Annotated in this window: 56 protein-coding genes, 1 tRNA gene and 2 pseudogenes (1 of these 59 cut by a window edge); 20 read left to right on the top strand and 39 right to left on the bottom strand. The window is 64.4% G+C overall.

Annotated elements, in window-relative coordinates:
• Positions 1-182 precede the first annotated feature (182 nt).
• Positions 183-980, top strand: coding sequence for a lytic murein transglycosylase (locus tag HAP54_RS43390; RefSeq protein ID WP_166297512.1), 798 nt, complete (start codon positions 183-185; stop codon positions 978-980).
• 101 nt (positions 981-1,081) lie between these two features.
• Positions 1,082-1,489 carry a hypothetical protein gene (locus HAP54_RS43385; protein ID WP_166297510.1) on the top strand — a complete coding sequence of 136 codons (408 nt, stop codon included), beginning with the start codon at positions 1,082-1,084 and terminating at the stop codon, positions 1,487-1,489.
• Positions 1,490-1,562: 73 nt separating this feature from the next.
• Here HAP54_RS43385 and HAP54_RS43380 read toward each other — a convergent pair whose 3' ends face one another.
• On the bottom strand, positions 1,563-1,949 hold the full coding sequence (locus tag HAP54_RS43380) for a YciI family protein (protein WP_029080230.1): 387 nt from the start codon (positions 1,947-1,949) through the stop codon (positions 1,563-1,565).
• A 547-nt stretch (positions 1,950-2,496) separates the two neighbouring features.
• On the opposite strand from HAP54_RS43380, the gene HAP54_RS43375 reads away from it, so the two are divergent.
• A tRNA-Gly gene (locus HAP54_RS43375) sits at positions 2,497-2,570 on the top strand.
• 245 nt (positions 2,571-2,815) lie between these two features.
• Here the strand turns inward: HAP54_RS43375 and HAP54_RS43370 are convergent.
• Positions 2,816-3,631, bottom strand: coding sequence for an IclR family transcriptional regulator domain-containing protein (locus HAP54_RS43370; protein ID WP_166297508.1), 816 nt, complete (start codon positions 3,629-3,631; stop codon positions 2,816-2,818).
• Positions 3,632-3,803: 172 nt separating this feature from the next.
• Here HAP54_RS43370 and HAP54_RS43365 point away from each other — a divergent pair, with 172 nt between their 5' ends.
• Both HAP54_RS43365 and HAP54_RS43360 read left to right on the top strand, forming a co-directional pair.
• Complete coding sequence (locus tag HAP54_RS43365; RefSeq protein ID WP_166297506.1) at positions 3,804-4,535, top strand: NAD-dependent epimerase/dehydratase family protein; 732 nt, start codon at positions 3,804-3,806, stop codon at positions 4,533-4,535.
• A gap of 15 nt (positions 4,536-4,550) precedes the next feature.
• On the top strand, positions 4,551-5,552 hold the full coding sequence (locus HAP54_RS43360) for a DMT family transporter (RefSeq protein ID WP_166297504.1): 1,002 nt from the start codon (positions 4,551-4,553) through the stop codon (positions 5,550-5,552).
• 204 nt (positions 5,553-5,756) lie between these two features.
• Here the strand turns inward: HAP54_RS43360 and HAP54_RS43355 are convergent, their stop codons facing one another.
• The 3 genes from HAP54_RS43355 to HAP54_RS43345 all read right to left on the bottom strand — a co-directional run bounded on the left by HAP54_RS43355 (position 5,757) and on the right by HAP54_RS43345 (position 7,508).
• Positions 5,757-6,125: a nuclear transport factor 2 family protein gene (locus tag HAP54_RS43355; protein WP_210297460.1), complete on the bottom strand. Its 369-nt coding sequence runs from the start codon at positions 6,123-6,125 to the stop codon at positions 5,757-5,759.
• Between the two features lie 15 nt (positions 6,126-6,140).
• On the bottom strand, positions 6,141-6,524 hold the full coding sequence (locus HAP54_RS43350) for a nuclear transport factor 2 family protein (RefSeq protein WP_224741536.1): 384 nt from the start codon (positions 6,522-6,524) through the stop codon (positions 6,141-6,143).
• Positions 6,525-6,638: 114 nt separating this feature from the next.
• Positions 6,639-7,508, bottom strand: coding sequence for an SDR family NAD(P)-dependent oxidoreductase (locus HAP54_RS43345; protein ID WP_166297502.1), 870 nt, complete (start codon positions 7,506-7,508; stop codon positions 6,639-6,641).
• A gap of 134 nt (positions 7,509-7,642) precedes the next feature.
• Here HAP54_RS43345 and HAP54_RS43340 point away from each other — a divergent pair, with 134 nt between their 5' ends.
• The gene (locus HAP54_RS43340; RefSeq protein ID WP_166297500.1) at positions 7,643-8,506 is read left to right on the top strand and encodes a LysR family transcriptional regulator; all 864 of its coding nucleotides are present in this window, start codon (positions 7,643-7,645) and stop codon (positions 8,504-8,506) included.
• 15 nt (positions 8,507-8,521) lie between these two features.
• On the opposite strand, the gene HAP54_RS43335 is transcribed toward HAP54_RS43340, so the two are convergent.
• Complete coding sequence (locus tag HAP54_RS43335; protein ID WP_175619309.1) at positions 8,522-9,550, bottom strand: GlxA family transcriptional regulator; 1,029 nt, start codon at positions 9,548-9,550, stop codon at positions 8,522-8,524.
• 149 nt (positions 9,551-9,699) lie between these two features.
• Between HAP54_RS43335 and HAP54_RS43330 the strand changes: the two genes are divergently transcribed.
• Both HAP54_RS43330 and HAP54_RS43325 read left to right on the top strand, forming a co-directional pair.
• Positions 9,700-10,389 (top strand): DJ-1/PfpI family protein, encoded by a 690-nt coding sequence (locus tag HAP54_RS43330; protein WP_166297496.1) that lies wholly within the window; start codon positions 9,700-9,702, stop codon positions 10,387-10,389.
• Positions 10,390-10,442: 53 nt separating this feature from the next.
• A complete protein-coding gene (locus tag HAP54_RS43325; RefSeq protein ID WP_166297494.1) occupies positions 10,443-10,799 on the top strand; it encodes a DUF6616 family protein in 357 nt (118 codons plus the stop codon).
• A gap of 50 nt (positions 10,800-10,849) precedes the next feature.
• Here the strand turns inward: HAP54_RS43325 and HAP54_RS43320 are convergent, their stop codons facing one another.
• From HAP54_RS43320 to HAP54_RS43280, 9 genes are all read right to left on the bottom strand, one after another.
• The gene (locus HAP54_RS43320; RefSeq protein WP_166297493.1) at positions 10,850-11,905 is read right to left on the bottom strand and encodes a threonine aldolase family protein; all 1,056 of its coding nucleotides are present in this window, start codon (positions 11,903-11,905) and stop codon (positions 10,850-10,852) included.
• A gap of 17 nt (positions 11,906-11,922) precedes the next feature.
• Positions 11,923-12,816: an ABC transporter permease gene (locus tag HAP54_RS43315; RefSeq protein ID WP_166297491.1), complete on the bottom strand. Its 894-nt coding sequence runs from the start codon at positions 12,814-12,816 to the stop codon at positions 11,923-11,925.
• Positions 12,807-13,556: an ABC transporter permease gene (locus HAP54_RS43310; RefSeq protein WP_166297489.1), complete on the bottom strand. Its 750-nt coding sequence runs from the start codon at positions 13,554-13,556 to the stop codon at positions 12,807-12,809. The genes HAP54_RS43315 and HAP54_RS43310 overlap by 10 nt, the downstream gene beginning before the upstream one ends.
• Positions 13,553-14,614, bottom strand: coding sequence for an ABC transporter ATP-binding protein (locus HAP54_RS43305; protein WP_166297487.1), 1,062 nt, complete (start codon positions 14,612-14,614; stop codon positions 13,553-13,555). Before HAP54_RS43305 ends, HAP54_RS43310 begins: the two co-directional genes overlap by 4 nt.
• A gap of 4 nt (positions 14,615-14,618) precedes the next feature.
• A complete protein-coding gene (locus tag HAP54_RS43300) occupies positions 14,619-15,626 on the bottom strand; it encodes an extracellular solute-binding protein (RefSeq protein WP_166297485.1) in 1,008 nt (335 codons plus the stop codon).
• Positions 15,627-15,657: 31 nt separating this feature from the next.
• Positions 15,658-16,608 (bottom strand): pyridoxal-phosphate-dependent aminotransferase family protein, encoded by a 951-nt coding sequence (locus tag HAP54_RS43295; RefSeq protein WP_166297483.1) that lies wholly within the window; start codon positions 16,606-16,608, stop codon positions 15,658-15,660.
• Between the two features lie 223 nt (positions 16,609-16,831).
• The gene (locus HAP54_RS43290; RefSeq protein WP_166297481.1) at positions 16,832-17,329 is read right to left on the bottom strand and encodes an alpha-IPM isomerase; all 498 of its coding nucleotides are present in this window, start codon (positions 17,327-17,329) and stop codon (positions 16,832-16,834) included.
• Positions 17,326-18,588: a 3-isopropylmalate dehydratase large subunit gene (locus HAP54_RS43285; protein ID WP_166297479.1), complete on the bottom strand. Its 1,263-nt coding sequence runs from the start codon at positions 18,586-18,588 to the stop codon at positions 17,326-17,328. The genes HAP54_RS43290 and HAP54_RS43285 overlap by 4 nt, the downstream gene beginning before the upstream one ends.
• Positions 18,589-18,590: 2 nt before the next feature.
• Positions 18,591-19,271 carry an RraA family protein gene (locus tag HAP54_RS43280; protein WP_166307003.1) on the bottom strand — a complete coding sequence of 227 codons (681 nt, stop codon included), beginning with the start codon at positions 19,269-19,271 and terminating at the stop codon, positions 18,591-18,593.
• A 91-nt stretch (positions 19,272-19,362) separates the two neighbouring features.
• Between HAP54_RS43280 and HAP54_RS43275 the strand changes: the two genes are divergently transcribed.
• Positions 19,363-20,097 (top strand): IclR family transcriptional regulator, encoded by a 735-nt coding sequence (locus HAP54_RS43275; protein ID WP_166297477.1) that lies wholly within the window; start codon positions 19,363-19,365, stop codon positions 20,095-20,097.
• A 51-nt stretch (positions 20,098-20,148) separates the two neighbouring features.
• On the opposite strand, the gene HAP54_RS43270 is transcribed toward HAP54_RS43275, so the two are convergent.
• The 21 genes and pseudogenes from HAP54_RS43270 to HAP54_RS43170 form a co-directional block, all read right to left on the bottom strand.
• Entirely contained in the window at positions 20,149-22,518 is a 2,370-nt protein-coding gene (locus tag HAP54_RS43270) for a xanthine dehydrogenase family protein molybdopterin-binding subunit (protein WP_166297475.1), read from the bottom strand.
• A 14-nt stretch (positions 22,519-22,532) separates the two neighbouring features.
• A complete protein-coding gene (locus HAP54_RS43265; protein ID WP_248114362.1) occupies positions 22,533-23,009 on the bottom strand; it encodes a (2Fe-2S)-binding protein in 477 nt (158 codons plus the stop codon).
• Positions 23,010-23,013: 4 nt separating this feature from the next.
• A complete protein-coding gene (locus tag HAP54_RS43260) occupies positions 23,014-23,889 on the bottom strand; it encodes an FAD binding domain-containing protein (protein WP_166297473.1) in 876 nt (291 codons plus the stop codon).
• Complete coding sequence (locus tag HAP54_RS43255) at positions 23,886-24,899, bottom strand: ABC transporter permease (protein ID WP_166297471.1); 1,014 nt, start codon at positions 24,897-24,899, stop codon at positions 23,886-23,888. The genes HAP54_RS43260 and HAP54_RS43255 overlap by 4 nt, the downstream gene beginning before the upstream one ends.
• Positions 24,892-25,908: an ABC transporter permease gene (locus HAP54_RS43250; protein WP_166297469.1), complete on the bottom strand. Its 1,017-nt coding sequence runs from the start codon at positions 25,906-25,908 to the stop codon at positions 24,892-24,894. Before HAP54_RS43250 ends, HAP54_RS43255 begins: the two co-directional genes overlap by 8 nt.
• Positions 25,905-27,443, bottom strand: coding sequence for a sugar ABC transporter ATP-binding protein (locus HAP54_RS43245; protein WP_166297467.1), 1,539 nt, complete (start codon positions 27,441-27,443; stop codon positions 25,905-25,907). Before HAP54_RS43245 ends, HAP54_RS43250 begins: the two co-directional genes overlap by 4 nt.
• 92 nt (positions 27,444-27,535) lie before the next feature.
• Positions 27,536-28,639 carry a TMAO reductase system periplasmic protein TorT gene (torT, locus tag HAP54_RS43240; RefSeq protein WP_224741537.1) on the bottom strand — a complete coding sequence of 368 codons (1,104 nt, stop codon included), beginning with the start codon at positions 28,637-28,639 and terminating at the stop codon, positions 27,536-27,538.
• Positions 28,640-28,718: 79 nt separating this feature from the next.
• Positions 28,719-30,680, bottom strand: coding sequence for a hydantoinase B/oxoprolinase family protein (locus HAP54_RS43235; protein WP_166297465.1), 1,962 nt, complete (start codon positions 30,678-30,680; stop codon positions 28,719-28,721).
• 4 nt (positions 30,681-30,684) lie between these two features.
• Positions 30,685-32,709, bottom strand: a complete 2,025-nt coding sequence (locus tag HAP54_RS43230) for a hydantoinase/oxoprolinase family protein (RefSeq protein WP_166297463.1) — start codon at positions 32,707-32,709, stop codon at positions 30,685-30,687.
• Positions 32,710-32,961: 252 nt separating this feature from the next.
• A complete protein-coding gene (locus HAP54_RS43225; RefSeq protein WP_166297461.1) occupies positions 32,962-33,921 on the bottom strand; it encodes a helix-turn-helix domain-containing protein in 960 nt (319 codons plus the stop codon).
• Between the two features lie 284 nt (positions 33,922-34,205).
• Positions 34,206-35,183, bottom strand: coding sequence for a biotin-dependent carboxyltransferase family protein (locus HAP54_RS43220; protein ID WP_166297459.1), 978 nt, complete (start codon positions 35,181-35,183; stop codon positions 34,206-34,208).
• Positions 35,173-36,041: pseudogene (locus HAP54_RS43215) on the bottom strand (5-oxoprolinase subunit B family protein). Before HAP54_RS43215 ends, HAP54_RS43220 begins: the two are co-directional and overlap by 11 nt.
• Before the next feature lie 33 nt (positions 36,042-36,074).
• Positions 36,075-37,487, bottom strand: a complete 1,413-nt coding sequence (locus tag HAP54_RS43210) for an acetyl-CoA carboxylase biotin carboxylase subunit (RefSeq protein ID WP_166297457.1) — start codon at positions 37,485-37,487, stop codon at positions 36,075-36,077.
• Positions 37,488-37,501: 14 nt separating this feature from the next.
• Positions 37,502-37,744 (bottom strand): acetyl-CoA carboxylase, encoded by a 243-nt coding sequence (locus tag HAP54_RS43205; RefSeq protein WP_166297455.1) that lies wholly within the window; start codon positions 37,742-37,744, stop codon positions 37,502-37,504.
• A 44-nt stretch (positions 37,745-37,788) separates the two neighbouring features.
• A complete protein-coding gene (locus HAP54_RS43200; RefSeq protein ID WP_029080253.1) occupies positions 37,789-38,517 on the bottom strand; it encodes a LamB/YcsF family protein in 729 nt (242 codons plus the stop codon).
• Between the two features lie 117 nt (positions 38,518-38,634).
• Positions 38,635-39,822 (bottom strand): ABC transporter substrate-binding protein, encoded by a 1,188-nt coding sequence (locus HAP54_RS43195; protein ID WP_210297461.1) that lies wholly within the window; start codon positions 39,820-39,822, stop codon positions 38,635-38,637.
• Between the two features lie 29 nt (positions 39,823-39,851).
• Positions 39,852-40,925: a branched-chain amino acid ABC transporter permease gene (locus tag HAP54_RS43190; RefSeq protein ID WP_166297453.1), complete on the bottom strand. Its 1,074-nt coding sequence runs from the start codon at positions 40,923-40,925 to the stop codon at positions 39,852-39,854.
• A 3-nt stretch (positions 40,926-40,928) separates the two neighbouring features.
• Entirely contained in the window at positions 40,929-41,846 is a 918-nt protein-coding gene (locus tag HAP54_RS43185; RefSeq protein ID WP_166297451.1) for a branched-chain amino acid ABC transporter permease, read from the bottom strand.
• A gap of 3 nt (positions 41,847-41,849) precedes the next feature.
• Positions 41,850-42,572: an ABC transporter ATP-binding protein gene (locus HAP54_RS43180; RefSeq protein WP_166297449.1), complete on the bottom strand. Its 723-nt coding sequence runs from the start codon at positions 42,570-42,572 to the stop codon at positions 41,850-41,852.
• Positions 42,569-43,342 carry an ABC transporter ATP-binding protein gene (locus HAP54_RS43175; RefSeq protein ID WP_166297447.1) on the bottom strand — a complete coding sequence of 258 codons (774 nt, stop codon included), beginning with the start codon at positions 43,340-43,342 and terminating at the stop codon, positions 42,569-42,571. The genes HAP54_RS43180 and HAP54_RS43175 overlap by 4 nt, the downstream gene beginning before the upstream one ends.
• Before the next feature lie 37 nt (positions 43,343-43,379).
• Entirely contained in the window at positions 43,380-44,762 is a 1,383-nt protein-coding gene (locus tag HAP54_RS43170; RefSeq protein ID WP_166298319.1) for an IS110 family transposase, read from the bottom strand.
• Between the two features lie 291 nt (positions 44,763-45,053).
• Between HAP54_RS43170 and HAP54_RS43165 the strand changes: the two genes are divergently transcribed.
• The 8 genes from HAP54_RS43165 (at position 45,054) to HAP54_RS43130 (ending at position 49,320) form a co-directional block, all read left to right on the top strand.
• Positions 45,054-45,644 carry a LysR family transcriptional regulator gene (locus HAP54_RS43165; protein WP_283843140.1) on the top strand — a complete coding sequence of 197 codons (591 nt, stop codon included), beginning with the start codon at positions 45,054-45,056 and terminating at the stop codon, positions 45,642-45,644.
• Entirely contained in the window at positions 45,644-45,976 is a 333-nt protein-coding gene (locus HAP54_RS43160; protein WP_283843141.1) for a LysR substrate-binding domain-containing protein, read from the top strand. The genes HAP54_RS43165 and HAP54_RS43160 overlap by 1 nt, the downstream gene beginning before the upstream one ends.
• Positions 45,977-46,653: 677 nt before the next feature.
• Positions 46,654-47,070 (top strand): hypothetical protein, encoded by a 417-nt coding sequence (locus HAP54_RS43155; protein ID WP_166297444.1) that lies wholly within the window; start codon positions 46,654-46,656, stop codon positions 47,068-47,070.
• Between the two features lie 119 nt (positions 47,071-47,189).
• A complete protein-coding gene (locus HAP54_RS43150; protein WP_166297442.1) occupies positions 47,190-47,444 on the top strand; it encodes a PilZ domain-containing protein in 255 nt (84 codons plus the stop codon).
• 117 nt (positions 47,445-47,561) lie between these two features.
• Positions 47,562-47,750, top strand: a complete 189-nt coding sequence (locus tag HAP54_RS43145) for a hypothetical protein (RefSeq protein ID WP_166297440.1) — start codon at positions 47,562-47,564, stop codon at positions 47,748-47,750.
• A 229-nt stretch (positions 47,751-47,979) separates the two neighbouring features.
• Positions 47,980-48,495, top strand: a complete 516-nt coding sequence (locus tag HAP54_RS43140) for a GNAT family N-acetyltransferase (protein WP_166297438.1) — start codon at positions 47,980-47,982, stop codon at positions 48,493-48,495.
• Between the two features lie 102 nt (positions 48,496-48,597).
• Positions 48,598-49,053 (top strand): cupin domain-containing protein, encoded by a 456-nt coding sequence (locus tag HAP54_RS43135; RefSeq protein ID WP_166297436.1) that lies wholly within the window; start codon positions 48,598-48,600, stop codon positions 49,051-49,053.
• Positions 49,054-49,137: 84 nt separating this feature from the next.
• On the top strand, positions 49,138-49,320 hold the full coding sequence (locus tag HAP54_RS43130) for a hypothetical protein (RefSeq protein ID WP_035976650.1): 183 nt from the start codon (positions 49,138-49,140) through the stop codon (positions 49,318-49,320).
• A gap of 25 nt (positions 49,321-49,345) precedes the next feature.
• Here the strand turns inward: HAP54_RS43130 and HAP54_RS43125 are convergent.
• Positions 49,346-50,280, bottom strand: a pseudogene (locus tag HAP54_RS43125) (sugar kinase).
• Positions 50,264-51,310 carry an SPFH domain-containing protein gene (locus HAP54_RS43120; RefSeq protein ID WP_166297434.1) on the bottom strand — a complete coding sequence of 349 codons (1,047 nt, stop codon included), beginning with the start codon at positions 51,308-51,310 and terminating at the stop codon, positions 50,264-50,266. The pseudogene HAP54_RS43125 and the gene HAP54_RS43120 overlap by 17 nt, the downstream one beginning before the upstream one ends.
• A 132-nt stretch (positions 51,311-51,442) precedes the next feature.
• Between HAP54_RS43120 and HAP54_RS43115 the strand changes: the two genes are divergently transcribed.
• The gene (locus HAP54_RS43115) at positions 51,443-52,150 is read left to right on the top strand and encodes an NUDIX hydrolase (RefSeq protein ID WP_166297432.1); all 708 of its coding nucleotides are present in this window, start codon (positions 51,443-51,445) and stop codon (positions 52,148-52,150) included.
• A 16-nt stretch (positions 52,151-52,166) separates the two neighbouring features.
• Here the strand turns inward: HAP54_RS43115 and HAP54_RS43110 are convergent, their stop codons facing one another.
• On the bottom strand, positions 52,167-53,384 hold the full coding sequence (locus HAP54_RS43110; RefSeq protein WP_166297430.1) for a phosphotransferase: 1,218 nt from the start codon (positions 53,382-53,384) through the stop codon (positions 52,167-52,169).
• Positions 53,385-53,394: 10 nt separating this feature from the next.
• Here HAP54_RS43110 and HAP54_RS43105 point away from each other — a divergent pair, with 10 nt between their 5' ends.
• Complete coding sequence (locus HAP54_RS43105; protein ID WP_175619615.1) at positions 53,395-53,775, top strand: copper chaperone PCu(A)C; 381 nt, start codon at positions 53,395-53,397, stop codon at positions 53,773-53,775.
• A gap of 120 nt (positions 53,776-53,895) precedes the next feature.
• Positions 53,896-55,116, top strand: partial view of a PQQ-dependent dehydrogenase, methanol/ethanol family gene (locus tag HAP54_RS43100; protein WP_224741540.1) — the 5' portion only. Its footprint extends 552 nt past the window's final position; 1,221 of the gene's 1,773 nt are visible here — the first part of the coding sequence; it begins with the start codon at positions 53,896-53,898; its stop codon lies off the right edge, out of view.

The raw sequence follows: 55,116 nt of genomic DNA, 5'->3' as shown, positions 1-55,116 counted from the left end.
GCCGCAGGGGCCAAATGTCCCGGCCTGCCTGATCTGGCCGGGATGGCCAATCCGCTTCCCGCGACATATCGTGGCGATCCGCGGCCGAATCTGAGGCGGATCGTTCATCGCCGGGTCATATGAATCCGGCCATCGTCAGCGCTGCGCCCGGAGGGGCGGCACATTTGCGGAGGAGGTTTCGGATGGTGAGGGGCTGGCGGATTGCGGCATCGGCGCTCGCTGCTGTCGCGATGGTTGCAACGCTGGGCGTTGAGGCGAACGCGGCGCAGTGCGGCAACGGACCTGGCGGCTTCGAATCCTGGAAGGAGCAATTCGCCGGCGAGGCGAGGGCCAAGGGCGTCGGCGCCACCGCGATCGACGCGCTGATGCAGTCGCATTACGCCAGCGCGACGATTGCCGCGGATCGCGGCCAGCGCAGCTTTGGCCTGTCGCTCGAGCAGTTCATGGCCAAGCGGGGCTCTGCGACCATCGTGGCGCGGGGCCGTTCGCTCAAGCAATCGCAGGCGGCGTTATTTGCCTCGATCCAGCAGCGTTATGGCGTGCCGCCGGGACCGCTGATCGCGATCTGGGGCATGGAAAGCGGCTTCGGCAGCCAGCGCGGCAACCAGAACATGCTGTCGTCGATCGCAACCCTTGCCTATGACTGCCGCCGTCCGGAATTCTTCACCGACCAGCTCTATGCCGCGCTGAAGCTGATCGACCGCGGCACGCTCTCGGGAAGCACGCGCGGTTCGATGCATGGTGAGATCGGCCAGACCCAGTTCATGCCGAAGAATGTCCTCGCCTATGGCACCGGCAATCTCGACGTCGCCGCCAACGCGCTGAACTCGACGGCGAACTTCCTGCGGGCCCATGGCTGGCGCGCCGGCGCCGGCTATCAGCCGGGGGAACCCAACTTCGCCGCGATCGAGGCGTGGAACGCCGCAGGGGTCTATCAGAAGGCGATCGCGATCATGGGGCGGCAGATCGACGGCCAATGAGCGCACGGCCAAATTCTTCACATCCAGGTTCCTTCACCCCCTGTTAAGGCAACGGTGCCCAGATCGTTTGCGGTGAAACGGAGCAAATGGAAACGGGCTCCATGCTCAAGAACGGTACCTATGCGGCGTGGTTTCGAACGTCGCTTGCTGATGGCACCGGCATCGTCCACGTGGCCGACGGCCGGCTGTGGGGCAGCGATGCCATCATGCTCTACAGCGGCACCTATGAGGTCGACGGCGAGCGCTTCTCCGCCGTTCTGACCACAAGACGGCACTCCGATGGACATGCGACCGTGTTCGGCACCGACGACCTCGTGGTGCGGCTCGAGGGTGTCTTCAGCGGTGCGATCGCGACCTGCACGGGCAGGGCGGATGCCGTACCCGATCTCGCCTTCGAGGTGACGCTGATTCCGAGCCAGGACGTGACGCCCGAACCGCCGCCGGATCTGCCGCTGCCGAAGTTCGATCCGAGCAGGCTTCCGAAGCTGCCGAAACGCTCCAGCCGCTGAGCCGAAGCGTTTTCGAGCGAAGCGGGTACCGGTTCGCGTGAAGAAAACGCGTCAAAAAGAATCGAGCACCCTGCTACGCGTCGCTGGGCCCAGCGGTCTCCGGAAACGGCGCGCCGGGGATGTAAACCTTGAGCGCGCGGATCTCGTAGACCGCCGACGGGTTGACGCTGCGCAGGTCGCGCGCCGCTGCGATCGCCGCCGCTTCATCGGCGCAATCGATCACATAGAAGCCGAGCAGCTGTTCCTTGGTCTCCGAGAACGGGCCGTCGATCACCATGCCGTGGCCGGGCCCGCGCAGCGTGCTGGCCTTGCGGGTATCGCCGAGCCGTACGGCGGGACCGAGCCGGCCCTTCAGCCGTTGATGGACCTCGCGCAGGCCCGTCATCACGGCGGCGTCCTCTTCGGCGGTCCACGATTTGACCTCGGCTTCGACGTGATAGGCCAGGATGGCATAAAGCATCTATGTGCTCCTCATTTCTGATGCGGCAGGCCGAAGGACGTCTCGCGGCAACCCACGCCGACATTTCCCTTGTAGCGGACGGGATCGTTTTTGTGGTGCGACAAGGTATCCCGCGAGCGCCGCTGGCTGCCGCGCGGGCTCGGCATTTTCGGCCTCTGATTCGATGTCCGCGTTTGGGGCAGGGGGGCGTTAATCGCTCAGTCCGGACCGCAAAAAAGGCGCGGCGGAATCGCTCCCGCCGCGCCCCGTTTTTGTTGTCTCGCTGGTCAGGGCTGAGAGCGCCCCGATGCCAGGCTGATTACTCAAAGCCTAGCGGGCGATCCCAGCGAGGTGACAGCGCTTAAGACAAGACACTAGATCACCTCCTTTCTTTGTTGATGGGACTCACAATATAGGCGGCGAATCCGCCGCTGTTAAGGCCGCCGTCCGGCCCATCCGCGCCAGAAACCGGCCGGATTTATAGAAATATGCTCCGTTGACCGGGGAATTGGGACGCGAGCCGAACCAGTTGAGGCGGCCGTCCGGCCGTGTTAGGTGATCGCCTGACGCGGGTGTAGCTCAATGGTAGAGCAGCAGCCTTCCAAGCTGAATACGAGGGTTCGATTCCCTTCACCCGCTCCAGCCTTTTTATGGACTTGGCGATAGGGGCGGATTTGTTCTGACAAGTCGGGCTGCTTTGCACGTTCCGATGCTTGCTTTCCGAGCGACTGTTTCGCGTGCCGCTTGAGACGCTGCCGTATTTCCGGTGTTGCTCGATGTGCGAGGTCATCAAAACCGAGCATCTTGACTTGGAGAAGAGGTATCGAACGCGCGTGCGGAAATCGGCGGCCGTGGCGCAAAAATGGGTCCCCCGGACCACCCAACCCTCAACGGGCCCGCAATGCCTCATTTGCCCGTTCGGCGGCTTGGCGGAGGACGGGAAGAAATCGCCTGATCATTTCCTCTTTGGTCGCCCGGCTCGTCGGCGCAACGACCTTTATTGCAGCGATGACGCTGCCCTGGCGATTCCTGAGCGGCACCGACACCGAACGAACACCCTCTTCATATTCCTGATCGCCGAGCGCCCATCCATTTTTTCTCACCTCGTTCAATGCCTTCCTCAACTCGCGCGGGTTCGTGATCGTATGTCGGGTCCGCGCAGGAAGGGGCGTATCGAGAAGATAGCGGTCAAGAACCAGCGGATCCAAATAGGCGAGCAGCACGCGGCCAAGTGAGGATGCGTTCGCTGGCACGCGCGATCCCACGCTCAAGGCCGCATTGACAACCCGGTGTGCTTGAACGCGACAAACGTAGACAATGTCCGGCCAGTCGAGAACACCCACCGTGCATGACTCGTTCAACTCATTCACGACCTCTTCCACGAAAGGCTCGACGGTATCCCAGACATCATTCGACGCCAGATAGGCGAATCCGAGATCGAGAACTTTCGGCCGCAATCCGAAGCGCTTTCCATCGTGCTCCGCATAGCCGAGGTCGACGAGCGTGAGCAGAAAACGCTGTGCAGTGCCTCGGGTCAGGCCCGTGCGGCCGGCCACTTCGCTGACCGTCATGGAAGGGTGCTCGCGATCGAATGCGCGCAGGATTTGAAATCCCCGTTCAAGGCTTTGCACGAAATGAGCCGGGCGCTCGTCTTCCTGAACCGGTCGACTGACCGACACGGCCTTTGCCACTTCTCTGGGCATGTGCCTGCCTTCTCTCGTGGAACCTGTTTCGTTATGCCGGTGTTTCGACCGAAAGGCAATGTCCGTATAGCGGACAAATGTCCGTATGGTTGACAGGTTGCGGCTAGTCTGCGACCTTCTTCGCGTGGTTGATCGCCTTGGTGCTAATAGGCAGCCGCGAAGGAGCATCATCATGTCGTCTTTCGGGACCGTGTTGTTGACCGGAGCAGCCGGAAAAATTGGCCTTCGACTGCGGGAGTTTCTGCGCCCGCCTATCCGGTTGCGCAGCACCGACATTCTCGCTCTCGACCCGCCCCGGGACGGCGAGGAGACGGTGCGCTGCGACCTTTCGGACCCGCTCGCAGCACGATCCGTCGTCGCCGGTGTTGACGCGATCGTCCACATGGCGGGAATCCCGCGTGAAGCGCCAATCGAACAGATTGCGTCAGCCAATCTCATCGCAACCTATAACGTCTTCGCTGCGGCTCATGCGGCGGGCGTGAAGCGGGTTGTCTTTGGCAGCACCAACCATGTCGTTGGGTTTTATCCGGTTGAGCAATCGGTGGATGCATCGGCTTTGCCTCGCCCCGACACCCTATATGGCGCCAGCAAGGTCTTCGGTGAGGCCGTCGCGCGCCTGTTCTGGGACAAGCACGGAATCGAATCGGTTTGCATCCGGATCGGGTCTGCGCTGGACAAACCGACAAACGTTCGTCAGCTCAGCACCTGGGTGAGTTACCGTGACCTTGGTGAGCTTGTATGGCGTTCGCTGGTGGCTCCACGGTCTCGGCGCCATGTCGCGCATCAGACCCACGCCCGGCCTGCACATCGCCACCATCTGGGAGGGCCTTACACCAGAGCCCGTCATGGTGGAGGCCGTGTTCCGATGAGCTCGTCTCGCCAACGCTCACTTGTGACCGCCTGAGCGTGGCGCAGACGCATGCCGCGGAAGGTTTATCCCTTGTCGAAACCAACAGCCTCCGACTACGTGCGCGGCTCGCTTTACGGCCTTGCGGCCGTGAGCATCTGGGCGTCATGGATCGTGGCCGCGCGGCTTGGGCTCAAGACAAGCCTCACACCCTGGGACATCACGGCAATTCGTTTCGGTGTCGCTGGATCGATCTTGCTGCCGCATCTGGTAAGGAAGGGCCTTGCCGTCGACCGCCTGGGGGGCGTCGGACTAGCAGCGATTGTGCTGGGCGGTGGGGCACCGATGGTGTTGGTGTCCTACGCTGGTCTGCTATTCGCACCGGCGGCACACGCCGCGTCTCTGTACACCGCTCTGATACCCGTACTTGTTGCGATCCTGGCCGCCGTCGTGCTGGATGAGGCCTTCACCGTCGCCAAGCGGATCGGGCTCGCCCTGATCGTTATCGGCGTCCTCGGCATCGTTTGGGGCGCGGGCGGTACGATCGGATCACGGCAGAACATCGGCCACGCCCTGTTCATCGCTGCGGGCATGTTGTGGGCCTGCTACACCGTGGCCATGCGGAAAGCGAGATTGGAAGGGCTTCACGCTGCTGCTATTGCAGCGGTCGGGTCATTGGTCACTTACGTGCCGGTATACGCCATCATTTCCGGGACCACTCTCTTCAACGCGCCCTGGCGTGACGTCGCGCTGCAGGCCTTGGTTCAGGGAGTTCTAACGCCGGTGATTTCGTTCTGGCTTTACGGAGGCGCGGTGAGCATTCTTGGCGCTTCGAACGGCTCGGCGTTCGCGGCCCTGTCCCCGGTCATGACGACGCTGTTGGCCATCCCGATCCTCGGCGAACGGCCGGCAACAATCGACTGGATCGCAATGCTGCTGATTTCGGGCGGTGTCTACATTGCCAGTGGAGGCCATGGGGCTCGCAAACGCCATTCTGACAACGAGAAACTTTGTAGTGATCTCGATGGGCCAAAAACGCCGAAAATGTCAGAGCGACCTTTGAAAACACTATAGTTCTTTGAGACTTCCAAGCTGAATACGAGGGTCCCTTCACCCGCTCCAAGCAATTTCAGTGATTTGGCGCGAGTTCTCGATCTCATTCCGACAACTGTTGAAGTCATTTCGGCAACCGGGCTGAATGCCTTTCCAAATTTGCCGGTGTTTTCAGCCCGTAAATCGCAGTGTCGCCGTGGTGAAGAAGCCGGCGCCCGGGCCGGCTCAATCGCTCGCAGGCTTGTCGAGAAAGGTGTACAGCGCCCGAATTCTCCCGTGCTCGAAGATCGCGACGTCCATGCCTGTGACGACAGGCGGAGATCCGGCCGGTCCGAGATACCACCGCAAGCGGCCGAGATCGTGGTTCACCTCGGCAGATCCCGTCGCGCGAAACACAAATCCGGGAGCGTCCTGGAGAATACGCTCGATCTTCGCGTTCAGAGCGTCGCGGCCAACGATTCGTTCCCCCGCTTCAAAGAACGTGCAATTCGCAGTGTAGATCTCGGCGATTGCGACCGCTCGGCGCGCGGAATCTGGCTGCCCGAATACTTCGTGCAGGTTCCTTTGCATCAGAGGACCAAGTGTGTCGCTCATAGCTGACCCTCCTGTTCAGAACATGCCGTTAGGGTTGGCGCGCGACACGTTCGGCGCGAGCCACGGAGCCGAGTTTTTCGGGTCACCGACGAGCTGCAAGGTGTCCCAATGCTCTATGGCCTTTCCGTCGGCATCCATCTTGTAGATGTCGACGCCGGCGATCCCCGTATCGTTTGGATCGTCGTTGAACAGATTCAGAAAATTCACGTGAGCCCACACATAGTCGCCGACAGCGATGATCTTGTGGACGACGACGCGCGCCTTGGCGCGTTCCCGGGTGATCTGGCCGAAGAACTGCCCCAGCGCCACCGGGCCGTTTGCAATGAGCGGGTTGTGCTGGACGTAGGCGGGGCTGATGAACTCGGCGACGAACTCCTCCGACTTCTTCTGGTTGATCACCAGATCATAGAACTAAGGATGCTGGCCTTGTTGCGAACGGCGCGGCTGTCATCGGAATCAAACAGCTCGATCATGGGTAACTCCTCTTGCGAAAAGTGGATTGGCCGGATGGCCCTAGCCGAGGCCGACGATCTGAAGGCGGAGCGTATCCAGTTCATCGTCGGATTTCTCGCGAGCGGCTCGGAGCATCTCATCGGCGTCCGCGCCGACCGGCGCGCGACTTGGTGCGGGCACCTGCTCGGCGAGTTCGATTACGCGCCTGGCCGCCAGGACGGAATCGAGCCCGCTGCTCTGCATGCCATTGAGTGTGGTTGCGAACGTGTTGAAGGACTCTCCGTACAGTCCGCGTTGTTCGGCCGTCATGTCGTCGGCAACACGTGCGAGCGCCGCCGCCGTTTTGGCGGGGCCGCCGGTCCTCATGTTGCCCGCAGCCGCCACGACGACGTCGACACCAAAGGACTTCAGTTCGGCGCGGTAAACAGCCGCAAACACCTCCATCGCCGCCTTCGACGCGCCTGACGGCCCGTTGAAGGGAAGCGGAACGCTCGCCGTCCAAGTACTGACCTGGACGATGCGGCCGCGTGCCGTCCGCAGCGCCGGCAGGAAAGCGTTCATGACCGACAGAGCCCCGAACACGTTGACGTCGAACTCGCGCCGGATGGCGTCGAGCGGCAGAACCTCAATCGGGCCCGGGGTCAGGATGCCCGCATTGTTGATCAGGAGATCAAGGCCGGAAGCGCCGAGCGCGTCGGACACGCCGCCCGCCCAGGCCTTCACGGCCTGCTCTTTGGTCATGTCGGAGACGGTCAAGCTCACACGCCCGCCGGAGGCGTCCTTCAAATCCTGGACCTCTGCGCCGGACATGGCCGTGCCAAAAACGATATAGCCCTTGGCGGCAAGTCCGAGCGCGATATCGCGGCCGAGGCCGCCGCCCGCGCCGGTGACTGCGGCGGAGCGACGCGAATGTTCAGAAGGGCTCGGCATATGATCTCCGTTTCAGCAGGCGGTGCGTGTGCGCGGCGTTGTCCGCTCTCACCGGGTTTATGGTGTCGTTCCGAAGCGCGATGCGCTAGCCTCGCGATCTGCCTAGCAGTGTCGCGGAAAGCGGAACGCCGACAATGGATATCGAAGACCTGCGGACTTTTGTCGAAGTGGCCGATGCCGCCGGAGTGTCGCCGGCCGCACGCCGGCTCGGCGTCTCGAAGTCGATCGTGAGCCGGCGGCTGTTCCGGCTGGAAGCTGAACTGGGCGTCCAGCTTCTCGCACGGACAACTCGCGGCGCTGCACTGACTGAGGCCGGCGTCACGTTCCGTGACCACGCCGCTCGGGTCTGCGCCGAAATCGATGTCGCGCGGGAGACGATCCTGCCCGCCGGGGACCTGCGGGGCCGCCTGCGCGTTGCAGCGCCGCTGACCTTCGGCCCAACGCTGTTGGCGCCGGCTTTTGCGGAACTGGCGCGGCGCCATCCGCTGCTTCACGTGCACACGTGTTACAGTGATCGCTTCGTGGACCTTGTCGGGGAGGGCTTCGACTGCGCCGTACGCGTTGGCTATCTCAGCGATTCAATCCTGATGGCGCGGCGCGTCGGACCAATCCATGGTGCCCTCGTCGCGAGCCCGGATTACATCAGGGAGCATGGCGCTCCCGAGACGCCGGATGAGCTACTCACGCATCAGGCGCTCATGCAGGGCACGGAAACCTGGCAGTTCATCGACGGGGACAAAACAATCTCCATTCATCCGCAGGGGCGGTTCAAGGCGGACAACGGCACTGCTCTCGCCGTCGCCGCTGTAGCAGGGCTCGGTATTGCCTGGCTTCCGCAATGCCTCGTCGAGGACTATTTGGCTTCCGGCGCCCTTACTCCGGTGATGACGCGCTATCCTCCGCCCACAGCCGGAGTGTTTGTCGTCCGGCCGCCGGGGCAGCACCCCGCTCGAAAAGTCCGAGTCCTCACCGAGTTGCTGATCGAGCACTTCGGATAGCGGGCTTTTGTTGTCCTATTTGGTGCGGCTTCGCCTTGGTGCTCGAGAACCAAGGGGATCACGGGAGTCGGGGAGGGACGCGGCTTTCGAAATCGCCGTCGCACGCCTGAGCGCGCGAGGCGGTTGGCCGTAGATCCGCAGGAAGGCGCGCCGCATGCGGTCCTTGTCTCCAAAGCCGACCTTGCGGGCAACGATGTCGATCGGCTCCGTTCCCTCCTGAATGCGCGGAAGCGCCGCTTCGGCACGCAGCCGCTCCACGACCCGGGCGGGCGTATCTCCGGTCTCCTTCAGAAAAAGACGGGCAAACTGCCGTGCGCTGATCCGGGCAGCCGCGGCCATGCGGTCGACGGGAAGCGGTTCGTGCAGGTGCTCGCGCGCAAAATTCAATGCATCCCTGACGCGATCGGATGAGGGCTCCAGTTCAAGCAACGTCGAAAACTGCGATTGTCCGCCCGATCTGCGATGATAGACCACCATGTCCCTTGCAACGGCCTTCGATACCTCGATCCCGAAATCGTCCTCGATCAACGCGAGCGTCAAATCGATGCCCGACGTGATCCCCGCCGAGGTCCAGACGTTGCCATCCCTCACGAATATCTTGTCCGCATCGACGCGCACGCGCGGAAACCGCCTTTGCAACCCGGCGGCATATCGCCAATGGGTCGTAACCGATCGCCCGTCGAGCAGGCCGGCGGCGGCCAGCAGGTAGGCTCCCGTGCACACGCTCGCCACGCGCCTCGCCCGTGGAGCCAACTTCCCGATCAGCGCGACGGTGTCGGCATCACCGTCGACGGCGCTGTCGGGGGCGCCTCCCACGATCAGGAGTGTGTCAACGGATCTGCCTCGCGAAGCCTTCAAGGTATGGATCGGCACACCCGATGCGCTCGTGATTGTGCCGCCATGAACGGAAATCGCCTCGATCCGATAAGGAGCACGATGAATCTCCGACGCCAGATTGAAGGCGCATAGGGGACCGCTCAGGTCCAGCAACTCGAAGCCCGGGAACACCAGGACCGAAACACGTCGGTTGATCTCCGCGGACATGAGATTCCCTACAGCGGACATTGCGCAGAACCGGCACTGGCCCGGATGGCAGGATTTGCCGTTTATATGTCATTTCTGACATGGGCATTCTCAGCTAGCTTGCGCGGGATTTCAACGCGAATTCACAAATTCAGGCGAACGAGGTAGCGATGAAGGTACTGGCGCTTGCTTTTCCTGGCTTCAAATTCATCGACCTGGCCGGTCCGATGCAGGCCTTCATGATGCTTCCGGGATTCTCCTCGCAGATCGTGTGGCAGGACAAGGGCATCGTCGATTCCGACGCCGGTGTCAGCGTGCAGGCGACGGAGGATTTTGGAAGTTGCTGGAAGGATCCGGACATCCTGTTCGTCCCTGGCAACACACTCTCTCTTTTCAAGCAGCTGCAGGACGACCGGACCCTCGACTTCATCGCCGGTGTCGGTAGTCGCGCCACGTGGATCACAAGCGTGTGCAACGGCTCGCTGTTGCTTGGCGCGGCCGGACTCCTGAAGGGATACAAGGCGGCCTCCTACTGGTACACGCGGGAGCATCTCGCTCTGTTCGGCGCAATTCCGACCGACGCCAGGTACGTCATCGACCGCAACCGTGCGACGGGCGGCGGCATGACTGCGGGGATCGATTTCGGCCTTGCCATGATCGGCCAAATCGCCGGAGAGGCCGTCGGCCGCGTCGCCGAGTTGTCATTTGAGTACGCGCCGCAACCTCCTTTCGGAACCGGGCGTCCCGAATTGGCCGATCCTGCAACATTGGCTCACACGACAGAAATCGTGAAGCAGCTGATGCCGGTTCAAGAGCTGGAGGGCGTGAGAGCCCGCTGCCTGACGATGGGAAGGCTCTAGAAGGTTGCGGATAGTCTGTGGTGTAACCGTTGTTCTTCAGAAGGATGCGCGTCATGCAGCAAATCTTCATCGAGCTCTATAACTACCGTCCCGCCTGGGCCAAATGTCCCGAAAGCGAGAGAACCGATTTCGTGACGAAAGTGGCCGAGGCGGTCAAAGGTCTGAAGTCCGCTGGTGTCGAGGTCGTCGCCTATGGCTTGAACTCTCCCGCGACCGATCGTCGTGCTCCGTACGATTTCTTTTGCGTCTATCGTGTACCAAACGTCGATTTTCAGCGCAAATTTGAGCGGCAGGTCGCCGCGTCGGGCTGGTACGAATACTTCGAGCAAGTGAATGTCAGCGGTGACGCGGACGACTTTGAAGCCGTGCTGCTCGGAAATGCCAGGATGGTTCGACCAGCTTCGTCCTGACGCAGGCCGGGCATCCGTCGTCAGAATAAGAGAATACGGAATAATCGCTCTCAGCTTCCCGAGATCGCGCGATGGACGAGTGCGATGACCTCGTCAGCCTCCTGTTCGGTGCTGTCGAAGCGGGCCACGAACCGGATCACGTCATGGCCGCGTCGCGCGAATTGCAACCCGTTCGCCGCGAGCCGGTCGATGGCCAAAGCGGGCAGGTTGACGAAAACCAGATTGGCCTCCACCGGGGCAACCAGCCGCACGTCGGGCAGCGCGGCAAGACCCGCTCCAAGGCGGGCGGCTACGGCATTGGCCTTGGCCGCGAGCCGTAGATAAAGGCGATCCTCGATGTAAGCGAGCAGCTGCGCAGACGCGAAGCGCATCTTTGAGAAGGTCTGGCCGGCACGGCGAAGCCGATAGGACAGGGGTTCGACGAGATCCTGGTCGAACACCACGATCGCATCCGCCGACATCGCCCCGTTCTTGGTCGCCCCGAACGACAGAATGTCGACGCCGGCGCGCCAGGTCATGTCGGCCGGGCTGCAGCCGAGCCGCGCCAGCGCGTTGGCGAACCGGGCGCCGTCCATGTGCAGCGACAGATTCCGGTCGTGGGCGATGGCTCCGATCTCGGCGATCTCGGCGAGGGAGTAGATCGTCCCATATTCGCTGGCCTGAGTGATCGACACCGCATCGGGCTGCGAGCGGTTGCGGACTCCCCAGGCCGCCCGGCCCAGCGCCTCGCGCAGGCTCGACGGTTCGATCCGAAAGTTCCGGCCGGACATGGCGACGAGCTTTGCGCCGCCGGTGAAGGCTTCGGTGGCGCCGCCTTCCGCGGTATGGATATGCGCCTCTTCGTGACAATAGATGGCGCCATAGGGGCGCACGCAGCTCGCGAGTGACAAGGCATTGGCCGCCGTGCCGGTCGAGACCGGGAATACGGTGACCTCGGTCTCGAACAGCTCCGAGAAACGCGCATTCAACAACTTCGAATAATCGTCGTCGCCATAAGCGGCGGCCGGGCCGCGATTGACCTCAGCGATCGCCCGCAGGATCTCGGGGCTGACCGGCGCGACATTGTCGCTGCGGAAATTCGCGAGCGTCCGGGCTGCTTCGTTCATGCCGTCCTGTCCTGCCGTCATATCACCGTCGTTTCCTGCTTGTTGATGCGCCGGTTGATCAGAAGCAACGGGATTGCGGTGACCAGGATGAGCACCGCGGCCGCGGCGGCCGCGAGACCCGCGCCGGTGCCCTCGATCGCATGGTACATCACGACGGTCGTGGTGACCCAGCCGCTCGCATAGAGCACAATGGTCGCGCTCAACTCGGATGCCGCGGTGATCCAGACCAGCACCAGCCCGCCGACAAGGCCGCTCGCCATCAACGGCACCGTCAGCGTCGCGAAGGTTTTGGCCGGCGAGACCCCGAGATTGATCGAGGCTTCCTCGAGCGAGGGATCGAGCTGATGCACGATTGCCGAGGACGACCGGATCGCGAAGGGCAATTTGCGCACGACATAGGCGATGACCAGGATCAGCCAGCCGCCCGTCAGAACCAAAGGACCGCTGTTGAACGCGATGATGAGCCCAATCGCCAGGATCGTGCCCGACACCGCGAACGGCACCATGCCGACGAAGTCGAGCAACCCCGACAGGCGGGAGCGGTGCCGGGCCACGACATAGCCGATCGGCGCGCCGATCAGCATGGTGGCGACGGCCGCGATGCTGGCGAGCGTCAGCGTGTTGATTAGCGGCCGATAGGAGCCCGACAGCAGGGTCGCGTAATTGCCCAATCCGAACTCCCAGGTCAGGACGGGGCCGCGGAAGCGGAGGAGGGAGATCATCAGTACCGCCGCGAAAGGCAGCAGCGAGGCGATCACGATGCCCCAACTCACGACCGTGGCCACGAGCCGCAGTCCCGGCGTCAGCGGCAATTTCGCGGGCGCGCTGCGCGCATTGGTCGAGAAACGGCGCTTGCCGAGATAGTGCCGTTGCACGAGAAGCGCGAGCGCCGTGCAGGCGATCAGGAGCACGCTGAGCGCGCCACCGCGGCCGGGTTGGCGTCGGATTCGCCGGCGAAGAGCTTGAAGATGTCGACGGCCAGGAACGGCCGGTCCTCCGCCAGCACGGCCGGCACGCCGAAATTCTCCAGCGCCTCAATGAACACCAACAGTCCGCCGGCAAGGATCGCCGGCATCACGATCGGCAGCAGCACGGTGCGGATCACATAGGGCCGTGAACCGCCGAGATTGCACGCTGCCTCCTCCATCGAGGCGTCGACGGCCTGGAAACCGGCCAGCACGGGCATGACGACGTAGGGATAGAGCGTCAACGTGAACACGATGACGATGCCGGGCACGCCATAGATCGAGCCGATCGGGATGCCGATCCCGCGCAATGCGGTGGTGACGACGCCGGCATGGCCGAACAGCAGCACCAGCGCATAGGCGCTGACGAACGAGGGCAGCACCAGCGGCAGGGACGCAAGCGTCAGCAGCAGCGCGCGGCCCGGTATGTCGATGCGGGCAAGACAGAAGGCGAGCGGGATGCCGATCGCGCATGCGAAGGCCGTCGCGAGCGCGGCGCAGAACAGACTGTTGCCGATGCCGAGATAGTAGCGGCTCTTCACAATCGCCGCATAGTTCCCAAGCGTCAGGCTGCCGGTGCCGTCGACCCGTACGCTGGCATCCAGGACGAGCGCCAGCGGGTAGAGCAGAAACACCGCGAGCAGCACCAGGGCCGCCAGCGTCACGATGGTGGCAAAGCGTTTCATGGCGCCGGATACGCCGTGATCTGGGCAGGGTCGTAGGCAAGGGTGAGCGGCGCGCCGGGCGAGACATCGAGCGCCTGGCCGCCGAGCGCCGCGATCCGAATCTGGGTGCCGTCCGGCAGGGGTGCGTGGAGACGCTGCATTGGGCCGAGAAATTCGCGCAGCGCCAGACGCGCTTGCACAAGCGGGCCACCGGAGCCGTCGCCCAGCCGCAAGGCCTCCGGCCTGACCGACAGCAACACCGGTGCACCTGGCGTTGCGACTTCGCCTCTGACTGAGAACTCCGTTCCTGCTGCCGCGACATTGGTGTTGCGGCCGTCGAAAGCTCCCGCGATACCCGGCACCATATTGGTCGAGCCGAGGAACTCGGCGACGAAGGCGGTCTGCGGCATCCGATAGATGCGCTCCGGCGTGTCCACTTGCTCGATCTTGCCGTGACGCAAGACGGCGATGCGGTCAGAGATGGCGAGTGCCTCCTCCTGATCGTGCGTCACGTAGATCGCAGTCAGACCGAGCGCCTGCTGCAGCTGTCGGACCTCGATCCGCATTTCGGTGCGCAGCTGCGCGTCGAGATTGGACAGGGGCTCGTCGAACAGCAGTACGGCGGGTTCGATCACGAGCGCGCGGGCGATTGCCACCCGTTGCAGCTGACCACCGGAGAGCTGGTGTGGCGAGCGGGGAGCGTAGCCTGCAAGGCGTACCCGCTCGAGCGCCTTGTCGACGCGCGATGCGATCTCGGCAACCGGGACCTTCCTGGCCTTCAGCCCGTAGGCCACGTTTTCGGCGACGGTGTGGTTCGGGAAGATCGCGTAGTTCTGAAACACCATGCCGGTGTCGCGGCGATGCGCGGGCAGAGCATCGATGCGCCGGTCGTCGAACGAAATGGAGCCGGATTCGATATCGACGAAGCCTGCGATCATGCGCAGCAGCGTCGTCTTCCCGCAGCCCGAAGGCCCAAGCAGCGTGAACAGCTCGCCATGCTTGATGTCAAGCGAGATGTCGTCCACGGCCCGCACCGCGCCGAAGGTGCGGGTCAGGTTTTCAATCCGGATCCTGGTCATCGGATCAGCGCGTGTTCTGGATCGTGGTCTTCAGCCGCGCGAGCGTGTCGCGCCGGGCTGCTTCCCATTTGACGTCGTCATAGGGCAGCACCTTGATCGCCGAGAAGGGCAGCATCCCGGGTGCGACTGCCTCGAGCTCGATATCCTGACGGGCAGGGCGCCGGAAGGTCGCTTTCAGCAGCATTTCCTGGACTTCCTTGCTGGCCAGATAGTCGACCAGCCGTTTGGCAGGCTCCGGGTTCGGTCCGCCTTTCAGGACGGCTGCGCCCTCGACGCCCGCATATGTGCCCTCGGCCGGATAGGCGACGCTCACCGGTGCACCATTATGGGCCCACAGAAAGCCGGCATATTCGAGCGTGATGCCAAGCGGATATTCGCCGCTGCCGATCCCGTCGAACACCTGGGTCGAGCGGTTGAGCACCTTCGCATTCGCAAGCAGCCCGTCCATCTTGGTCCAGGCTGCGTCATCAGCGCCCCACAGCGAGAGAAGCGTGGTCGCGGCCGCATATGAGAATCCGGAATTGACCGGGTCGGTAAAGGCGAGCTTGCCCTTCCATTTCGGATCGAGGAGGTCGGCCCACGCTTTGGGCCCGCTGGCCTTGTCGATCGCCTTGGTGTTCTGGCCGATCACAACGACCTGGATGTTGGTACCGAGCCAAAGGTCGTTTGGGTCACGGAATTGGGCCGGAACGGCGTCGCGGCCCTTGGCTGGGTAAGCCTGAAGGTGCGGGCTCGCCAGCCGCAGCAGCGTCGCACTGACACCCCAGATCACGTCGCCCTGCGGATTGGCGGCCTCGGAGGCGACGCGGCGCACCAGCACACCTGATCCGGTCGAGACCACGTCGACTTTAATTCCTGTCGCCTTGGCGAAGCCTTCGGCGACAAGCTTGTTCACGGTGTCGTCGTTGGCCGAATAGAGCACGACGCTCTGCTGGGCCGAGGCCAGCCCAGCCGCGAACAGCGATGCCGCGAGCGTCACGACTCGGGCGAGGATGGGGGCAGGAGATCTCATCGTGGTTCGCCCTTGCAGGTTCAGCGGTTGCTCATGTGGTTGCGACGAGGTACTCGGTGGCCGACTTGAGCCCGGCGCCGGGCTCGATCGGCAGGCCGAGTTTCGTGAGTGCGTCTTCGAGATGCAGAAGGTCGGTCAAAATGGTCCCCGCGCTCAAAGCACCCATCGTGCCAAACCGGATGACGCGGCCTGACAGACGGTTGCGGGCGCCTGCGATCACCGTGCGGTGATCCTGGTAGAGCTGTCGCACGATGGCTCCGCCTTCGTGCCCGTCGGGGACCTTGAAGACCACGACCGTGCTCGAGCGCGGCTCTTCGCGGCAAAAATCTGCAAGCCCGAGCGCCGCGCCGCCGGCGCGCAGCGCGCCCGAAAGCTTCTTGTGGCGCGCGAGTACATTGGGGAAGCCTTCCTCATGCATCATCGTCAAGGCCTCACGCAGGCCATAGATATGGCTGACCGGCGCCGTGAACGGGGTCTCGTTCTGCTCCGCGGATTTCAGCGCGCGACGGAAATCCCAATAGAACACGGATCGCCCTTCGTCCTGCCCGATCACGCGCCACGCCTTGGCGCTCACGCTGGCAAGTGCGAGGCCGGGCGGGCACATCAAGGCCTTTTGCGAGGCCGAGACCACGATGTCGACGCCCCATTCGTCCTGCCGCATCTCGATGCCGCCGAGACCGCTGACGGAATCTGCGATGAGCAGCGTTGGCCGGTCGCGCATAAGCGCGCCGAGCGCCGCGAGATCGGCCACGATCCCGGTCGAGCTCTCATTGTGCACGACGACGACGGCGCGATAGGCGTGCTCGCGCAACTGAGCCTCCACCGCGGCGGTATCGATCGGCTGGCCCCACTCGATCGCGACCGTGTCGACGGTGATGTTCATGGCCTTGGCGATCGTGGTGAAACGCTCACCGAATTGACCATGCTCGATCACGAGGATCCGGCTGCCCGGTCCGGCCACGTTGACGAGCGCGGCCTCCATGACGCCGGTCCGGAGCTGGCAAAGAACAGGACGTGGTTCGTCGTGCCCAGAATCGGGCGGATCATCTCCTCCGCCTCGCCGATCGCAGTCCGGCATTCGGGACCGCGATGGTTGACCATCACTCGAGCCATCGCCTGGCGCACCCGCTCGGGCACTTCGGTCGGACCGGGAAGCCTGAGACGGTAGCCCGTCGAGGCGATGGCGGAACGAGTATCTGTGGTGGTCATAGTTTGAAGTCACCGTTCTGACGCATGTAGGGAACGAGGCCGCCCGCGCGCAGGATCGCCAGCATGATCGGCGGCAGCGGTTCCGGGCTGAGCGTCTCGCCGCTGCGTTCGTTGCGGATCGCGCCGGTGCCGTCGGAGCTCAGGATGTCGCCCTCGCGAATCTCGCCGGTATCGCAGACGAGCGGCAGCAGGCCGTTGTTGATGGCGTTGCGGTAGTAGGTGCGTGAGAAGCTTCGCGCCATCACTGCTGGAATGCCAGCCCCGAGCACGGTCGTGACGGCGACTTCCATGGCCGAGCCGCAACCAAAATTCTTGCCCGCCACCAGGATGTCTCCGGGCTGCACTGAGGCCGCGAAGGCCGGGTCGACATGCTCGAACAGGAATTGCCTGAGAACGGCGGGGTCGAGGCTCTCGCGCTTGCGGGTCGAGCTGATGATGGAGTCGGTGTTGACGTCGTCGCCAACCAGTCGCGCGCGCCCTCGCAAAACTGTCATCGCGACACCTTGCGCGGATCGGTCACGACACCGCGTGTCGCGGCGGCTGCGCAGGCGGCCGGCGAGGCGAGGTAGATCGATGCCTTGGCGTTGCCCATGCGGCCCTTGAAGTTGCGGTTGGCGGTCGAGATCACCGAAACCCCGTCGCCGGGGATCACCCCGCAGGTCCCGCAGCAGGAGCCGCAGCCCGGCTCGACCACGGTCGCGCCGAAGCCGACCATGGCGTCGAGCGTGCCATCGGCCGCCATGGCGTCGCGGACCTCGCGCGATGCCGGCGTGACCACGAGCTGCACGCCGGGCGCGACGCCTCCACCCGCCTCGAGCACGGCGAGGGCCTGATGGAAATCGCGTAACCTGCCGCCGGTGCAGGTGCCGAGATAGACCATCTGCACCGGCGTGCCGGCCGCATCCTCGAGCGCCACCACCTGATCCACCAGATGCGGCAACGCGATCTGTGGCGTCAGGGCGTCGAGCGCGATCTCCACGGTCCGGCTGTAGCGCGCATCCGGATCCGCTGCGACCGGCTCGAAAGCCTGGCCGGTGCGGCCCTGCAGATAGGCGACGGTTTCAACGTCGGCCGGGAAGATGCCGGTCTTCGCTCCCATCTCGACCGCAAGATTGCTCAGGACGAGGCGGTCCTCCAGTGCGAGCGTGGCGACACCCGGTCCCGCGAATTCGAGTGCCTGATAGGCGGCACCGTCAGCGCCGAGCACGCCCGCGAGCGCCAATGCGATATCCTTCGCGTAGACGCCGCTCGGCAGTTGTCCGGCCAGAACGACGCGGATCGAATCCGGCACCCGCAACCAGATCCGGCCGCACAGCATGATGGCGGCGAGATCGGATGAGCCGATCCCGGTCGCAAAGCAATTCAGCGCCCCGTAGGTCACGGCGTGGCTGTCGGCTCCGACGACCAAGCCGCCCGGCAGCGCGCGGCCCGTCTCGACGATGAGCTGGTGGCCGATGCCTTCGCCGGCCTCATGCAGTGTGACATCGAACCGCTTGGCGAAGTCTCGGATCACGCGGTGCAGTTCGATCGTCTGCGGGCTCGTCGGCGGCACATAGTGGTCGAGCGTAAACACCAGTCGCGTGGGATCGCGTACGCTCTTCCCGCCCATCGCCTTGAAATAGTCGAGCGCCATCGGGACCGAACCGTCGGTGCCGAGCGCGCAATCGACTTCGCAGACCACGAGGTCCCCGGCGCGCGCATCCTGCCCGGATTTTCGAGCGAGGATCTTCTCGGAGATCGTGCGCCCGGCCATCGCTAGACCTCTGGCATCTCGCAACCGAGACGGCGGAGCGAGGCGTCGACCCAGCTACGATCGAGCGTACCGGCTTCGATCGCCGCCATTTGCTTGGTCTCGGCGGCCTGCTTGGCTTCGGCGGCCTCGATCACCGCTCGGCAATCATCGATGGCGACGGCGAGCACGCCATCGTCGTCGCCCAACACCAAATCGCCGGACTGGATGACCATGCCGCCGATCGCGATCGGTCCGTTGATCTCACCCGGACCGTCCTTATAGGGACCGCGATGGGTGACACCCGCGGCGAACACGGGAAGGCGGTTCGCGCGGATGGCGGCGGCATCACGGATCGCACCATGGACAACGATGCCGGCGACGCCGCGCCGGGCCGCCTGCGCGAGCATCATCTCGCCGAAGATTGCGTTGCTGAGGTCGCCACCGGCATCGACCACGATGACGTCGCCGGCGACCGCCATGTCGAGCGCCTTGTGGACCATCAGATTGTCGCCGGGACGGGTCTTCACGGTCAGAGCGGGACCGGCCATGCCGCCGGCCGCATGCATCGGCCGGAGCGCGGCGCCGCCCGAGGTCATGCGTGACATCACATCACTGATATTGGCGACCGGAAGGGCGCGGGCGCGCTCGACCAATTCGCCTGCGACCACGCGCCTGCGGGAAAGGATCTTGAACCCTACGGCCATACCGAACCCCATTGAAAATGGAACGCCGTTACGCATAGTGTAATGGCGACGCGCCGAGGTCAACCCGGAATCGGCAGGACAGGGGATTTCGATGCCCAAGACGCAGGGGGTCGCCGCCGTGCAACGTGCGCTGGCGATCCTGGATACCTTCGCTGGAGCCGGGTCGCGCAGCCTGGCCGACATCGCCAGGATCACGGGTTTGGCGAAGCCGACCGTGATGCGCTCGCTGGTGTCGCTGGATGAGGCCGGCTACGTCGTCCGCCTCAGCGACGGCCGCTACGCGCTCGGTGCAAAGACGTTCCAGCTCGGCACCACCTATCGGGCCAATTTCAATCTCGAACAGCATGTGCTGCCGGTGCTTCAGCGGCTAAGCCAGGAAACGTTGGAGAGCAGCGCGTTCCACGTGCGCGAACGCGATAGCCGGCTCTGCCTGTTTCGGGTGGATTCGCCCCAGCTCGTGCGCGATGTCGCGCGGCCGACAAATCTCGCACCGCTCGATTTGACCTCGACGGGACAGGTGCTGCAGACGGCCCACTTTGCGGATCGCATGAATGACGGTGTGCATGTGTTCGTCAGTTCGGGAGTCTACGACGCCGTGACGGCCTCGCTCTCCACCGCCGTCTTCGGACACGACGGCGCGCTGATGGGTGCGATGACGGTGAGCGGCCCCATCGAACGCATCCGCCGGGCCGACCTGCAGGCGCTGGCGTCCCGCCTCACCGACGCATCGCATCAGCTCTCACTTGTGCTCGGTGCGCCATTGCCCCGGGAGGTGGGCGCGCTGCGGATCATCAGCCTGCCATCGGCGGAAACAGTCTCTCCGTAACGCCGCTCGTTGGATCGAACCTGACGCCGCGCGTTGGCGCTCACTCAGTTTTCAAGAGCGATCCGATGGGTTGTGAGGGCGGACGAGATTGTCCGCCCAGGCCGCTGCGATGTGCGTCAGCGCGACGTCCTGTTTGCGGTCGAGCAGCAGCTCGAGCACGCGCGGCGGCGTCAGCGGCAATTCCTGGACGCGCTTTCCCGTCGCATTTGCCACCGCACATGCCACGGCCGCACCGACATTCAGGATCGGGACCTCGCCCGCGCCCTTGGTGCCGAGAGGTCCGATCGACGGCGCGCCCTCGTAGAGGCTGATCTCGACCGGAACGACGTCCTGCGCCAACGGTACGCGGTAAGTCTCGAAGCCGTTCTGACAGACCCGGCCGTTGGCGCCGATCGTCACCTCCTCGTGCAGGGCGTAGCCAAGTCCCTGCACGACGCCGCCCTGGATCTGGCCATGGATCGCGCGCGGATTCAGCGCGCGGCCGACATCCTGGACGACGCGATAGGCGAGCACCTCGACATGGCCGGTTTCTGCGTCGACGGCGACCTCGCAGTCATGGACCGCGAAGATCGGGATGTCGATCGCGCCGATGAAGTGACCGGCAACGCATCCCGGCATCGCCTGTACGCCGGCTCCGGTGAAGGCGCCGGTGCCGGAGATCGGGCCGATCTGCGCCTGGGCGCGCGCCGCGACCTCGGCGATCGTGCGGCCGGACCCCGGCGCGCCGGCGATCTCGATCCGCCCCTCGCGCATCACGAGGTCGTCTGGCGCGGCTTCGATCAAGTCGGAGGCGACCTTGAGCAGCTTGGCGCGGACCTCCTGCGCGGCCGACAGGCTCGCGGCGCCGAGCGAGACCGTGGTACGGCCGCCGCCCACGCCGACATCATAGCCGGCGGCGTCGGTGTCGGCGGTGCGCACGATCACGGTTTCAGGCGGGATGCCGAGCGTGCTGGCGACGATCTGGGGCAGGCTCTGCATCATCGAGCCCGAGCCGATCTCGACGCCCGACGTCACCAGCGTCGCCGTGCCATCGGCATTCATGTTCACGGTCGCCGCTGACGGACCGACAAAGACGAACCAGGTGCCGACCGTGGTGGCGCGGCCATAGAGCCGACCATCTGCAAGCGCGCGCGGCGGTGCGGCCGGATCCCGCAGCGTGTCCATCCGCTCCAGCATCGGGCCGAGCACGTCGCCCTCGAACACCTGGCCGGTGGCGCCGAGATCGCCGTCGCCGAGCACATTGCGGCGGCGGAAGACAAGCGGATCCATGCCGATGCGTTGCGCGATCTCGTCGGTGTGCCGCTCCAGTGCGAAGGTGTTGTAGACGCCGTTGCAGCAGCGGAACGCGCCGTTCGGCGCAGTGTTGGTGTAGACCGCACGCGAGACCAGCCGCACCGAACCGAGCCGGTAGTTGCCACCGAGCGTGTGCGCGGTCATGGTGGTCAGGAAGATCTGTTCGCCGCCATATGCTCCGCAGTCCATCAGCACGACGGCCTCGCGTCCGACGATCTCGCCGTCGCGTGTCACGGCCGACCGGATGCGGATCTCGGCATTCTCGCGGAACAGGCAGGTCAGCATTTCCTCCTCGCGCGAGTTGACCAGCCGCACCGGCCGTCCGCTGGCGCGGGCGAGAAGCGCGGCGAATGGTTCAATCGCAAGATCGAATTTGAGGCCGAAGCCGCCACCGACCGGCGGCACCGTGACCCGCACCTGCGATGCGGGAACACCCAGTAGTCGCGCGGTCGCATTGCGGACGGTCCACGGGACCTGGGTCGATGTCTCGATATGGAAACGTCCGTCCTCATAGTCCGCGACGACCGCGCGCGGCTCGAAGGCGACATGGTTCTGGCGCCCGACGCGGAACGTGCTTTCGACGATCTCGACGTCGGTGCGCGCGAAGGCGCCATCGACATCGCCGCGGACCACGGTCGCCTCCCAGGCGACGTTGCCCGAGCGTGCGCCGCCTTCGAGCAGGATCTCATGCTCGCGCCAATCGGGATGAACGAGCGGCGCTTCGGGCACAAGCGCTTCGGACATGGTGAGCACGGCCGGCAGCGGTGCGATCTCGACTTCGATTGCGGCAAGCGCGGCCTGCGCCTGGGCGAACGTGCTGGCGGCCACCGCGGCCAGCGGCTCGCCGTCGTAGCGGATCACCTCGCGCGCGAACAATGGATGATCGGCGATGCCGATGCCGATCTTGCCGGGAGCGTCGGCGGCCGTCACGACGGCATGCACGCCGGGCATGCGCGTAGCCTTTGCGGTGTCGAGACGAACGATACGCCCCGCGGGAACGCTGGCGCGCAGCACCGCCGCGTGCAGCATGCCGGGCAAGTAACGATCGATGGTATAGCGGGTGCGGCCGCGCAGCTTGTCGCTTGCATCGCGGCGCCGGAGATCCATGGTCGCTGAAACATCGGCCATCGCTGCGCCTCCCATCAAGTCGCCGCGAGCGCCAGCATGGCGGCGTCGATAATCCGTTCATATCCGGTACAACGGCAGATGTTGCCGGTCAGCGCCGCGCGGATGTCGTCGCGCGTTGCGCCTGGTGTGGTCGTCAGAAGATGCGTCAGGGTCACCATCATGCCGGGAAAACACATGCCGCACTGAACGGCATCGCAGGTCTCGAGCGCCTGCTGGATCGGGTTGAGCGCGCCGCCGCCGGCGAGGCCTTCGACCGTGCGGATCTCGCAATCCTCTGCGAGCGCCACCGGCATCAGGCATGAGGGCGCGGGCTTGCCGTCGACCAGCACCATGCAGGCGCCGCAGAAACCTTCGCGGCAGACCGGCTTGGCGCCGGTCAGGTGAAACTCCTCGCGCAGGACGTCGACGAGAGGCGTGACGGGATTGGCGGTCGTGGCGAGGCGGTCGCCGTTGACGCTCAGGGTGAAGACCATGCCCGCTGCCTCCATCATCGTTTCATTCGCCACGCGCGACGGCAGCCGCGCGGCGCACCAGGCTCGGCAGCACGCTCACGCGATACCAGGGCGGAACCTCGACGCTGTCCCGGCCGGTGAACTCCGCCGTCAGCCCTGCGGCGATATCGGCCACCCGCGCGGGATCGAGCACTGCGCCAAGCAAGGCAGCTTCGAGCCGCCCCCAGCGGCGCGGGGTTTGTTCGACGGAACCGACGGCGATCCGGACCGCCTGGACATGGCTGGCGGTATCGACATTCACGGAGAGGCTGACGATCGCCACGGGATAGTCACCCGATTTGCGCAGCGGCAGGCGGGCATGCGCGGTCCTGCGTTCTGTCCGGGGCACGATGATCCTGGTGAGCAATTGGCCGGGCGCCAATGTCGATCGCAGCTTGAGGAAGTCGACCAGGCTCATGCGCTCGCTCGCGTCACGGCTCGCAACTTCGACGGCGGCATCGAGACAGAGCAGCGCCGGCACGCAATCGGCGGCGTAGAAATCCGTCGTCGACAGATTGCCACCGACCGTTGCCAACGCCCGAATGGCCGGGTTGGCTGAGCTGCCGGCCGCCGCTGCGAGCACGCCGAATTCCGGGAGGCCGGCCAATGCGGCTGCCAGCGCGGCATGCGTCACCGCCGCGCCGAACTCGATGGAATCCTTACCGATCCGGATCGCACTGAGTTCGCCGATCTTGCCGATCGCGACATAATGCGGCCTGAGCGGTTCGTGCCGGATCGGTGACCGCATGATCCAGGTGCCGCCGGCAAAGGGGGCTCCGGCAGCGCCGTAGTCGGCCAGCGCATCGAGCGCCGCCGGCAATGAGGGGGCAACGTAGATCGATGCTGTCCGATCGTCTTGCAAGTGAGACCCGGCCGTCATTGGCTTCGCTCCTGTCGCAGGCGATCGAGCAGCACGCCGATGATGACGATCGCGCCGAGCACGACCATCTGGACGTAGCCATCGATGCGGGTGAGGTTCATGCCATTGGACAGGATGGTGACGAACAGGGCGCCGAGCACCGCAGTGCCGACGCCGCCGCGGCCACCTGCGAGGCTCGTCCCGCCGACCACGGCGCCGGCGATCGCCTGCAGCGACAGTGAGCCACCGAGATTCGGCTCGCCGGAGCCGGTGCGCGCCGTCATCATGATGGCGCCAAGCGCGGCGAGCACCGAGCACAGCACATAGGTCAGGGTCAGGATTCGCTTCACCGGCAAGCCCGCCACCGCCGCGGCGCGCGGGTTGGTGCCGATGATGTAGAGCGAGCGGCCGAACACGGTGCGCACCAGGGTCAGATGCAGCACGAGCCCGACCGCGATCGTGATTGTGATGGCGGCGGGGATGCCGAAGACGCTGCCGCCATAGAAGAGCTGCGAGAACAGGCTTGGCACGCCTTGCACCGGTCGTCCCGCCGACAGCGTAGTCGCGACACCAATCGCGATGTTGTAACTGCCAAGCGTCGCAACGAAGGGGTTGACGCCGAGCAGCGCGATCACAACGCCGTTGAACAGGCCGCAGGCGATGCCAAGGCCGAAACCGGCCGCGAGCCCGGCGAGCAGCACCGCGGTCGTGTCATGCCCCGCTGCCGTGGCGCCTGCCATCGCCAGCGCAGTGCCGACGCTGACCATCGACACCGTGGGGCCAAGGGCGAGGTCGAAGCCGCGGGTCAGGATCACCACGGTCTGCGCCATCGCGAACAGCGCGAGGTAGCTGGTCTGCTGCGCGATGTTGAGCAAATTGGCGGGCGAGAGCACGCGGCCGTCGACCGCGGCAAAGCCGAGCAGCAGAATGACCAGCGCAATCGGCAGCATCGCGCGCCAGAGCCACTGGGCCGGCAGCCTCTTTGCAAGGCTCGTATCCTTGGCGGCGACGGACAGTTCGACGTCAGACACGGGATTTGCTCCGTCGGCTGAGTTCGTCCAGCGCCACGGCAGCGACCATGATGACGCCGAGGAACACCGGCTGCAGGCGGGAATCGATGTGCAGCAAATTGAGCGCGTTGCCGAGGATGGTCAGGAACAGCGCGCTGATGGCGACGATCTCGATCCGGCCGACACCGCCGCGCAGGCTGACGCCGCCGATCACGGCGGCGGCGATCGACTGCAACATCATGCGGTCGCCGCCAAAGCTTGCCTGGCCGGAGCCGACCTGCGCGGTGAGCAGGATTCCGGCGAGTGCGGCGAGTACGCTGGACACGACATAGGTGCCGACGATGTGGCGCTGGACCGAGACGCCCGACACCACGGCGGCGTCGACATTGCCGCCGATCGCATAGACGTAGCGGCCGAACAGCGTGCGCCGTTGCACGAACACCATGACGGCGATGACGGCGAGCGCGATATAGACCGCGGTCGGCAGGCCGAACACCTGGGCGCGCCCAAACCCCTTCACGAAGACTTCCGGCATGCCGTAGACCGGGATGCCACTCGTGATCATGAGGCCGACGCCTGCGGTCGCTGACATCGTGCCCAGCGTGACCACGAAGCCGGAGACCTTGAGCTTCGCGACGCAGAAGCCGTTGACCAGCCCGACCACCAGCCCGCAGCCGAGCCCGGCAGCGACGCCGCTTGCGATGATGAGGGCGTTGTTGCCGGGAAACGCCGCCGCCGTGACCGCCATGGTTTTGGCGGTCACCACGCTCGCCAGTGCAACGACGGCGCCGACCGAGAGGTCGAAACCGCCTGCGATGATTACCAGCGCCTGGCCGCAGGCGACGATGGCCAGAAACGACGCGTTCCGCAGGATGTTGAGGATATTGATGATGCCGTAGAACTGCGGATCAATCGCCGACATGCCGGCAACGAGTGCCACCAGAAGCGCCGGCAGGAAGCCGATCCGCCCGGCGATCGATCGAAGGCCGATCGATGTCTGCAGTCGGGAGGCGGCGAGGGCCGTGTTCATGCGACCTCCGCCGTGAGGTGATCCCTGAAGAAGCTCGCAAGCACGTTCTGCTCGGTCTTCTCGGCGCCCTTCAGCTCGGCAGCGATCCGGCCGTGGTGCATGACGTAGAGCCGGTTCGACAGCGCCAGCACTTCCGGCAGTTCGGACGACACCACAATCACCGCGGCACCAGCCTCGACGAGGCGTTTCATGAACTCGTAGACTTCGAGCTTCGCGCCGACGTCGATGCCGACGCTCGGCTCGTCGAACAGGAATACGGTCAGCTCGCGGGTCAGGGCGCGGCCGAGCATCACTTTCTGACGGTTGCCGCCGGACAGCGCACCGGCGATGCGCTCGATATTGGGCGGCCTGAGCTGCAACCGCTCCATGATGCCGGCGATGGTGACGCGCTCCGCGGCCTGTCGCAGCATGCCGAAGCGGGCGAAGGCGGGCAGGTCGAGTGCGGTCATCGATGCGTTCTCGCGGATCGGGCGCGACAGCGCCAGCCCTTCGGCGATCCGGTTGGCGGGGAAATAGGCGACGCCATGTTTCAGGCTGCGCCGCGGCGCCGGAAATTCGTAAGGCAGGCCGTCGAGGCGGACCACGCCCGAGGCAATCGGCGCAAGTCCATAGATCGCCCGGATCAACTCCGATTTGCCGCAGCCGACGAGGCCCGCAATGCCCGTGATCTCGCCGGCCTGGGCGTAGAAGTTCACGTCGCGAACGCTGCCGTCGGCGAGCGTCAGGTTTTCGACATCGACCATCACCTTGTCGGGTTGGTGCGTGATCGCCGGAAACAACAGGTCGATCTTGCGGCCGGTCATCAGCTCGACCAGCTCGCCATCCGTCGAGGAGGCAGCCTCGAGGGTGCGGATATGGCGGCCGTCGCGCAGCACGGTCACGCGATCGGCGAGCGCGCGGATCTCGCGCATGCGGTGCGAGACGTAGATCAGCCCGACATTCTGGCGCTTCAGCCGGGCAATCAATTCGAACAGCCGTCCGGTCTCCCGCTCGGTCAGCGAAGCGGTCGGCTCGTCGAGGATCAACAGCCGCACCCGGCCGAGCAGCGCCTTGGCGATCTCCGCCATCTGCTGGTGCGCGCGCGAGAGATCGTCGACCCGCTGCGTGGGATCGAGGTCGAAGCCGAGCTCGTCGATCAGCGCCGTCGCGCGCTTGCGCATCTCCCGCGCACGCAAAACGCCGGCGTTCGAGACCTCGCGACCGAGGAACAGATTCTCTTCCACCGTGAGGCTGGGAACCAGCGAAAATTCCTGGAACACCGGGCTGATGCCGATGGCGCGCGCCCGCTGCGGCGTGAGATGGCGGATCTCTTCGCCGCCGAAATGGAACGTGCCTTCATCGGCGGCAACGGTGCCCGACACCACGTTGATCAAAGTCGATTTGCCGGCACCGTTCTCGCCGAACAAGACGTGCAACTCGCCGGCGCGGACATCGAGATCGACCCGATCAAGCGCCCGGACGCAAGCGAATCGCTTCGAGATGCCCCGTAATGCGAGCAGGGGCTCGGTCCGGTTTAAGTCGATGTCGGCATCCATCTCCTTCTCCGTGCAGGTCCGGCAAGCAGGCGAGAGCATCTTGCTCCCGCCCGCGATGCGTTGCCGGGGCTTACTTGGCGCTTACTTGCTGCTTACTTGGCCTTGACCGAATAGACCGGCGTCCAGCTTGCCGGCGCCAGCACGAGATCCATCTGCAATTTCGGGACGGTGGTCTTGTCGATCACGGCGGCGATCGGCTGCACAAGCGCCATCACCGGCTTCTTCTCGATCAGACGCACAGCCTGGTCGATTGCGATCGCGCCTTCGCCAACCGGATACTGGGTTGCGAAGGCGAGGACGTCGCCGCGGGTGAGCGCGTCGAGCATCGCCTGGTTTTCATAGGACGACACGATCTTCAGGTCATTTCGTCCGGCTTCGGCGACTGCGCCGATGGCAGCTTCAGCGGTGGGAGCGGTACCCCAGATCACGTTCATGCTGGGGTAGGCCTGCAGCGCGTCCTGGATGAGCTGAAGTTGCACTGCGACGCCGGAGTCGCCGAACTTGGCCAGGATCTGGGCGTTCGCGTTCTTGGCGACCGCCTTCTTGAAGCCCTCGTTGAACGATTCCGCCCAGCCCGAGCCGGCAGGACCGGGGAACGTGACGATGTTGAGCTTGTCGCCGGGCTTGGTCTGCGCGAGCAGGCCTTCGCCGGTGACTTCTCCCATGGCGACAAAGTCGACATAGTTGGCTGCGGGCAGCGCGTTGGGCGGCAGCGGGTTGGTGACCCCCACGACCGGCACGCCCTTGGCCTTGGCTTCCTCGAATTTCTTGCTGAGGCCCGCGCCGGAGATGGCCCCGACGATGATCGCGTCCGGCCCGCTCGCCATGCAGTCGTCGAATTGCGACAGCTGCTTGGGGAGGTTCTCGTAGCCGCCGGCCTCATACAGCGTCATGTTGACGTTCATGGCCTCGGCCTGTTTCACGATGCCGTAGGCGACCGCGACCCAGAAGCTGTCCTTCATGTGCGGGAACAGCACGCAGAGCTTGTAGGGCTTCTCGGCCTTCGGCAGCGGCGTGTACTCCGCCGGCTTCGGTGTGCCGGACGAAGCGTCATAGACCTTCATCGGAAACCACGGCGTCTCGGCCGACGCCGGCGCGATCGCGCCGGCAAGGGCAAGGCTCGTGACGGCAAGGCTAGTGACGATGCCGAGGGTGGAGCGGATCGGTCGAAACCGATTGGCGGGATGGTTGGTCATGGTCTGTCCTCGTTGTTCGAATTGAAGGTGAGGCATGCACGCGCCGTGCCGCCGGCGGGCGGCGCGGTATCGGGTCGGATCAGTCCGCGGCCCAGTTGGCGACCGAGCGCCGCTCGAAGACTTCGCGGAACTGACGCGTGGATTCGGGAAGCAGCGCGCCGCTGCCCCAGTCGAGGATCACGGCGTGCTGGCGGATCACGTCGAGTACGTTGAGCGCGCCGCTGCGGTAGCGCTGGGCCACGATTTCCGGATCGAGCCGCACATTGGCGACGCGTTCGCGCCTGATCCGGGTGCGCAGCGCATCGGTCGCGGCCTTGTCGACCTCGTATTCGCAAAGCTCGGCGTCGAGGATCTGCACCACCACGCCATAGTCCTTGGCGGCGCGCGCGACCGAGACGTAATCGTCCTTGATGTCTTCGATCACGAGGCGCGGATCGCGCTCGAGCGGGTCGCCGAAGCCGCCGCCGCCGCCGGTCGGCCGCGCGAACACGTCGCCTTCACCGATCGGAACGTCGGAGAAGATCGAGCCGAGCCGTTCCTTGGCCTTGCTGCCGGCACGATGCAAGGTCAGGCCGTGCGGCATCGATGGCAGGCCGCCCTCGATCCCCCAGACGACGGCGCGTTCGCGGTCGCAGATGTAGGAGATCACGGTCTTCTCTGCCTGCAACATCCGCGACACCTTCTCGACGCCGGCGCCGCCGCGCCATTTGCCGGGCCCGGACGAGTCGGTGAGGATCTCGCACTTCGTGGTCAGGATCGGGTTGGCGCGCTCCTGGGCCTCGACGGGCTGCGACATCAGCCCGGTTCCGAAGCAGGCGGTGGTGACGTTGCTGCCGTCCTTGCCGTTGCGCCCGCCCCAGCCGCCGGGCTGCCAGTCGTAGAACATGAAGATCGGCTTGTCGGAGCTGCGGGCGTCGAGGCCGCCGGTCAAGAGATATTCCAGGTTGAAGGCGCAGGCGAGCGCGCGCTCCGGCATCAGCTTCGACCACATCTCGTAGATCGAATTCATGATCTTCTCGAACGGCATCAGGAAGCCGGTGACCGCGATCGGCCATTTGGCGTCGACGATCGAGCCCTCCGGCGCGATGATGTCGAAGCAGCGATAGAAACCGGAGTTGAGCGGCAGGTCCGGGAAGAAGGTCTTCATGCCGGCCGCGACCGCCGAGAAGGTGGCGCCGAAGGCCGAATTGTAGATCGAGCCGATGGTCGGATGACTTCCGGTGAAATCGTAGATCGCGCGGTCGCCCTTGATCGTCATCTTGATCCTGATCGGGATCATGCCTTCGCCGCCGGCGGGGTCGCGGTCGATGAAGTCGACGGTCTCCCATTCGCCGTCAGGCAGCGCCGCGATCCGCTGGCGCGCCGAACGCTCGACATAATCTTGCACCGCGGCGAGACCGGTCTCGACGGTGTCGCGGCCATATTTGTTGACCAGGCGCAGGATCTCGCGCTCGCAGACCGCGGTGGCCTCGGCCTGCGCCTGGATGTCGCCGATGATTGACGCCGGATCGCGGGTGTTGGAGGCGATCAGGTGCGCAACGTCCTTGCAGAAGCGTCCCTTGTCGAACAGGCGGATCGGTGTGATGCGCAGCCCCTCGCGGAACATCTCGCGGGCGGCGACGTCGAACGAGCCCGGCACGCTGCCACCGACGTCGGACCAATGCCCGTTGGACTGGCTGAAGGCGATGATCTTGCCGTCGGCAAAGATCGGCCGGATCAGGCGCACGTCGGAGAAATGCGTGCCGCCGGCATAGGGGTCGTTGATCGCAAACACGTCGCCTTCGTGCATGTCACCCTCGAAGTGACGCATGACATCCTTGCAGGTGAAGTGCAGCGTGCCGACATGAACGGCGATGTCCTGATTGCCCTGCGCTGCGCATTCGCCTTTGGCGTCGTGCAGGGCGCTCGAGAAGTCGCGGTTGTAGATCACGAATGAGTAGCAGGTCCGCAACACCTGCTCGCCCATCTGGTCGACGCTGGTGATGAAGGAATTCTTCAGCACTTCGAATGTGACGGGGTCGAGCGCTAGATCGCCGGCCATCTGATCACTCCTTCACGCGAATGATGATGTTGAGGTATTTGTCGACCTCGGCGCTGGCGCCGGGCGGCACCACCGTGGTGGCGTCGACCTGTTCGATGATCGCGGGGCCTTGAAAGCTGAAACCGCAGGGCAGGTCGTCGCGCTGATAGACCGGCGTGTCGAGGCCGTTGCCGTCGAACCAGACCCGGCGCCGATCGACCGGCTCCGGGATCGCCCCGGTGGCCTTGTGCACGGCGAATTCGGCCTTGGGGACGACGCCGATGGCCTTCAAATTGAGGCGGAAGAAGCTGACCGGCGAGTCGTCCCGGCGGAAATTGTATTCACGCTTGTGCTCAGCGTGGAAGTTCTGGACGAGATCGCTGATCGGGCCGATCGGCCGCGGCGCGCTGACCGCGAGCGAGCGCCACTGGCCGCGATACATCATGTCGATCGACCGCTGCAGCACGATGTCCTGCGCGGCGACGCCTTCGTGGGTCAGCCGCGCGAGCGCTTCCTTTTCCAGCACGGCGAACTGCGCCTCGATGTCGGCGGCATCGGCTTCATCGGCGCCGACCATGCAGCTTTGCGAGAAGTCGTGCTGCATGTCGACCAACAGACAGCCGAGCGCCGAGGTGACGCCGGGATTCGGCGGCACGATCACGACGGGGATCGCGAGTTCGCGTGCGACGTCGACGCCGTGCAGGGCACCGGCGCCGCCGAACGCCACCAGCGCGAAATCGCGCGGGTCGTAGCCGCGGCTGATCGAGATAAGCCGCACCGCATCTGACATGTTGGCGTTGGCGACCTTGAGGATGGCGTCCGCCGCCTCGTGCAGGCCGAGGCCGAACGGCTTTGCGACGCCATCCTCGACCGCCTGGTGGGCGAGCTCGGGATCAAGCGTCACCTTGCCGCCGGCGAGGCTGGTGCCGAGCCGGCCCATCGTGACGTTGGCGTCGGTGTTGGTTGGCTGGGTATTGCCGTTGCCGTAGCAGGCCGGTCCCGGATGGGCGCCGGCCGATTGCGGTCCGTTGCGTAAGGAGCCCGCCGGATCGGTCCAGGCCAGCGATCCGCCGCCGGCCCCGATCGTCAGCACCTCGATCGAGGCAAAGCGGATCGGATAGCCGAACTCGATGTACCAGTCCTTGGTGATGCGCGACTGGCCTTCATAGGCTAGCGACACGTCGGTCGAGGTGCCCCCCATGTCGAGGCCGATGGAGTTGGGAAAGCCGCACAGCCCGGCAATGTAACGGCTGGCGATGGCGCCTGCGGCAATTCCGGAGCCGGCCAGACGTGCGGCGAAATCCTTGACGCTCGCGGGCGTCATGACGCCGCCACCGGTGTGCAGCAGCAGGAGATCGCGGGTGTAGCCTTCATCGGCGAGCCGGTCGCCGAGCCTGGTGGTGTAACTGACGACCACCGGGCTCACGACGGCATTGGCGACCGTGGTCGAGAACCGTTCGTGCTCGAAGATTTCGGGCAGCACCTGCGAGGAGATCGACACAGGAATATCGGGCATCTCCTTGAGCAGAATGTCGCGCATCGCGCGCTCATTCGCGCCGTTGAGGTAGGCGTTCATGAAACACACCGCGATCGCGGCAACGCCGCGGCGCTTGAGGATGCGCGCGACCTCGCGCGCGGCATCGACGTCGAGCGGCTCGATCACCTTGCCGGCCGCATCGATGCGTTCGGGTACAGTGAGGCGGTCACGCCGCGGCACGTAGGGCTTGACCACGTCCTTGTAGGTATCCCAGAGGTCTTCCTTGTTGGCGCGGCGGATCTCGATGACGTCGCGGAATCCCTGCGTGGTCACAACGGCGGTGCGCGGCAGCCGGCGCGTGATCAGCGCATTGGTCGCGACCGTGGTGCCGTGCGAGAACAGCGCCACTTTGGAGAGGTCGATGCCGGCCTTGGAGACGCCGCCCATGATGCCCTCGATGGGATCGCGCGTCGTTGCCGTCTTCTCGATGCGGATGAGGCCGCTTGCCTCGTCCATGATGCAGATGTCGGTGAAGGTGCCGCCGACGTCGACGGCAACGCGAAGGTTCTGCACGATACGACTTCCTTTCGAGCCCGGGCCGGACGAGGTCGTGACGCGGCTGCGCGCGCCGGATTGACGATCCGGCTGGCGCAGACGATCGGTTCGACCGGCGGATTTCCGCAGATGTCGCGAGGATTGTAGGCAGGCCGCCGGCTCAGCTCTTGACGCTCAGCGCAGGAAGATTTGCGCTGGAGAGCACGAGGCGTTGAATTGCTGGCTGCCTAACGCACGTTCAAGCTGGAACGGGAGGAGGGTGGCGAGGTGTCAGGGACGCGCCGTGCGCGATGCAGCCCGCGCCTCGCTCGGCGTGCAGCCGAAGCGGCTGCGGTAGTTGCGGCTGAACTGGGCCTGGTCGCCGAATCCCCAGTGATAGGCGATCTCCGAGATGCTCTTGCGGCACTGCGGATCGCGCAGCATGGCATCGCACATCGCCAGGCGCTGAGTGCGAACGTAGGTGCTGACGGTGATGCCTTCGCTTTCAAATAGCTGGTGCAGATATCTGAGCGAGATGCCGCACGCGTCCGCCACCATCTGCGGCGTCAGCCGCATGTCGTCGAGGCGAGTGCGGATAAAGTGCTCGCAGCGATGCAGATGGGCATTGCGGATCGTGGACGAATGCCCGGCCAGCACGCGCTCGTCGGACTCGACCGCCATCGCCAAGAGATCGATGAGGTGCCGGCCCATCATGGCTCGCGCCGGCTCGTCCATCTCTTCGATGCGTTCCCCGGCAAGGCGCAGCGTATCGACGAACAGTCCGCCGACGCTGCGGCTGCAGTCGAATTGCAGGGTTGCGAGCCGTTCGGGGCGCGAGATCCGCGCCTTCAGCACCGCGCTCGGGACCTTCAGCACCCAGAGCGCCGTCGGATCGCGATGGCTGAACTCGTATGGCAAATGGCTGCGCTCGATCAGGAATGCGCCCGGCCGGCACAGCACCTCCTTGCCGTCCTGGGCGAAGCGGATTTCGGCAAGCTCCGGCACCGTGATCAGGAAACACTCTTCCCGTTCATTGAGCAGATGGCGCTCGTGCCGCTTGTAGAGCAGGCCGTCCGACACGTTGCGGGAGACCGAAAGCGGGCCGAGCGACCAGGCACCCAGACTGCCGTTGAAGTCGTGGCCTCCGAGGAAGCGAAGGTCGAGCGAGAAGTAGATGTCGGAAACGACTTGCTGCCAGTATTGCCGGCGTTGCTGCGCGGGAATATCGTTGGTCGCGTAAGTGGTCTGCATCTTGCGCTCCGTCACTGCCGTCGACTGTGATCTTGTCTTATCTGCTGGCGCGGACCGTTCCGGTGTTGACCGTCGGCCCGTCGCAGCGCCTGCGACTTTCCTTCTTGCTATTCCCTTGCAACTCCCGTGCCCGAACGCGGGAGATAGGTTCTTGTCATGTTCCGCGCATTGCGCGATCGGATCATACGCTGGACGCACAGAATGACGACATCTGCTGCACAGACAAGCGTGCCGAACGGACTGCGTCCGCCACGCTGCGTGTTGTCGAAGCAGCCCCGGCGCAATTACGCCAGGGAACTGCGCAGCCGCGCCAACAGTCCGGCACGGTCATGGCGCGCGGCAAGCGCCTGATCCATCCCGACCTTGACGAACTTGACCGGCGTGTTGGGCTGCAACTGGCCGATCAGGTCCATATCAGCCGCAATGACGGTCCCGACCATGAAATAGCCGCCGCCGGAAACCGCATCGCGATGCAACACAATCGGTTCGGTGCCGCCGGGCACCTGGATCGAGCCATAGGGATAGCAGGCGTCGGTGATGTTGGAGGGATCGGAGCCGGCCCCGAACGGAGGCTCGCGCGGAACGAATTCGAGCGGCTTGCCGCCCTTGAAGCGGTAGCCGATCCGGTCCGCTTCCGGCGCGACCTTCCAGGTATCGGAGAAGAAGCCGCTGCCGGCGGTCTCGGTGAGGCGGTGCCAATAAAGTCCCGGCATGGCGCGCAGTTCCGTCGGCATCCCCGCCGGCAGCCCGCGCAGCTCCTTGGCGATGGTGCGGCCTTCCTTGGCCGGCGCCGCCGATGCGCCGACCGGCAATTCATCGCCGGCCTCGAGCTTGCGTCCCTTGAAACCGCCGAGCGCGCCGAGCGCGTAGGTCGAGCGCGAGCCGAGCACCAGCGGCACGTCGATGCCGCCGGCGATCGCGATGTAGGCGCGCGCACCCTGTTTGAGGAAATCGAACGAGAGCTTCTGGCCGCGTTTTACCTTGAAGCTGGTCCAGGTCTCGCGCGGCGCGCCATCGAGCTTCGGCGGCAACTCGGCTCCGGTGACCGCGACCATCGCGTCCTCGGTGAACTCGAGCTCGGGCCCCATGAAGACGGCTTCGAGCACGGCGGCACCTTCTTCGTTGCCGACGAGCAGGTTCGCCGCCGCAAGCGCGTGACGATCCATGCCGCCGGAGAGCGGGATGCCGATGTGATAATAGCCGGAACGACCGAGGTCCTGGACGGTGGTCGCAAGACCCGGTTTCAAGACCTTAATGGGCATGGAGCACCCCCTCGAGCTTGCGATTATAGGCATCGATGTCGCGGTTGAATTCGGTCAGCGAGAACGAGACGTCGCGGATCACCGGCGCGAAGCGGCCGGCGTCGACATCGGCAACCGCGGCGTCATAGGCCGGCCGGTCGATCGGCTTCCATTTCACGATGTCGCCCGGCCTGAACAGGCACATGAAATCGCGGAGATAGCTGATCTTCTGGTTCGGATCGTAGATCGGCATGGGTGTGATGCCGAACATCTGGTAGCCGCCGGCGCCGCGCACCGAGTAGATGCAGCTGAAGCAGCCGCCATGTCCGACGGTAAGCTTTGGCGTGTCGGTGCGCGGACGCAGATATTTCGGGGCTGCCGCTGGCGCTCGACCATCTGGTAGAGGAAGGGCAGGCCGGCAACGAAGCCGACCATCGAGACGAACCAGGGCGCGCTGGAATGCGCCTTGATGAACGAATCGACGCTGTCGAGGTTGTTGATGCGCGCCGCATATTCGAGGTCGGTGCCATCGGGATTCTGGTGGCGCTCGCGAAACCGCATCAACGTCTCGTGCGTCCAGGGATCGTTGTAGAGCACCGGGATTTCGATGATTCGCGTCTTGATCACCGGCTCGGATTTCTCGGTCGACGAATCCAGCCGTTTCAGCTCGGCGAGGAGGTCGTCGGGCTTGATCTGATCCGGATCGAACTTGACCTGGTAGGAGGCGTTGGCCGGGCAGATCTCGGTCACGCCCCTGATCCTGGCGTCGCGCACGGCGTTGGTGACGAAGAGGCTCTTGAAAAAGGCCTCCAGCGACATCGCTTCGTCGACTTCGGCAAAGATGTGCTCGTCGCCGCCGAAGGAAAATCTGGTTTGCATGGGACTGCGGCCTCCTGTTGCTGACGGGGCGGGTTATCGTGCGGTTGTCGGAGTGAGTGTAGCGGACGGCGGCGTCGTTGCCGCCGCAAGGGTCTCGGCATGCGCGGCGAGCCACGGCTCGCGCCAGGCGGTGTGGAAACGCGAGGCCTGCACGTCGGGATCGCCTGCCAGAGCCTGGTGCAACGGCTTGGTCGTCGCCAGGCCTTCGACCTCGAGCTCGGCCAGCGCGCGGATGAGCCGCGCAATGGCGCTGGGACGGTCGCGATCGTGAACGATCAGTTTTCCGAGCAGGCTGTCGTAGAAGGGCGGCACCGTGTAGCCGGCATAGAGCATGCTGTCGAAACGCACCCCGTCTCCGCCGGGGATGCTGAGCGCGCTCACCGTACCCGGGTTCGGCATGAAGCCTTTCGCTGGATCCTCGGCGTTGATGCGGACCTCGATCGAATGGCCTTCGACCTGCACCTGATCCTGACGGATGCGGAGCCGCTCACCGCCCGCGATCCGGATCATCTCGACCACCAGGTCGATCCCGGTCACCATCTCCGTCACCGGATGTTCGACCTGGATGCGGGTGTTCATCTCGAGGAAGTAGAATTCATGGCTGCGGTCGTCATAGAGATATTCGATCGTCCCGGCGCCACGATAGTTCACCGCCTTGGCGAGCGCGACCGCTGACGCGCAGAGCAGTCCACGCACCGCCGGCGTCAGCGACGGCGAGGGCGCTTCTTCCCAAACCTTCTGGCGGCGGCGCTGCAACGAGCATTCTCGCTCGAAGCAATGAATGACGTCGTTGCCGTCGCCGAGCACCTGCACCTCGATATGCCGGGCGCCTTCGACCAGTTTTTCGACATAGAGGCCGCCATCGCCGAACGCCGCCAGCGCCTCGGCCTGGGCCTGCGGCATCAGGTGATGAAATTCCTCCGCGGTTCGCGCAATGCGGATGCCGCGCCCGCCGCCACCGGCCGCGGCCTTGATCATCACCGGGAAGCCGGTCGTTTCGACCAGCGCGAAGGCGGCCTCGGCGGACTCCAGGCGTCCGCGGCTGCCCGGGACCGTCGGAACGCCGGCAGCGGCGGCCACTTCGCGGGCGGCAACCTTGTCGCCCATCAGGCGGATCGATTGTGCGGTGGGGCCGACGAAGGTCAGGCCGGCGGCTTCGACGGCCGCGGCGAAGGTGGCGTTCTCCGCAAGGAAGCCATAGCCGGGATGGATGGCGTCGGCACCGCTGGCCTTGGCCGCGGCGAGGATTGCCTCCTGGTTGAGATAGGATTTCGAGGCCTGCGGCGGACCGATGTCGACCGCCTCGTCGGCGAGGCGGACGGCAAGCGAGTCCTTGTCGGCCTTGCTGTAGACCTGCACGGTCGCAATACCGAGTTGGCGTGCCGCGCGGTTGATCCGCACGGCGATCTCGCCGCGGTTGGCAATGAGGAGCTTCTTGATCGTCATGGATGCTGGTCGGCTCAAACGTCGATCTCGGCGATGGGCTGGCCGGCCATCACGGCTTCCTCGTTCTCCGCCAGGAAGCGCACGATCTTGCCCGCCGCGCCCGCCTTGACCTCGTTGAATGATTTCATCACCTCGATGAGGCCGATCGTGTCGTCTTCCGTGATGCTGTCGCCATCGGACTTGTAGTCCGGCTTGTCGGGGGCGGGCTTGCGGTAGAAGATCCCCGGTAGCGGCGAGAATATCTGCTGAGTGGCCATGGAATGTCCTCGTGTGTTCGCTTCGATCGTCGTGGCGCGATGTATTAGGGCGCGGTCAGATAGGGACGCACCGCTTCGCGTACCGCCTCCGCGATGGCAACCGCATTGGGCGTGTCGGAATGGATGCAGATGGAATCGGCCCCGACAATGATGTCGTTTCCGGCCACCGTGCGGGTCTTGCCCTCGTTCACCGCGCGCGTGCAGCGTGAGGCCGCATCGACGGGATCCTTGGCATCGTGTTCGCGGGTGATGATGAGGCTGCCGTCGGCGTTGTAGTCGAGATCGGCATAGTATTCGGCGACGAAGGTGTGGCCGCGGCGCTCGTAAACCTTCTGGTGCAGCGTGCCCTTCATGCCGAGCAGCGGCACCTTGTAGACATCGGCGGCGTCGGCGACCGCCTCCGCGATGTCCTCGTTGCGGGATGCCATGCCGTACAGCGCGCCGTGCGGTTTGATGTGATTGAGCGGCATGCCCTCGGCATCGAGGAACGCCTTGAGCGCACCGATCTGATAGAGCAGGCAGTTCGCGAGCTCGTCGCGATCGATCTTCATCTCCCTGCGCCCGAAGCCCTGCAGATCAGGCAGCGACGGGTGGGCGCCGACCTTGACGCCATGCTGCCTGGCCAGTTGCACGGTCTTGCGCATGTGGTTGAAGTCGGAGGCATGAAAGCCGCAGGCGACGTTCGCGACGTCGATATGAGGCATCAGGGCCTTGTCATCGCCCATCCTGTAGAGGCCGTAGGCTTCGCCCATGTCGCAATTGATGACGACCATATTTCACTTTCCTCCCGTTGTCCTGTTCCGGGCTGTTGCGTGTGATCCGATCGGCCGGCCCGCCTGCGGATGCGACGAGGCATCCGCAAGCGATGCGCGGCGAGCTTGCTCGCAGAGTTACTTGGAGATCAAATAATCGACCGGGATTTTTTCCGAGATCGTCCACTGATCGATCACCTTCGGCTTGCCTGCCTCGGTGTCGACGATCAGATAACGTCCCTGGTTCTGGTGGTGGATGTCCTTGTTGAAGGTGCGCGGCCCGAACAGCGTGGGCTCGTTGGTCATCTTCTCGAGCTCGGCCACCACGCCCGCAGCGTCGGTCGTCTTGGCGCGTTCGACCGCCTTGGCCCAGACGTCGATCAGGACGTAGCCTGGATAGACGTATTGGCTGGACGGATCGCCGCCGGTGACTTCCTTGTACTTCTTGTTGAACTCGTTGACCTTCGGGTTCGGATCGTCGCCATAGACCGAGCCTTGCACCGGAACGTAGAAGTTCGACAGGTCAGGCACGGCGTTCAGCCAGTAGCTGCCGTCGACGCCCGAGCCGTTGAGGATCATCGATTTGATGCCGGCGGCGCGGATCTGCTTGATGGCAGAGACGGCGCCCGGCATCATGGTGCAAAGCATGATGGCGTCGGGTTCCTTGGGCAGGCTCTTGATCCGCGTGATCTGGGACGCGATCGAGGCGTCGTCGTTCTTGAAGGTGTCGCTGCCGGCGAGGGTAGCGTCCTTCAGACGGGGCAGCATCCAGTCGAAGCCGTCGCAGATGCCCTTGTTGTAGACGGTCCAGCTGTCGAGCAGCCGATAGAAGCTGCGGACATTCTTCTTGGTATAGGCCCATTCCGATATGGTCGCGCCCTGCACCGGAGCCAGCACCGAGGCCGAGAACGAGAACGGCCCGACGGCGGGGATGCCGGCCTTGATCGATTCGGCGCACAGGAAGAAGGAGACCTTGCCGGCCGCCTGCGCCTGCAGCGCGGCCGGTGCGCCGAAATCGTAGTCGCAGGAGACGATGACGAGGTCGGCACCCTGGTCGAGCACCGCAAGTCCGGCCTTGGCGCCTTCGGCCTGGTCGGTCTTGGTGTCGGCGAACACCGGCTTGATCTTCTTGCCGAGCAAGCCGCCCGCCTTGTTGATCTCGTCGATGCGGATCAGGGCGGCATCCTGTGCCGGCTTGTCATAGGCTTGCATGAAGCCTGATGCGGCGGTCGCGAATCCGACCACGATCTCGTTCGCGGCGTGGGACGGCGTGAGCCACAATGTGGACACGCCGGCCAATATCCCCAGTATCTTGGTAAAACGCATGATCCACTCCTCCAATGATGCAACGAACTTCAGTTGGTTTCCTTCAGCGCAGTCTGTACCGGCGGTGCGAGGCGCCGCTGCAGTGGCCAGCCGCGCCATGTGAATTCCCGGTTGCGGGTCAGGCCGCTCGGCAGGTAGATCAGGATCACGATGGTGATGATGCCGATCGCGATCTCCTGGGCGCCGTTCGGCAGCGCCACGTTAAGACCGCCGACGCTGAAACCCCTTTCGAGGTTGCGAAACAGCTCGATCAGCACTGACATCGCGACCACGCCGGACACCGCGCCGCTGAGGCTGTACATACCGCCGACCACCAGCATCGACAGCGCGATGAAGGTGGTGCGCAGGTAGAACGAGCCGGGATTGACGATGCTCAGGAAGTGCGCATAGAGCGCACCGGCCAGGCCGATGATGAAGGCGCTGACGACGAAGGCGACCAGCCGCTCCCGCACGATATCAACGCCGGAGGCGCTGGCGGCGACGGCCTCGTCGCGCGCCGCGCGCAGCGCGAGCCCGGAGCGCGACACCGAGTAGAGATAGGCGATCGCGATGGCGACCGCGGCGCCCAGCCACCCGACCCAGACGTTCATGGTCGGGGGAATTCCGACGATCGAACCCTGTCCGCCGGTGACCGAATCCCAATTCGAATAGACGTTGTTGACGACGCCGAGCAGGCCGAAGGTGGCGATCGAGGCGGCAATCCCCGAGAGCCGCATGATGATGCGTCCGACGATCAATGCAAACAGCGCCGCGAACGCGCCGGAGATCGGCGTCGCGATCCACATCGGCAATTGCGTGTGCAGCAGCCAGGCCGGCAATCCCTTGAGCGTGATCGACTTCATGACCGGCGGGATCGCCAGCCAAGCCGTCATGTAGGCGCCGAGGCACATGAAGCTGATATGCCCGAATGACAGCAGGCCGGAATTGCCGATAAAGGCGTAAAGCCCGACCACCACCATGATGTTGATGAACATTTCGATGGCGGTGCGGTTGAAGGCGCGGCTGCCGAACTGATAGGTCAGGGCCGTCATGGCCAGCAGCACCACGATCAGGATGATCGGGGTGATGATCGTTTGCCGGATGACGGATGGCGGCCGCGACATGGATCAGACTCGCTGCTTGGCGGATTTCGGGGCGAACAGGCCCTGCGGGCGAACCAGCAGGACCACGATCACCGCGCCATAGACGAAGGCGTCGCGGAATACGCGGGCATCGTGCGGCAGGGTGGCCTGGAACACGACGCTCGCAGCTCCGATCAGGAAGCCGGCGGCGACCGCGCCGGGCACGCTGCCGAGCCCGCCGATCACGGTTGCGATGAAGGCGATCAGCATGACATTGGCGCCCATGCCGATATCGGCCGTGCCGGAATTGGTGGCGAGGATCAGGCCGATCGCCGCCGCCAGCATGCCGCTGATGGCAAAGGCCAGCAGGATGACGCCGTTGGCGCGCACGCCGAGCATGCGGGCCATGGTGAAATTCTCGGCGGCGGCGCGCATCTCGAGGCCATAGCGCGTGCGCTTCAGGAACAGCACCAGCACCGCGAGCACCACCAGCGTGATGATGATGGTGACGACCTGCAGCATCGGAATATGGGCGCCGAGAAACTCCACCGGCAGGCCGAGGTTTGGCCACAGCGTGATCGACTTCGGGCGGCTCGAATAGAGCAACAGCAGCAGATGGCGGATCACGAAGCCGAGCGCAAAGGACGCGATCATCATGGTCGCTGGATTGGCGTTGCGGAAGCGGCGGAAGACGACGACTTCCGACAGCACCGACAGCCCGGCGCCGACCAGCAGCAGCAGCAGGGGGATCAGCAGGTAAAATGGCAGCCGGCCGGCAAATACGATCGCGGCAGCATCGACCGACGGCAACAACATGGCGAAGACACAAAAGGCGATGAAATCGCCATGCGCGAAGTTGACCAGGCGCATAACCCCGAACACCGCCGCGATGCCGAGCGCGCCGAGCGCATAAAGGCTGCCCAGGCTCAACGCGTCGAACACGATTTGCAGGGCAGCGGTCATGGCCTAATGGTCCCCGAAGCCGAAATAGGCCTGTTTCAGCCGTGCGTCCTTGACCATGTCGGCAGCCTCGCCCTCCAGCACGATGCGGCCGCCCCGGATCAGGACCATCCGCCCGCCCGTCATTTTGGCGCGGGTCGAGCTTTGCTCGACGATCAGCAGCGTGAGCTTGCGCTGTGCGCGCAGGCGCATCAGGATCTCGTAGACCTGGTCGATGATCTTGGGCGCAAGGCCGAGCGACGGCTCGTCGATCGCCATGATGCGGGGAGCCGCCATCAAGGCGCGGCCGATCACCAGCATCTGTTGCTGACCACCCGACAGCATGCCGGCCGTCGTGTGGCGACGCTCCGCCAGCATCGGGAAATCCCGGTAGACGGACTCAAGATCGCCGGCAATCCTGGTCCGGTCGGCGCGCATGCCGGTGCCGACTTTCAGGTTCTCTTCGACGGTCAGGCCGCCGAACACGTTGCGTCCTTCGGGCACCAGCGAAAATCCGCGCCGCGCGATCTCTTCCGGTGCTGCGCCGGTCACGCGCGCGCCGTCCAGCGTGATGCTGCCCGAGCCTGTCGGCACGACGCCGGCGATCGCATTCAGCAGGGTCGACTTTCCGGCGCCGTTGGGGCCGGTCACGAACAGGATTTCGCCCTCGGCGATGGTCAGCGTGACGCCGCGCAAGGCGGTGAGGCGCCCATAGCTCACGGTGATGTCGTTGACCGCCAGCAAGGTCATGACGCCGCGGCCTCTTCCGCGAGCGCCGGAACGACCTCGTCCTGCTGGGTGCCCATATAGGCATGCCGAACCGCGTCGCTGCGGCGGATCTGGTCGGGCGCGCCGACCTCGATGATCTCGCCGGAATCCAGCACGAAGATGCGTTCGCACAGTTCGAGCACGAGCCCGATATTGTGCTCGATCAGGAGAACGCCGATGCCGAGCTCGGCGGCGATCCGCTTGATAACTGCGGCCAGATCGTGGCTCTCATGCTCGGACATGCCGGCCGCGGGCTCGTCGAGCAGCAGATAGCGCGGCGTGCACATGATGGCGCGGCCGATCGCGACGCGGCGTTCGTCGGTATAGGGCAGGGCGCCGGCAATCGTGGCCGCGAGCGGCGAAATGCCGAGCCAGGTCAAGACGCGCCTGGCTTCCGCAATCGCGTCGCGCCGGCTCTGGCCGAGGCCGACGCCCGTCACTTCGAGGTTGTCGAGAACAGGGAGATCGCGGAACAATCGTCCCGATTGAAACGTGCGCGCGACGCCCATCCGCCGCAGTTTGTGCGCGGCAATGCCGCCGATCGCGGCGCCCTCCAGCTCGACGGTTCCCGTGCCGACCGTCTGGAATCCGGTCAGGACGTTGATCAGGGTGGTTTTTCCCGCGCCATTGGGCCCGATCAATCCGGTGATGCGGCCGCGGGGGACAGCCAAGGTCACGTTCGACAGCGCTTTCAGGCCATCGAATTGGACGCTGACGTCGCGAGCGACCAACTCCAAGCCTTGGGAAGTCATCGAGCTGTCGTCCCCTACGCGAAGCAACGATTGATTCCTAAGAAACGGCAGCATCTACTTTCGGCTCCAAGGGATGGAGAACAAAGCCGAATGCCTTGGCACGCCGATGCAAATTGTTGACCACTCGCGTCCGGTAACGCGTCTCGTAGGACGAGGCCCCGGGATCGACATAGTCCATTCCGTATCGCACAGCATTGTAGAACAGAACTGCGATCTTCCGGGCCGTGGCGGTCACGGCCTTGGCCTTGCCGATGCGCGCTGAGAGCCGTCTATAAAAGGCGCCGAGCGCAGTGTCTGTACGACCCACGGTCACGGCAGCAAGGCGCAGAAGTGCCGCCGCTCGGCCGCCGGATCGGCGCGTTCGGGACGAGAGCATTTTGCCGCCGGAGACCTTGTTGCTCGGCGCCAGTCCCAGCCAGGAGGTAAAATGCTTTGCACTTGGCCACGAGGAGAGGTCGTCGCCGCATTCAGCGATCAGCTTCAGCGAGAGGTAAGGACCGAGGCCGTCGATCGCGGTGAGGTCCTTTCCGAGCAACGCGAACAGCGCCTCGCGGACATCGAAAGCTGGAGCGTTCGCCTGATCGGTTCGATTCCGACGCCGCGAGACCCGCGGCGCTGATCCGTGGCCATGCCCCCGATGGAAGCTCAGTTCCTTCAACACGGCTTCAATTCGGGCGTCGCAGGCAGATGCCTTCTCGTGGTAGGCGTCGTAAAGCGCAAGTGCCTGCTCGAGCGCAAACAGATGCTCGGCGCGGTAGCTTCCGGTGAGCGCCTTCGCGATCGTCTCGGCGCTGGAGCGGCAACTATAATGGCGCAAGCACGCCAGCGCCTCAGGATCGCGCTCGCCGGCAAGGATCGCCCGTATGATACGCAGGCCGGTCACGCCGGTGATGTCGGTGACGACGTGGTGCAGCTGAAGATTCATCTCCGTCAAGGCCTTCTGCATATGCTGGATGTGTGAGGCCGCGTACTCCAGCAGACGCTCGCGCTGACGCACGTAGGCTCGCAGCTCGGCAATCTGCCCTTTGGGCCGAAAGCTGGCCCGCAGCAACCCGAATGAATGGAGCCGCTGCAGCCATTGCGCATCGCTGACATCGGTCTTGCGCCCCGGCACGTGCTTGGCATCGCGCGCGTTGACAAGAAACACGTTAAATCCCCGGGCATCGAGAAGCTCGAAGATCGGAATCCAGTAGACGCTGGTCGATTCCATGACGACAGTCTCGACGCCGCATTCAGTAAACCAGTCGACTAGCCGATGCAGATCAGCCGTGAAGGTACCGAAGCTGCGGACTGGCTCCGGTGCGCGATCTGCCCTCACGGCAGCCATGTGCATAGTCGCTCCGACGTCGATGGCAGCCGCGTCCGGGTGCACCATCTGCATCTTACCTCCGTTCCTCGACTTCGATCTTTTGGGGTTCATCTCTAATCCTCCTGCTGACGGCGGCGGAAGGGCTGGGCTGCGCTATACGTCAGATTCCTAAACGGGATCGCCGGATGGCGTCACCACTCTCAAGTGCGCGACAACCCATGGACCAGGTTTTTTAACGGGGTCACGTGCCACCAAAATCGTATCGGCCGCTCCCTCCCGGTCGGCAATCTAGCGCCGGTCCGTTTCTATCCCACAGGGGGAGCGCATCGCCGCGCATAGTTTTTTAGACGCGCGGGGCGATTGTAAAATTCGAAAAAGTAGTCACTGATATCGGAAAAATTGATGACCCTGACTTTCCGTCAGGTCCGCCACTTCATTGCCACCGCGGAATCCGGGAGGGTTTCGGCGGCTGCGGCTGCGCTCAACGTGACGCAATCGGCCGTCACGGCATCGATCAAGGCGCTTGAAGCCGACCTCGGCCACAAGCTGTTTGACCGGCATTCCAACGGCGTCACGCTCACCGTCGATGGTCAGCAATTCCTGCAGCGCGCCCGCGCGATCGAAGCCAGCGTGTCGGATGCGATGCGGGGGCCGCACCGCTGGGGCACCCAGGTCGACGGCACCGTCGACGTCGCAGTCAGCTACACGGTGGCCGGGTACTTCCTGCCGCCGCTGCTGTCGCGCTTCTGGCGGTCCTTTCCGGGCATCACCGTGCGGCTTCATGAGTTTCAGCGCGATGCCATCGAGCAGAGCCTGGTGAAGGGCAGCGTCGATGCCGCGATCATGCTTGTCTCCAATTTGCATGATCGGCGCAGCATCCATTCACGCCTCTTGCTGCGGTCTCCGCGCCGGCTCTGGACCTGCGCCAATCACCCGCTGTTGCGCAAGGACAAGGTCTCACGCTGGCCGATCTTGCCGGCGAGCCGTATCTGATGCTGACGGTCGACGAGGCTGAACGTTCCGCGATGCGTTACTGGCAGCGTACCCCGCATGTCCCCAATGTGACCTTCCGAACGTTGTCTGTGGAAGCGGTTCGAAGCATGGTGGCGACCGGAATGGGCATCACGATCCTGTCCGACATGGTTTATCGGCCCTGGTCCCTCGAGGGACACCGTATCGACGTCAAGGTGCTGGACGATGACGTGCACACCATGGACGTCGGCCTTGCCTGGAAAAGCAAGGCGCGGCTTTCTCCGGCGGCACGTGCCTTCTGCGAGTTTGTCGCGCATGCGTATCCGGGATCGGAGCCGATCCAGTTCGACTGAGGATGGCGGTCCTGGGAGCACGTGAAGGGCCGTCGCCGCGACTGTGACCCAACTAACAAGAGCTGCAATGGCGTTCGTGCTAACGTCTGAGCGCGGTTGGCACCGTGCCCCCCACGGCGCCTCCGTTCCAAGGGGCTGCCCGCTCATTACGAATCGCCTAGCAGCCGCGGGCGTGGCAGTCCTGCGGGCGCTTTGGATCAGCGGTCCACTTCGATTTCAAGTTCGGCGAACCGCTTGTATATCCACGATCGTCCGTCAAACCGTCGCCAGACTCGCCCCCAAGCCAACTCGCTCGTAATGGTTCGCCGTGGGACAATCACAGTCCACACGTGCCAAAGCGACATCCAGTCAGGCTTCGTCATACGGCTTCTTCAGTCAATTCGATCGGTTCGTGTGTACGAAGCCGCCACGCCGAATATCCTGGCGCGACGGCTTCGCCATGGTGGACCCGGATGGAGGGCAATATCCGGTACGCTGATGTCTGAGGGCTTCTGAGCATCAAGGCAAACGAACTCGCGCGTTAAGCTTGATGTCGCGCGGCGAGGTTAAATCTGGAACCTCCGCGCTCGGGTTAGCCCCATTTAGTTGAGGTTAACCGCACCATGTTATTGACGTCGCGCACTTGTGGCTGATCCCTTTTGCCGGAAACTGCACCCCCAGTGATTGGAGACGGGGAAGTGTCCTTCCAGCTGACCGTCTTGAAAGTGCTGGCCGGCCAGCCCACCGGGCGGGCCTCCGTTGCCGAAGTACGGCATGCCGTCGAAATCCTGATGAACAGCGGCAAGGACTGGACCGATCGCATGAAGCGGCTGCTCGCGCATGCGCCGGACCTGAATATCTTCTCGGCCAGGTTCGTGCTCCGTGATATTGAAGGCTGGTCGATCACAGAAGAAGGTCGGCAATTCCTCTCCACGCTCGATACGGCTGTCGCCGTTCGGAGAGAGCCGCCTCGATCGACCGCCGATCTGCCGCCCGGCGAGCCCGCTGCGCCGCCGGCAACGGATGCGGCAAGATCACTTGATCTACCCAGAAACCGTCGTCAGAAGCCGCGGCGGCGCCGCGCCAAAAGCCAATCCAACCGGCGCACAGCGTGACGCAGCGGCGCCGGCTTCGCGCCGGTCGCGGCGCGCGCGGTACCCCGATCGTTAGTAGAAACGCAATCTTTCACGCGCAGCATCGATCTAATTTGCATTAGTTATTGATGGGCTCGGAAATGATTGCTTTTCCCGACAGGCGAAAGTCTGTGCGTAATCCATCGCTGGATAATGCGTTAATCAGGTTTGGCGACATGTCATTGTGCTGTGTCGTCGGCGACATCACAGAGAACGGTGCGGCGCTGAAGGCGGATGATCCGCCGTCACCCCTTCCTGACCAATTCACGCTTATTGTTCCGCCAAGCAAGACTTACTCGTGCAACGTCGTTTGGCGAAAAGGCGCATGGCTCGGCGTCGCATTCGTTGCTGGATGACAGGGGCGGGTGTTTGATAACCTCGAATTGAGGGAAAATGCCAAGGCAATGTGAGCTATTTCACATGCCGTCACACGCTTAGCTGACACTATCCCGCTGTTATTTCAGCGGGACACCATGGACGACGATTTTTGCAGAGAGAGGGCGCGGACCGTGCGGGCGCTTGCTGAGCAAGCTGACCCGTTCATCAGGAAGCGCCTGTTGCAGCTGGCCGCTCACTACGAACGACGCGTCGCTCAGCCAGAGAAGGCTGATCGAGATCGGGCTGACCTGCCCGCGCTCTGGCCATCGATCTGGCCAACGTGAATTCCGGACAAGGGCTTAGCGAACAGTAGGAGCCGAGAACGCCGCTCGCCTTATCCTTGGCGTAGAACGGTGCGACGGCAGACACGGTCACGGCAGCCAACTTCAACATTGCGAGTTGATGTGACGCGGCCGCCGCCCGGCGGCAGGATCGCTCGCGCCGATATCGCTGCAATGACGGGAACCTGCTATTCGCTGGTGTGAGACATCCACCCGATCGCAGGGACTCGAAATGAACGCGCCGCCCATCGAGATTCGCCGGCTCTTGCCCGCGGACGCTGCCCTCTATCGCGACATCCGCCTCGAGGCGCTGCGCTTGAGCCCCGAGGCGTTCGGCAGCGCGTATGAGACGGAGAGCGTCCATCCCGTTGATTGGTTCGCCGAGAGACTGGAACGCGGCGCGGTGATACTCGGGGCGTTTCGCGGCGGCGAACTCGCCGGCATCCTCGGCTTCGTCGCTGGCGTCGGGCCGAAGCAGCGGCACAAGGGCGAACTGGTCGGCATGTATGTGCGGCCGGCGGCACGGCGCGCCGGCGTCGGCCGCGTTCTGATCGATGCCGCGCTCGATCTTGCCGCTGAAACGGTCGAGCTGGTGCTGATCGCGGTGGTGAAGGACAACGAGCTGGCCCATCGGCTCTACCGCAGCGCGGGCTTTGTCGAGTACGGGCTGGAGCAGCGCGCGCTGAAGATCGACGGTCGCTATTATGACGACATCCTGATGGCGAAGGATCTCGTCGCGCGCGGCTGACTGCGCGCGATGCAGCGCCCCGGTTGCTGCGGGCCGTTGCGATCGATGCACGTCCACGCATAAGGTCCGCATTCGCTTGCCGCCATCGCCCGGGAAACAGCCATGCCGAAGATCGACCTGACAAAAGTGCCGGAACGCAAGGGGACGGGTTATCCGGCCGAGTTTGCCGCGCCATGCGCCGAGCGCGTGCGGCAGCGTCTCGGCGACGCCGGCGGGCTCGCCGACTTCGGCGTCAATCTGATGCGGTTGCCGCCGGGCAATTGGTCGAGCCAGCGCCATTGGCATTCGGACGAGGACGAGTTCGTCTATGTGCTTGCGGGCGAGGTGGTGCTGGTGGAGGACGGCGGCGAGACCGTGCTGCGCGCCGGCGATTGCGCTGCGTTTCCGAAAAACTCCGGCAACGGACACCATCTGATCAACCGGTCGCAGATGACGGCGACCTATCTTGAGGTCGGCTCGCGCTCGCGCGCCGACATCATCACCTGCTCCGACGTCGACATGATGAGCCCGAGCTCCGACGGCCGCTTCCTGCACAAGGACGGCAGGCCCTACGAATAGCCGAACGGACGCGGCAGCGGTTGGGCATTGCGGATTGATCGCCAAAGGCCCAAATTTCCAGGGATCGCGTCTGGATACATTGCGATGACGGAATGGTATTTCGTTTGGCTTGATGGCCCACGCGGGCCTGAGCCGCAGAAATGGTCGTCGGACGGGCTGTGGGGGCAGCTTGGCCGCCAGGACATCATTGTGCGCTTTCCGCTGACGGAGCGCGAGGCCACACTGTCGATCGATCAGCTCGCGAAATTGCACCCGGTGCCGCAGTGAACCAGCCGCGCCAGCGCCGGCGGCCTTACACCACCAGCCGTCCTTCGCGCTCGGCGATCGTGATCTGCGCTTCCGTCCCCGAATTGAAATCGAGCCGGTCGGCTTCGATGCCGTCGCTGAAGATGACGCCGTTCTCGGGCATCAGCGAGCGCAGGCTGAGGCGCTCGGCGCGGTCGAGGCTGCCGCAGACCAGCGTGACCTGCGAGGTGCGGCTTGGAAACGGCTCGCGCACCGCAAAGCGTAGTACGCCCGCGTCCCAGGGCTGCGGCAGATAGGGCGGGGCGCTGCCGCCATTGCCGAAGCTGCCTGCGATCGCGAGCGAGCCGGTGACGATGCTCTTGAACCAGGCGGTCGAGCCGAGGCCGGTCGCGACGATCAGGCGCTCGACGACTGCCGCTCCTTCTGCCCGGCGAGCGCGATCGAGTAGACGGCTGACGTATGAGTGCGCGCGCCGATGAAGAGGTCGTTGACGGCGTAGAGCACCTGGCCGTTGGTGAGCTCGGCCCTGGCCATGGTCACCGCCTTGTGGCTGCGTCTGTCGGATGCGACCTCGCGCAGCAGGGCAGGGAGATCGCGCGGCACGAAGGGCAGCAGGATGCCGTCGTAGCGTTTCGCATCGGGGTTGAGCCCGATCAGGGGATGGCCGTCGAGATATTTCATCGTGTTGGCGACCACGCCGTCCTGGCCGAGCGCCACCACGATGTCGGCGGGGCCGAAGATGAAGTTCGGCAGAAAACTCCGGTCGATGATCTGGTAGCGTCCCCATTGCTCCAGCGCCTGCACGGTGACGTGGCGCTCGGCCTGGTAGATATCGTGCTCGCGCTGGTAGTCGGAGAAGTCGGCACCGAGATGCTCGACATAGAAGCGGGCCTGCGCCGCCGTCAGGTATTTTGTGATCAGTTCCTCGAGCCGCGTCTTGCGGGTGACGAGGACGATCTTGCGGTCATTGTCGGCGGGCACGGGCAACCTCCACAGCGGCGGGCTTCTCCAGCAGCGCGTTCAGCAGATCGGGCGAGACGTTGAGCTGGCCGATCTTCTCGGCCTTTTCGGCGATGCCGCTGATGGCCTGCGCGATCAGCTGTCCCGGCTGCATGCCGGCTGAGGCCAGCGCCTGGATCACGCGGGTGTCGACGCCCTCGAAGATCTTCATCAGCGCCCCCACGCGGTAGGCCTCGGCATCCGCCAGCGTGCGGGTGTTCTCGGCGTTGAGGCCGACAAAATCCTTGCGCTTGCTCTCCAGCGTGATGTCGGCGACCATGCCGGCCTCGCGCAGCTCGGCCTGCTTGGCGGCGACGCTCGCCTCGGCGTCCATCTGGGTCTCCCGGATCGAGCGCTTCTTCTGCTCGACCGCGATCTCGGTGTCGAGCTCGCTCTCGCGGATGGCGCGTTCCTGTTCCACGGCAAAATTGCGCCGCGCGAAGATCGCCTCGTCCGCGCTCTTGAGGATCGCTTCGCGCGCCTCGGCCTCCAGCGCCTTGGCGGTATCCGGCGTCGGCTTCACGCCGCGGATCGAGACGCCGAGGATTTCCAGGCCAAGCGAAGCGATATCGGCGCGGCCGCGCAATCCTGTCTCGATCAGGCCGGCGATGCGGTCGGCGGCCTGCAGGGCCTCCTTCAAGGTCAGCTCTTTGACCGCCTGCTGCGCCAGCACCTCGACGGTGGCGAGGATCCGCTGCGGCAGCTTCTCCGGGTCGTCGGACTCGTAGGTCTTGCCGTCGGCCTTGAGGGTGAAGTTGAGCATCGCAGCTGCCTTCTGCGGCTCGCTGATCCGGTAAGTGACATGGCCCTGAATGGTCAACGCCTGAAAGTCGCGGGCGATCTGCTGGAAGATGAAGGCCGCGTCGCGGCTGCCGATCGGGACCGCGACCAGCGAGGTGACCGGCCCATAATAGAAGCCGGACAGGCCGGCGCCTTGCTGGGTCACCGCGCCGCGGCGGAATTTCATGAGGTAGGTGGTCGGCTGGGCCTTGATGAAGCGGAGACCGAACATGGCGTGCACTCCCATAGTAAGTTGGTCTGAACAACTAAGTTAGTTGGACTGTACAACTAAGTATGTTATTGTCAAGCCGGGGCGCGAAAAGGTTCACGCCAAAGGTCATCGCCACCAGGGGAGCGGGAGAGCATGCCCGAGAAGCCGGATCTCGACTTTCCGAGGCCGCTGACGACGGTCGACGTCGTCATCTTCGCCATCCGGTCAGACGCGCTTCAGGTCCTCTTGGTTCAACGCCCAAGAGCGGAAACCGAGCCGTTCCCAGGGTCTTGGGCGTTGCCGGGCGGCTTCGTCGATATCGCCGGCGATCGCGACCTCGAAGCCTGCGCGGCGCGCAAGCTGAAGGACAAGACCGGCGTCGTCAGTCCGTATCTGGAGCAGCTCGGCAGCTGGGGCAGTGCCACGCGGGATCCGCGCGGCTGGTCTGCGACGCACGCCTATTTCGCATTGCTGGGCGAGCACGCCGCGGGCGGCGCGCTGGCCGCGGATGCGCAGTGGTTCGCGGTCGAGGGCGAGAAGGTGAGGCCGAAGCTTGCCTTCGACCATGCTGAGATCCTGCAGGCCGCGACCCAGCGGCTGCGCAGCAAGGTCGAGTACACCTCGCTGCCGGTCTACCTGATGCCGCCGGAATTCACGCTGCCGGAATTGCAGCGGACCTTTGAGATCGTGCTTGATCGCCCGCTGGAGAAGAGCGCGTTCCGCACCCGCATGCTCGCCGCCGACCTGATCGAGCCGGTTGCGAAGATGCGCAAGGGGCCGAACCGGCCGGCGCAGCTCTACCGGTTGAAGAGGTCCAAGGCCCCGGTGTTCTTCGCGCGGACCTTCAATCCGCCGGATTGAGATACGTGACCGGGCGTCAAACCGAAAGATCGAAGCCGGGCGTCGCAACGTCAGTCAGGAACGAGGTGAGGAACATCTTGCCGAGCACATGTTTGGCCGCGGGGGTGCCGGCCTTGATCCGGCCGGCACGGCTGGCCTCTGCGAGCTCGGCCAGCGTCGGCGCCGCAAGGCTCGTGTCGGGTGCGGTGCGCGGCGCGGTGGCGGATGCGCTGAGCAGCACGCCGGCGTAATAGAGACGGGTGAGGGCGCGGACGTGCGCGAGCCGGGCGCGCAGCGCGTCGTTCAGCGGATGGCCGCGCCAGGCACGATGCAGAATGTCTTGCAGCTCCGGCGTCCTCGCGAGGCTGTCGCCGACAACAGCGAGATCGACCAGTGGATCGGTCCGGTAGGCGGACTCCCAGTCGATCATCCAAAGCCTCACGCCATCGAACAGGATGTTGGCGGGAAGCGGGTCGTTGTGGCTCGAGACCGAGTTCGTGTCATCCCACACATAGGCCACGCGGATGCGTTCGAGATGTTCGTTACACAGGTCGAGCACGCCGGGTGCGAACAGGCCGGTGCGGCCAACATGGGCCCAGAGCCGGGCCACGATGTCGGGATAGCGCACGAAGGACGGAAAGGTCGGCGTCGCCTGTAGCCGCGCCAGCAATTCGCCGAGCGCCTTCGCCAGCACCGGCAGGCCGCCGGGATAGCGGCCGAGCGGCTGCCGCTGCACGAAATCCATCACCGCGACTCGCGACGTCTCGTTGGCATAATAGAGTCGCGGCGCGATGCCGGCCTCGGCGGCAATCCTGAGCGAAACATATTGATACGGATTGCGCAGCGGGCTCGGTACCCCTTCGATCCGTAGCAAATAATTCCAGCCGCCCGCATCGATCCGGAACAATTGCGCGGATGTGGCGCCGCCCGAGACAGATGTAACGGCGTCGATCGTTGCCGTGCCGATCACTTCACGCAGTGCGGCATGCGCCGCTTCGCGCTGCACAGGCGGAAGTGTATCGAGATCACTCATGCACAAAGAACTAGCATGACGGCTATGCGTGCCGAAATCGCATTGATGCAGCGTTCTCGATCTATTGCTGGCAGCGCGCGACGAAGCATGAAACAGTGCCGTAAAAATCATGTTGGGAGAAAACTTGATGTCGTTCGAGCGGGGGTTGCATTGCGCCGTTGCGTGCAGGACCGTTAAGTGCAGATCATGGATCGCGTTGCCATTATTCTGCCTGATCAGCACGTTCGGAGTGATGCATCGCGCCGCCGCTAGCGAATCCTTGCAGATTGTGGACGCGCGCGTACCGGCGGCCGACAAAGAAGGTGGGGACCTTCCCTTGACGATGACGATCAGGAACGAGGCCGACAGCGCCGATGCGCTGCTCCGTGTCCGCTGCCCGGTCGCGAATTTTTCCGAGCGTCACATCGTCGATCGCGGCGAAGGCGCGCCGGCGATGCGCTCGATATCCAATATACCAGTCCCGGCCAAGGGGACGCTCGAGCTGAAGCGCGACGGCTATCACGTCATGCTGCTGCAGCTGCGCCAGGTGCTCACGCCCGGCGAGACGTTCAAATGCGCGATCGTCTTTCAGAAGGCAGGCACAATCGAGACGGAGGTGCTGGTCCAGAAGTGACCACGGGAAGGCGGCGGGTGAGACTGTCACCTGTCGGGACTCAAGGCTTCTCGCGCGATCGCCCGTATGTGACGGGCGGTTCGATCAATGAAGAATGCTAGATCCGGAGGAAATGAATCTATGACAAGGTTGAATTGGGTTAAATCGCACATGCTCGCGGCGGCAGTAGCATCCGCTGCGACCCTCGCGGGCTCTTTCGCGCTCGCCGACGATGTCAACCAGGAGCGTCTGCTCAATGCCGACAAGGAAGCCGGCAACTGGCTGCACCACCACAAGAACTACTCGGCGACCCGCTTCTCGTCGCTGGCGGATATCAACAAGGACAACGTCAAGAACCTGAAGGTCGCCTGGACCATGCATCTCGGCGGCGTCGAGGGCGGCGGAATCTGGTCGCATGGCGGCCTGGAGGGAACTCCGATCGTCGAGAACGGATTCATGTACGTCACCGACGGCTGGGGTTCGGTCTACAAGATCGATGCCCACGGCGGCAAAGGCGTGCTGGTCTGGAAGATGGATCCCAAGACCGACCACGACTGGGCCGGCGCGGTCGCCTGCTGCGGCGTCGACAATCGCGGCGTCGCGCTGTGGGATAACCTCGTCGTCTCGCACACGCTCGATGGCCGCCTGATCGCGACCAACAAGGAGACCGGGCAGGTTGCCTGGCAGCGTCAGGTCGCCGATCCCGACAAGGGTGAGGTCATCACCGGTGCGCCTCTGATCGTCAAGGGAATGGCGATCACGGGCGTGGCCGGCGCCGAATACGGCATTCGCGGCTGGATTGCCGCGACCGATCTGAAGAGCCAGAAGGAAGTCTGGCGCACCCACACTATCCCGGGCAAGGACGAGCCGGGTCACGAGACCTGGAAGGACGACAAGAACGCCAAGGCGAGCGGCGGCGGATCGACCTGGGTCACCGGCAGCTTCGACCCCTCGACCAACACCATCGTCTGGGGCGTCGGCAATCCCGGACCGGACTGGGATAATGAATACCGGCCCGGCGACAACCTCTACACCGACTCTTCGCTTGGTCTCGATGCCGACACCGGCAAGATCAAGTGGCACTACCAGCACACGCCGAACGATCCCTACGACTATGACAGCGTGGCGGAGAACGTGCTGGTCGACGTCCCCGGTCCGAACAACACGACGCTGAAGCTCGCGCTCGAGGCCGACCGCAACGGCTTTGCCTATGCGATCGACCGCAACAGCGGCAAGTTCGTCTGGGGTCTGCCCTTCGTCAAGAAGGTGACCTGGACCAAGGGTCTCGATCCGGAGTCCGGCAAGCCGGTGGAGTATGATCCGAAGCAGGGCGTGCAGAAGTATAACGCGTCGGTCACGCCG

Origin of the sequence: Bradyrhizobium sp. 2S1, assembly GCF_011516625.5 — a bacterium.
GTDB classification, from domain to species: Bacteria; Pseudomonadota; Alphaproteobacteria; order Rhizobiales; family Xanthobacteraceae; genus Bradyrhizobium; species Bradyrhizobium septentrionale.
The sequence above is the reverse complement of the archived record's forward strand: the minus strand, read 5'-3'. Positions and strand labels throughout refer to the sequence as shown.

Coding starts and splice junctions, on each gene's coding strand:
- HAP54_RS43330 (WP_166297496.1), top strand. CDS start 9,700: ATGAAGGTACTGGCGCTTGCTTTTCCTGGCTTCAAATTCATCGACCTG.
- HAP54_RS43390 (WP_166297512.1), top strand. CDS start 183: ATGGTGAGGGGCTGGCGGATTGCGGCATCGGCGCTCGCTGCTGTCGCG.
- HAP54_RS43210 (WP_166297457.1), bottom strand. CDS start 37,487: ATGACGATCAAGAAGCTCCTCATTGCCAACCGCGGCGAGATCGCCGTG.
- HAP54_RS43370 (WP_166297508.1), bottom strand. CDS start 3,631: ATGCCCAGAGAAGTGGCAAAGGCCGTGTCGGTCAGTCGACCGGTTCAG.
- HAP54_RS43360 (WP_166297504.1), top strand. CDS start 4,551: ATGCCGCGGAAGGTTTATCCCTTGTCGAAACCAACAGCCTCCGACTAC.
- HAP54_RS43275 (WP_166297477.1), top strand. CDS start 19,363: ATGCCCAAGACGCAGGGGGTCGCCGCCGTGCAACGTGCGCTGGCGATC.
- HAP54_RS43190 (WP_166297453.1), bottom strand. CDS start 40,925: ATGTCGCGGCCGCCATCCGTCATCCGGCAAACGATCATCACCCCGATC.
- HAP54_RS43355 (WP_210297460.1), bottom strand. CDS start 6,125: ATGAGCGACACACTTGGTCCTCTGATGCAAAGGAACCTGCACGAAGTA.
- HAP54_RS43105 (WP_175619615.1), top strand. CDS start 53,395: ATGCATCGCGCCGCCGCTAGCGAATCCTTGCAGATTGTGGACGCGCGC.
- HAP54_RS43245 (WP_166297467.1), bottom strand. CDS start 27,443: ATGGATGCCGACATCGACTTAAACCGGACCGAGCCCCTGCTCGCATTA.
- HAP54_RS43140 (WP_166297438.1), top strand. CDS start 47,980: ATGAACGCGCCGCCCATCGAGATTCGCCGGCTCTTGCCCGCGGACGCT.
- HAP54_RS43320 (WP_166297493.1), bottom strand. CDS start 11,905: ATGAACGAAGCAGCCCGGACGCTCGCGAATTTCCGCAGCGACAATGTC.
- HAP54_RS43205 (WP_166297455.1), bottom strand. CDS start 37,744: ATGGCCACTCAGCAGATATTCTCGCCGCTACCGGGGATCTTCTACCGC.
- HAP54_RS43175 (WP_166297447.1), bottom strand. CDS start 43,342: ATGACTTCCCAAGGCTTGGAGTTGGTCGCTCGCGACGTCAGCGTCCAA.
- HAP54_RS43270 (WP_166297475.1), bottom strand. CDS start 22,518: ATGGCCGATGTTTCAGCGACCATGGATCTCCGGCGCCGCGATGCAAGC.
- HAP54_RS43260 (WP_166297473.1), bottom strand. CDS start 23,889: ATGACGGCCGGGTCTCACTTGCAAGACGATCGGACAGCATCGATCTAC.
- torT (WP_224741537.1), bottom strand. CDS start 28,639: ATGACCAACCATCCCGCCAATCGGTTTCGACCGATCCGCTCCACCCTC.
- HAP54_RS43305 (WP_166297487.1), bottom strand. CDS start 14,614: ATGACCAGGATCCGGATTGAAAACCTGACCCGCACCTTCGGCGCGGTG.
- HAP54_RS43340 (WP_166297500.1), top strand. CDS start 7,643: ATGGATATCGAAGACCTGCGGACTTTTGTCGAAGTGGCCGATGCCGCC.
- HAP54_RS43300 (WP_166297485.1), bottom strand. CDS start 15,626: ATGAGATCTCCTGCCCCCATCCTCGCCCGAGTCGTGACGCTCGCGGCA.
- HAP54_RS43135 (WP_166297436.1), top strand. CDS start 48,598: ATGCCGAAGATCGACCTGACAAAAGTGCCGGAACGCAAGGGGACGGGT.
- HAP54_RS43290 (WP_166297481.1), bottom strand. CDS start 17,329: ATGACAGTTTTGCGAGGGCGCGCGCGACTGGTTGGCGACGACGTCAAC.
- HAP54_RS43150 (WP_166297442.1), top strand. CDS start 47,190: ATGATTGCTTTTCCCGACAGGCGAAAGTCTGTGCGTAATCCATCGCTG.
- HAP54_RS43165 (WP_283843140.1), top strand. CDS start 45,054: ATGACCCTGACTTTCCGTCAGGTCCGCCACTTCATTGCCACCGCGGAA.
- HAP54_RS43250 (WP_166297469.1), bottom strand. CDS start 25,908: ATGAACACGGCCCTCGCCGCCTCCCGACTGCAGACATCGATCGGCCTT.
- HAP54_RS43145 (WP_166297440.1), top strand. CDS start 47,562: ATGGACGACGATTTTTGCAGAGAGAGGGCGCGGACCGTGCGGGCGCTT.
- HAP54_RS43195 (WP_210297461.1), bottom strand. CDS start 39,822: ATGCGTTTTACCAAGATACTGGGGATATTGGCCGGCGTGTCCACATTG.
- HAP54_RS43385 (WP_166297510.1), top strand. CDS start 1,082: ATGCTCAAGAACGGTACCTATGCGGCGTGGTTTCGAACGTCGCTTGCT.
- HAP54_RS43295 (WP_166297483.1), bottom strand. CDS start 16,608: ATGGAGGCCGCGCTCGTCAACGTGGCCGGACCGGGCAGCCGGATCCTC.
- HAP54_RS43280 (WP_166307003.1), bottom strand. CDS start 19,271: ATGGCCGTAGGGTTCAAGATCCTTTCCCGCAGGCGCGTGGTCGCAGGC.
- HAP54_RS43225 (WP_166297461.1), bottom strand. CDS start 33,921: ATGCAGACCACTTACGCGACCAACGATATTCCCGCGCAGCAACGCCGG.
- HAP54_RS43365 (WP_166297506.1), top strand. CDS start 3,804: ATGTCGTCTTTCGGGACCGTGTTGTTGACCGGAGCAGCCGGAAAAATT.
- HAP54_RS43160 (WP_283843141.1), top strand. CDS start 45,644: ATGCTGACGGTCGACGAGGCTGAACGTTCCGCGATGCGTTACTGGCAG.
- HAP54_RS43170 (WP_166298319.1), bottom strand. CDS start 44,762: ATGAACCCCAAAAGATCGAAGTCGAGGAACGGAGGTAAGATGCAGATG.
- HAP54_RS43235 (WP_166297465.1), bottom strand. CDS start 30,680: ATGGCCGGCGATCTAGCGCTCGACCCCGTCACATTCGAAGTGCTGAAG.
- HAP54_RS43265 (WP_248114362.1), bottom strand. CDS start 23,009: ATGATGGAGGCAGCGGGCATGGTCTTCACCCTGAGCGTCAACGGCGAC.
- HAP54_RS43130 (WP_035976650.1), top strand. CDS start 49,138: ATGACGGAATGGTATTTCGTTTGGCTTGATGGCCCACGCGGGCCTGAG.
- HAP54_RS43185 (WP_166297451.1), bottom strand. CDS start 41,846: ATGACCGCTGCCCTGCAAATCGTGTTCGACGCGTTGAGCCTGGGCAGC.
- HAP54_RS43220 (WP_166297459.1), bottom strand. CDS start 35,183: ATGCCCATTAAGGTCTTGAAACCGGGTCTTGCGACCACCGTCCAGGAC.
- HAP54_RS43345 (WP_166297502.1), bottom strand. CDS start 7,508: ATGCCGAGCCCTTCTGAACATTCGCGTCGCTCCGCCGCAGTCACCGGC.
- HAP54_RS43115 (WP_166297432.1), top strand. CDS start 51,443: ATGCCCGAGAAGCCGGATCTCGACTTTCCGAGGCCGCTGACGACGGTC.
- HAP54_RS43325 (WP_166297494.1), top strand. CDS start 10,443: ATGCAGCAAATCTTCATCGAGCTCTATAACTACCGTCCCGCCTGGGCC.
- HAP54_RS43310 (WP_166297489.1), bottom strand. CDS start 13,556: ATGAAACGCTTTGCCACCATCGTGACGCTGGCGGCCCTGGTGCTGCTC.
- HAP54_RS43200 (WP_029080253.1), bottom strand. CDS start 38,517: ATGGTCGTCATCAATTGCGACATGGGCGAAGCCTACGGCCTCTACAGG.
- HAP54_RS43335 (WP_175619309.1), bottom strand. CDS start 9,550: ATGTCCGCGGAGATCAACCGACGTGTTTCGGTCCTGGTGTTCCCGGGC.
- HAP54_RS43285 (WP_166297479.1), bottom strand. CDS start 18,588: ATGGCCGGGCGCACGATCTCCGAGAAGATCCTCGCTCGAAAATCCGGG.
- HAP54_RS43120 (WP_166297434.1), bottom strand. CDS start 51,310: ATGTTCGGTCTCCGCTTCATCAAGGCCCAGCCGACCACCTACCTCATG.
- HAP54_RS43380 (WP_029080230.1), bottom strand. CDS start 1,949: ATGCTTTATGCCATCCTGGCCTATCACGTCGAAGCCGAGGTCAAATCG.
- HAP54_RS43180 (WP_166297449.1), bottom strand. CDS start 42,572: ATGACCTTGCTGGCGGTCAACGACATCACCGTGAGCTATGGGCGCCTC.